Origin of the sequence: Teredinibacter purpureus, from assembly GCF_014217335.1 — a bacterium.
GTDB lineage: Bacteria > Pseudomonadota > Gammaproteobacteria > Pseudomonadales > Cellvibrionaceae > Teredinibacter > Teredinibacter purpureus.
The window spans coordinates 4,420,515-4,478,185 of record NZ_CP060092.1; the positions used below are offsets into that span (position 1 = coordinate 4,420,515).

The 57,671-nt window shown below is 47.2% G+C and carries 51 protein-coding genes and 5 tRNA genes (2 of these 56 cut by a window edge); 13 read left to right on the forward strand and 43 right to left on the reverse strand.

All coding sequences use genetic code 11. The features are described from left to right. The 9 genes from H5647_RS19720 to H5647_RS19760 all read right to left on the reverse strand — a co-directional run. Positions 1–482, reverse strand: partial view of a lysozyme family protein gene (locus tag H5647_RS19720; RefSeq protein ID WP_045860728.1) — the 5' portion only. Its footprint begins 82 nt before the window's first position; the window shows 482 of its 564 coding nt (coding positions 1–482); its start codon is at positions 480–482; its stop codon lies beyond the left edge, outside the window. A 61-nt stretch (positions 483–543) separates the two neighbouring features. After that, complete coding sequence (locus tag H5647_RS19725; RefSeq protein ID WP_045860729.1) at positions 544–1,287, reverse strand: hypothetical protein; 744 nt, start codon at positions 1,285–1,287, stop codon at positions 544–546. Then, on the reverse strand, positions 1,280–1,546 hold the full coding sequence (locus H5647_RS19730) for a hypothetical protein (protein ID WP_045860730.1): 267 nt from the start codon (positions 1,544–1,546) through the stop codon (positions 1,280–1,282). The genes H5647_RS19725 and H5647_RS19730 overlap by 8 nt, the downstream gene beginning before the upstream one ends. 261 nt (positions 1,547–1,807) lie before the next feature. After that, positions 1,808–3,202, reverse strand: a complete 1,395-nt coding sequence (locus H5647_RS19735) for an NAD(P)(+) transhydrogenase (Re/Si-specific) subunit beta (RefSeq protein ID WP_045860731.1) — start codon at positions 3,200–3,202, stop codon at positions 1,808–1,810. 9 nt (positions 3,203–3,211) lie between these two features. Beyond that, positions 3,212–3,493 (reverse strand): NAD(P) transhydrogenase subunit alpha, encoded by a 282-nt coding sequence (locus tag H5647_RS19740; protein ID WP_045860732.1) that lies wholly within the window; start codon positions 3,491–3,493, stop codon positions 3,212–3,214. 2 nt (positions 3,494–3,495) lie between these two features. Beyond that, on the reverse strand, positions 3,496–4,659 hold the full coding sequence (locus H5647_RS19745) for a Re/Si-specific NAD(P)(+) transhydrogenase subunit alpha (protein ID WP_045860733.1): 1,164 nt from the start codon (positions 4,657–4,659) through the stop codon (positions 3,496–3,498). A gap of 409 nt (positions 4,660–5,068) precedes the next feature. Beyond that, positions 5,069–5,491 (reverse strand): GNAT family N-acetyltransferase, encoded by a 423-nt coding sequence (locus tag H5647_RS19750; RefSeq protein ID WP_052692225.1) that lies wholly within the window; start codon positions 5,489–5,491, stop codon positions 5,069–5,071. Positions 5,492–5,546: 55 nt separating this feature from the next. Then, positions 5,547–5,870, reverse strand: coding sequence for a YciI family protein (locus H5647_RS19755; RefSeq protein ID WP_045860735.1), 324 nt, complete (start codon positions 5,868–5,870; stop codon positions 5,547–5,549). Between the two features lie 278 nt (positions 5,871–6,148). Beyond that, the gene (locus H5647_RS19760; RefSeq protein ID WP_045860736.1) at positions 6,149–7,561 is read right to left on the reverse strand and encodes a DEAD/DEAH box helicase; all 1,413 of its coding nucleotides are present in this window, start codon (positions 7,559–7,561) and stop codon (positions 6,149–6,151) included. A 203-nt stretch (positions 7,562–7,764) separates the two neighbouring features. On the opposite strand from H5647_RS19760, the gene H5647_RS19765 reads away from it, so the two are divergent. Both H5647_RS19765 and H5647_RS19770 read left to right on the forward strand, forming a co-directional pair. Then, positions 7,765–8,301: a DinB family protein gene (locus H5647_RS19765; RefSeq protein WP_045860737.1), complete on the forward strand. Its 537-nt coding sequence runs from the start codon at positions 7,765–7,767 to the stop codon at positions 8,299–8,301. A 120-nt stretch (positions 8,302–8,421) separates the two neighbouring features. After that, positions 8,422–8,955 carry a hypothetical protein gene (locus tag H5647_RS19770; RefSeq protein WP_045860738.1) on the forward strand — a complete coding sequence of 178 codons (534 nt, stop codon included), beginning with the start codon at positions 8,422–8,424 and terminating at the stop codon, positions 8,953–8,955. Between the two features lie 205 nt (positions 8,956–9,160). On the opposite strand, the gene H5647_RS19775 is transcribed toward H5647_RS19770, so the two are convergent. Continuing rightward, on the reverse strand, positions 9,161–10,498 hold the full coding sequence (locus H5647_RS19775) for a hypothetical protein (RefSeq protein ID WP_045860739.1): 1,338 nt from the start codon (positions 10,496–10,498) through the stop codon (positions 9,161–9,163). 210 nt (positions 10,499–10,708) lie between these two features. Here H5647_RS19775 and H5647_RS19780 point away from each other — a divergent pair, with 210 nt between their 5' ends. The 3 genes from H5647_RS19780 (at position 10,709) to H5647_RS19790 (ending at position 12,429) form a co-directional block, all read left to right on the forward strand. Next, the gene (locus H5647_RS19780) at positions 10,709–10,909 is read left to right on the forward strand and encodes a hypothetical protein (protein ID WP_045860740.1); all 201 of its coding nucleotides are present in this window, start codon (positions 10,709–10,711) and stop codon (positions 10,907–10,909) included. Between the two features lie 484 nt (positions 10,910–11,393). Then, a complete protein-coding gene (locus H5647_RS19785; RefSeq protein WP_162926443.1) occupies positions 11,394–11,951 on the forward strand; it encodes a chemotaxis protein in 558 nt (185 codons plus the stop codon). Positions 11,952–12,195: 244 nt separating this feature from the next. Continuing rightward, positions 12,196–12,429 (forward strand): hypothetical protein, encoded by a 234-nt coding sequence (locus H5647_RS19790; protein ID WP_045860741.1) that lies wholly within the window; start codon positions 12,196–12,198, stop codon positions 12,427–12,429. An 89-nt stretch (positions 12,430–12,518) separates the two neighbouring features. On the opposite strand, the gene H5647_RS19795 is transcribed toward H5647_RS19790, so the two are convergent. Both H5647_RS19795 and H5647_RS19800 read right to left on the reverse strand, forming a co-directional pair. After that, positions 12,519–14,375 (reverse strand): DUF885 domain-containing protein, encoded by a 1,857-nt coding sequence (locus H5647_RS19795; RefSeq protein WP_045860742.1) that lies wholly within the window; start codon positions 14,373–14,375, stop codon positions 12,519–12,521. Positions 14,376–14,611: 236 nt separating this feature from the next. After that, positions 14,612–16,090 carry a mannitol dehydrogenase family protein gene (locus H5647_RS19800; RefSeq protein ID WP_045860743.1) on the reverse strand — a complete coding sequence of 493 codons (1,479 nt, stop codon included), beginning with the start codon at positions 16,088–16,090 and terminating at the stop codon, positions 14,612–14,614. Between the two features lie 299 nt (positions 16,091–16,389). Here H5647_RS19800 and H5647_RS19805 point away from each other — a divergent pair, with 299 nt between their 5' ends. After that, entirely contained in the window at positions 16,390–17,328 is a 939-nt protein-coding gene (locus tag H5647_RS19805; protein ID WP_052692228.1) for a sugar kinase, read from the forward strand. Between the two features lie 60 nt (positions 17,329–17,388). On the opposite strand, the gene H5647_RS19810 is transcribed toward H5647_RS19805, so the two are convergent. The 27 genes from H5647_RS19810 to H5647_RS19940 form a co-directional block, all read right to left on the reverse strand. Continuing rightward, on the reverse strand, positions 17,389–18,696 hold the full coding sequence (locus tag H5647_RS19810) for a TRAP transporter large permease (protein ID WP_045860744.1): 1,308 nt from the start codon (positions 18,694–18,696) through the stop codon (positions 17,389–17,391). 24 nt (positions 18,697–18,720) lie between these two features. Further along, the gene (locus tag H5647_RS19815) at positions 18,721–19,224 is read right to left on the reverse strand and encodes a TRAP transporter small permease (protein WP_045861575.1); all 504 of its coding nucleotides are present in this window, start codon (positions 19,222–19,224) and stop codon (positions 18,721–18,723) included. Positions 19,225–19,236: 12 nt separating this feature from the next. Next, entirely contained in the window at positions 19,237–20,121 is an 885-nt protein-coding gene (locus tag H5647_RS19820; protein WP_408034009.1) for a TRAP transporter substrate-binding protein, read from the reverse strand. Positions 20,122–20,542: 421 nt separating this feature from the next. Continuing rightward, positions 20,543–21,766: an elongation factor Tu gene (gene tuf, locus H5647_RS19825; RefSeq protein ID WP_045860746.1), complete on the reverse strand. Its 1,224-nt coding sequence runs from the start codon at positions 21,764–21,766 to the stop codon at positions 20,543–20,545. Positions 21,767–21,824: 58 nt separating this feature from the next. Next, positions 21,825–23,924, reverse strand: coding sequence for an elongation factor G (gene fusA / locus H5647_RS19830; RefSeq protein ID WP_045860747.1), 2,100 nt, complete (start codon positions 23,922–23,924; stop codon positions 21,825–21,827). 170 nt (positions 23,925–24,094) lie between these two features. After that, positions 24,095–24,565, reverse strand: a complete 471-nt coding sequence (gene rpsG, locus H5647_RS19835) for a 30S ribosomal protein S7 (RefSeq protein ID WP_045860748.1) — start codon at positions 24,563–24,565, stop codon at positions 24,095–24,097. Positions 24,566–24,686: 121 nt separating this feature from the next. Beyond that, a complete protein-coding gene (gene rpsL / locus H5647_RS19840; RefSeq protein ID WP_045860749.1) occupies positions 24,687–25,058 on the reverse strand; it encodes a 30S ribosomal protein S12 in 372 nt (123 codons plus the stop codon). A gap of 179 nt (positions 25,059–25,237) precedes the next feature. Further along, the gene (rpoC, locus tag H5647_RS19845) at positions 25,238–29,461 is read right to left on the reverse strand and encodes a DNA-directed RNA polymerase subunit beta' (RefSeq protein ID WP_045860750.1); all 4,224 of its coding nucleotides are present in this window, start codon (positions 29,459–29,461) and stop codon (positions 25,238–25,240) included. A gap of 81 nt (positions 29,462–29,542) precedes the next feature. Further along, entirely contained in the window at positions 29,543–33,628 is a 4,086-nt protein-coding gene (gene rpoB, locus H5647_RS19850; protein WP_045860751.1) for a DNA-directed RNA polymerase subunit beta, read from the reverse strand. Between the two features lie 235 nt (positions 33,629–33,863). After that, the gene (rplL, locus tag H5647_RS19855) at positions 33,864–34,235 is read right to left on the reverse strand and encodes a 50S ribosomal protein L7/L12 (protein WP_045860752.1); all 372 of its coding nucleotides are present in this window, start codon (positions 34,233–34,235) and stop codon (positions 33,864–33,866) included. A gap of 66 nt (positions 34,236–34,301) precedes the next feature. Beyond that, on the reverse strand, positions 34,302–34,796 hold the full coding sequence (gene rplJ, locus H5647_RS19860) for a 50S ribosomal protein L10 (protein ID WP_045860753.1): 495 nt from the start codon (positions 34,794–34,796) through the stop codon (positions 34,302–34,304). Between the two features lie 242 nt (positions 34,797–35,038). Then, positions 35,039–35,728: a 50S ribosomal protein L1 gene (rplA, locus tag H5647_RS19865; protein WP_052692229.1), complete on the reverse strand. Its 690-nt coding sequence runs from the start codon at positions 35,726–35,728 to the stop codon at positions 35,039–35,041. Position 35,729: 1 nt separating this feature from the next. Then, on the reverse strand, positions 35,730–36,161 hold the full coding sequence (rplK, locus tag H5647_RS19870; RefSeq protein ID WP_045860755.1) for a 50S ribosomal protein L11: 432 nt from the start codon (positions 36,159–36,161) through the stop codon (positions 35,730–35,732). A gap of 205 nt (positions 36,162–36,366) precedes the next feature. Beyond that, positions 36,367–36,900 (reverse strand): transcription termination/antitermination protein NusG, encoded by a 534-nt coding sequence (gene nusG, locus H5647_RS19875; RefSeq protein ID WP_045860756.1) that lies wholly within the window; start codon positions 36,898–36,900, stop codon positions 36,367–36,369. 12 nt (positions 36,901–36,912) lie between these two features. Further along, positions 36,913–37,287, reverse strand: a complete 375-nt coding sequence (gene secE / locus H5647_RS19880; protein ID WP_045860757.1) for a preprotein translocase subunit SecE — start codon at positions 37,285–37,287, stop codon at positions 36,913–36,915. 88 nt (positions 37,288–37,375) lie between these two features. After that, a tRNA-Trp gene (locus H5647_RS19885) sits at positions 37,376–37,451 on the reverse strand. 84 nt (positions 37,452–37,535) lie between these two features. Then, positions 37,536–37,611, reverse strand: a tRNA-Thr gene (locus H5647_RS19890). Positions 37,612–37,662: 51 nt separating this feature from the next. Further along, positions 37,663–37,736: transfer RNA gene (locus H5647_RS19895), tRNA-Gly, on the reverse strand. 220 nt (positions 37,737–37,956) lie between these two features. Beyond that, a tRNA-Tyr gene (locus H5647_RS19900) sits at positions 37,957–38,040 on the reverse strand. A gap of 12 nt (positions 38,041–38,052) precedes the next feature. Then, positions 38,053–38,128 (reverse strand) — tRNA-Thr (locus H5647_RS19905). A gap of 69 nt (positions 38,129–38,197) precedes the next feature. Then, positions 38,198–38,905: an SPOR domain-containing protein gene (locus H5647_RS19910; RefSeq protein ID WP_045860759.1), complete on the reverse strand. Its 708-nt coding sequence runs from the start codon at positions 38,903–38,905 to the stop codon at positions 38,198–38,200. 34 nt (positions 38,906–38,939) lie between these two features. After that, positions 38,940–39,698, reverse strand: a complete 759-nt coding sequence (locus H5647_RS19915) for a type III pantothenate kinase (RefSeq protein ID WP_052692230.1) — start codon at positions 39,696–39,698, stop codon at positions 38,940–38,942. A 21-nt stretch (positions 39,699–39,719) separates the two neighbouring features. Then, positions 39,720–40,724, reverse strand: a complete 1,005-nt coding sequence (locus H5647_RS19920) for a biotin--[acetyl-CoA-carboxylase] ligase (protein ID WP_236074986.1) — start codon at positions 40,722–40,724, stop codon at positions 39,720–39,722. Next, positions 40,725–41,891, reverse strand: a complete 1,167-nt coding sequence (gene alr / locus H5647_RS19925) for an alanine racemase (protein WP_045860761.1) — start codon at positions 41,889–41,891, stop codon at positions 40,725–40,727. 178 nt (positions 41,892–42,069) lie between these two features. Next, positions 42,070–42,807 carry a YebC/PmpR family DNA-binding transcriptional regulator gene (locus tag H5647_RS19930; RefSeq protein ID WP_045860762.1) on the reverse strand — a complete coding sequence of 246 codons (738 nt, stop codon included), beginning with the start codon at positions 42,805–42,807 and terminating at the stop codon, positions 42,070–42,072. Between the two features lie 17 nt (positions 42,808–42,824). Next, positions 42,825–44,624 (reverse strand): aspartate--tRNA ligase, encoded by a 1,800-nt coding sequence (gene aspS / locus H5647_RS19935; RefSeq protein WP_045860763.1) that lies wholly within the window; start codon positions 44,622–44,624, stop codon positions 42,825–42,827. 82 nt (positions 44,625–44,706) lie between these two features. Next, complete coding sequence (locus tag H5647_RS19940) at positions 44,707–44,976, reverse strand: FmdB family zinc ribbon protein (protein ID WP_045860764.1); 270 nt, start codon at positions 44,974–44,976, stop codon at positions 44,707–44,709. 459 nt (positions 44,977–45,435) lie between these two features. Between H5647_RS19940 and H5647_RS19945 the strand changes: the two genes are divergently transcribed. After that, a complete protein-coding gene (locus H5647_RS19945) occupies positions 45,436–45,846 on the forward strand; it encodes an HU family DNA-binding protein (protein ID WP_045860765.1) in 411 nt (136 codons plus the stop codon). A gap of 76 nt (positions 45,847–45,922) precedes the next feature. Here H5647_RS19945 and H5647_RS19950 read toward each other — a convergent pair whose 3' ends face one another. Beyond that, on the reverse strand, positions 45,923–46,387 hold the full coding sequence (locus H5647_RS19950; RefSeq protein ID WP_045860766.1) for an HIT domain-containing protein: 465 nt from the start codon (positions 46,385–46,387) through the stop codon (positions 45,923–45,925). Between the two features lie 148 nt (positions 46,388–46,535). Between H5647_RS19950 and H5647_RS19955 the strand changes: the two genes are divergently transcribed. Continuing rightward, a complete protein-coding gene (locus H5647_RS19955) occupies positions 46,536–48,266 on the forward strand; it encodes a proline--tRNA ligase (protein WP_045860767.1) in 1,731 nt (576 codons plus the stop codon). A gap of 52 nt (positions 48,267–48,318) precedes the next feature. Beyond that, positions 48,319–48,855, forward strand: coding sequence for a lytic transglycosylase domain-containing protein (locus H5647_RS19960; RefSeq protein WP_236074988.1), 537 nt, complete (start codon positions 48,319–48,321; stop codon positions 48,853–48,855). Between the two features lie 150 nt (positions 48,856–49,005). Here the strand turns inward: H5647_RS19960 and H5647_RS19965 are convergent, their stop codons facing one another. Continuing rightward, complete coding sequence (locus H5647_RS19965) at positions 49,006–49,608, reverse strand: peroxiredoxin (protein ID WP_045860769.1); 603 nt, start codon at positions 49,606–49,608, stop codon at positions 49,006–49,008. Between the two features lie 374 nt (positions 49,609–49,982). Between H5647_RS19965 and H5647_RS19970 the strand changes: the two genes are divergently transcribed. After that, positions 49,983–50,285: a bacterioferritin-associated ferredoxin gene (locus H5647_RS19970; RefSeq protein ID WP_328825627.1), complete on the forward strand. Its 303-nt coding sequence runs from the start codon at positions 49,983–49,985 to the stop codon at positions 50,283–50,285. A 17-nt stretch (positions 50,286–50,302) separates the two neighbouring features. Here the strand turns inward: H5647_RS19970 and H5647_RS19975 are convergent, their stop codons facing one another. Both H5647_RS19975 and H5647_RS19980 read right to left on the reverse strand, forming a co-directional pair. After that, positions 50,303–51,784, reverse strand: coding sequence for a response regulator (locus H5647_RS19975; RefSeq protein WP_045860771.1), 1,482 nt, complete (start codon positions 51,782–51,784; stop codon positions 50,303–50,305). A 243-nt stretch (positions 51,785–52,027) separates the two neighbouring features. Continuing rightward, entirely contained in the window at positions 52,028–54,346 is a 2,319-nt protein-coding gene (locus H5647_RS19980) for a serine/threonine-protein kinase (protein WP_236074990.1), read from the reverse strand. A 92-nt stretch (positions 54,347–54,438) separates the two neighbouring features. Here H5647_RS19980 and H5647_RS19985 point away from each other — a divergent pair, with 92 nt between their 5' ends. The 3 genes in view from H5647_RS19985 to H5647_RS19995 are tightly spaced (at most 7 nt apart) and all read left to right on the forward strand, a layout consistent with a single transcriptional unit that may run on beyond the window. Further along, on the forward strand, positions 54,439–55,458 hold the full coding sequence (locus tag H5647_RS19985) for a Fe(3+) ABC transporter substrate-binding protein (RefSeq protein ID WP_045860772.1): 1,020 nt from the start codon (positions 54,439–54,441) through the stop codon (positions 55,456–55,458). A 7-nt stretch (positions 55,459–55,465) separates the two neighbouring features. Next, positions 55,466–57,130, forward strand: a complete 1,665-nt coding sequence (locus H5647_RS19990) for an ABC transporter permease (protein WP_200911608.1) — start codon at positions 55,466–55,468, stop codon at positions 57,128–57,130. Continuing rightward, on the forward strand, positions 57,117–57,671 hold the 5' portion of the coding sequence (locus H5647_RS19995) for an ABC transporter ATP-binding protein (RefSeq protein ID WP_045860773.1). 474 nt of this gene lie beyond the right edge of the window; the window shows 555 of its 1,029 coding nt (coding positions 1–555); its start codon is at positions 57,117–57,119; its stop codon lies beyond the right edge, outside the window. Before H5647_RS19990 ends, H5647_RS19995 begins: the two co-directional genes overlap by 14 nt.

Sequence of the window (57,671 nt, forward strand, 5' to 3'; positions counted from 1 at the left end):
GCACACTCTGCCCAATCTTGATCCCGCGCCGCACGAGTGAGTGATGGAAATTTCGAAACTAACCCCCTGTTCCCCAAGTTAAATACCATATCCATTAGCGCATACTGAGCATCCTCAGGGTAATCACTATAGCCAGGGAAATCTCGGACAAGCTGAGCCTCAAACCGATCAATACGCTTATCAAGTAATGCGTTTACAGCATCTTCCGGTAGATACAGCTGCGTGTACGACTGGTAACTAGACGCAATTTTTCCTGGGCTTTGACGAGCAACATTTTCAAAATCGGCTGCTATATCGGCAGCGGAGGCAGCGGTATCATCACTTTTTTGCAGGAACGGAAGCTCTTGTGCAGCCGACACGCTAGGAAGCATATTGCCTACACCCACGGTAACTTTTGCCACCGTATCCAAATACATATGCTCTATGCTGCCCTCCCCCTCTTTAATCAAATGAATTAGGGGCTCCTTAGAAGAATTACTCACTTAGCCTTACTCCTTTCAATATTCACGAACGTTACATTAACATACGGCCTCTAGAGCTAGCCTAAAGACCAACACCGATAGCCACGCCTATAGCCGAACACCCGAGCACAACCCATTTATTCGGCGCCTTGAATTCAACAGACGGCGGTTTTTCTAACAAGTCTACGTACTTCTTATTAATGTCTTCATAGCGGGCGTAGGCCGTTTCGTATCCTTCACGATAGGCTGTTGCCTTCTCTTCTTTTAACGATATAACTTCATCCTTCAATTCAATTACACTGCCATAAAGCGCTTCATTTTGCCTGTAAACCGCCACCTCAGCTTTTAATGTCTCGAACGCTTCGTGCTCGATAACAAATGTTTGCGCAAAGCCAAGCGGGAAAGCCAAATAATCAATTCCCAAATTAAGCTCTTCATTCACAATTACTTTTGTAACGCCTACACCTGAAGCTGCAGCCACTTCAGGAAAAGTATTAACAAACTTTTTAAATTGAGCGTCGCTGCCACGCAACATGCGCACACTCACTTGATTGCTTTGACGCTGTTCTTCGAGCTGCGTAATGCGCTGTTTATTTATCGCAATTTCCTGACTCTTTGTATGAAGTAACTGGTTAAGCTCAGCTTCTTTTTCGGTTAGCTGCGACACCTTAATGCCTAACTGATCGCGCTCCTTCTTAAGGGCCTGCATTTCATTTTGCGCCCTAAGAATTTCTTCTTTATCGATAAATCGCGCAGTAACATACGCCAAGGCGACCATTGTACAAACGGCCACTAGCGCCGTAAAAATGGCGAACCGCTTAAGCATGTGGAACCTCAATAGTTGACGCCGTTAGCGTTAACCCCAATGCTTGGGACAAGCTACTGAGAACAACCGAACTCCCCTCAATCAAAGCATAACCAATTTTATGCCCCCCCACTTCAGCATCAGATAAACGAATATAAACAGGGCCATTACCGTCTAGCGCCCCAAGCAGCGTACTAATCATGCTACCGGCAGGAATCGTCATTTTATTCAGCTCCTGAACATTCTGCTGATAAAGCGTTTCACTTTGCTCTTCCGTCATTATTAGTCTCCCTTAGAGTGTCTGGCTAACCTCGTATAAGTCTTCAGCGGCAGCTTAATTCGCAGCCTTCATTGAGCAGCTAACCTAATGAGCGCCAAACTATAACACCTGACGGCGATAAGCTGGAAGCCACCCCACCTAAAACATCGCGTGTTAATTTATAGCGTATGCGCATGGCAATACGGAATAGCCATCGCAAACGAGAAACGGCCGAACAGAGTATACGTTCAGCCGCTTATTGTTTGGCGCTCGGCATTACCGTCAGTCGAAATTGCGGATAATCCCTTCTACCATTTTTTTCGCATCGCCAAACAACATCATGGTGTTATCACGGAAGAATAGCTCATTTTGAACGCCCGCATAACCAGCGGACATTCCCCGCTTAACAAACAAAACCGTTCTTGCCTTTTCAACATCCAATATGGGCATGCCATAAATAGCGCTTTGCGGATCAGTTTTAGCAGCAGGATTAGTGACGTCATTGGCGCCTATAACAAACGCAACATCAGCACCTTGAAATTCACTATTAATATCATCCAGCTCAAATACTTCGTCATAAGACACGTTAGCCTCAGCAAGAAGCACATTCATATGACCAGGCATACGCCCAGCCACAGGATGAATAGCGTACTTAACACTTACGCCTTCCGCTCTTAACGCGTCGCCCATTTCACGTAAGGCGTGCTGAGCTTGCGCCACAGCCATGCCGTAGCCCGGCACTATAATTACCGAGCCCGCATTTTTTAGAATAAAACTCGCGTCCTCCGCGCTACCCTGCTTAACCGGCCGCTCTTCAGCACCTCCAGCACTAACGCTTCCAGCCTCACCGCCAAACCCACCAAGAATCACGCTAATAAAGGATCGATTCATTCCCTTACACATAATGTAGGAAAGAATAGCGCCCGATGACCCAACCAAAGCACCTGTTACGATGAGCGCATTATTATGCAGCGTAAAACCTATACCTGCCGCAGCCCAGCCAGAATATGAATTGAGCATTGATACGACCACAGGCATATCGGCGCCGCCGATAGGAATAATAATAAGCACGCCAACGATGAACGCTAACGCCGTCATTCCCCAAAAAATAGCGGGTGACTGATCAGTATAAAAGGCAACCATCAACCCAATAATGGAAAGGCCAAGCATCGCATTAAGTGGGTGCTGCCATCGAAAAGTAACGGGCGCGCCCGAAACCAATCCCTGCAGTTTAATGAACGCAATAACAGAACCCGAAAAAGTAATAGCACCAATAACCACACCTAACGACATCTCAATGCGACTCGCAGCAAAGATTTGGCCTGACTCCGACACCAACTGAAACGCCGCGGGGTTTGAATAAGCCGCACCCGCGACCAATACAGCAGCCATACCAACAAGACTATGAAAGGCTGCAACTAGCTGAGGCATAGCCGTCATTGCTATACGCGACGCAATGGTTAACCCAATACCACCGCCAATTACGAGCGCTATCACTATCCAAGTGTAGGAGGTGACCTCGGGGCTAAAAATAGTGGTAACAATGGCTAACGCCATTCCTATCATGCCAAATAAATTGCCCTGACGAGACGACTCGGGTGAGGACAAACCACGTAGAGCTAAAATAAACAAAACAGACGAAATCAAATACGCAAAAGCGGTAATATTAACGCTCATTGGAGCCCCCTACTTCTTTTTATACATGGCAAGCATACGGTGAGTCACCGCAAAACCGCCAAAAATATTGATGGCGGCCAGCACCATAGCGACAAAGCCTAAAATCTTGGCTAAATTCATGTCATCTGGGCCTGCAGCCACTATGGCGCCAACAATAATGACGCTTGAAATAGCGTTAGTGACGGCCATCAATGGCGTGTGTAAAGCAGGCGTAACGCTCCACACCACGTAGTAGCCTACAAAGACCGCCATGACAAAAATCGATAATTGCGATATAAATTCACCGTGCATGGCTATGCCTCCCCTTGCGCGTTCGAGAAATTCGGATGCACAACCTTTCCTTCGTGCGCAAGTAACGCTGCCGAAACGATTTCATCTGACCAGTTGAACTGCACTGTTTGGTTCTGTGTATCTACGTGTGGCTGAATAAAATTAAATAAATTGCGAGCGTAAAGCGCAGAGGCATCTGCCGCTATTCGTGCAGGCATATTGACTCGGCCCACAATAGAAACACCGTCAACATCGACCACTTCACCCGCACGTGATAAAACGCAGTTACCGCCTTGCTCTACTGCTAAATCGACAACAACAGAGCCCGGCCGCATAGAGCGCACCATAGTTTCATCAATAAGCATTGGTGCTTGGCGCCCTGGAATTAGCGCCGTACAAATGACAATATCTTGTTTTGCGACAGTCGCCGAGACCAGCTCTGCCTGCTTGCGTTTAAAGTCATCACTCATTTCTTTTGCGTAACCCCCTGACGTCTCAGCATCGGCCATTTCATCCGAATCGACCATCACAAATTTTGCACCCAAACTTTCTACCTGCTCTTTAGAGGCCGGCCGAACATCCGTGGCACAAACAATTGCCCCAAGTCGTTTGGCGGTCGCGATAGCTTGCAAGCCCGCCACCCCAGCGCCCAGCACCATGATACGGGCAGGCGCTACGGTTCCGGCTGCCGTCATCATCATAGGCATAACCCGCCCATACTCAAACGCTGCCTCAAGCACCGCTCTATATCCTGCAAGGTTACTTTGAGAGCTTAAGACATCCATAGTTTGCGCTCGAGTAATACGCGGTATCATCTCCATCGCCACGGCGGACACTCCCGCTTGAGCGTACTGCTGGACAGACTCAGGACTGGAATAGGCCGATAACATAGCAATAACGACGCTACCTTTTTTCATCAAGGATAACTCGTCTAACTCGCCCTCTCCCGCAAGTAGCGGACGCTGAACTTTCAATACAATATCAGCGTCTGCCAATAAATTTTTAGGGTCCGCCACCATCGTTGCACCAGCCGCAACATACTCGGCATCGCTAATACGACTTGCCTCGCCTGCACCCGTTTCTATAGAAACGCTCTGCTCTGCTGCACAATATTTTTTAACTGTTTCTGGCGTAATCGCAACACGCTGCTCGTATTGCCGACGCTCTTTAAGTACTGCAATCTTCATTTTCTCCCCCATTGACAGGAACCGCCCAGAGAATACGATGATTCACTATAAATCGTATTGACCTAGAACAGCCTTGGAATATTTTCTATGAATAGCATGCGGGAAAAGAAATAAAAACGCTCCACCATAAAGGCAGAGCGTAAATAATAAACTAAGAAAGGACCGGCCAGAAAACTCTGTGAACAACTATCAACCAAAGCGCTGGTTTGGAAACCAACCACACTCCATGTGGCCAAACTGTCACATCACTCCCAACCGGTCTACCAACTATAGCGACCTACAAAATTCTGAAAAGTGACAAATTGTCGCACCCGATCCGATCATCCTCCCCGCTGCTTACCTAAGCAACATAATTGAACCCAGCAACTAATAGCAATAAAGCACGAATGCCGTCTCATCCCGCTAATAGTCACTTTACACACATAGAATAATATTTTGCTTCAAATACCATCCCTTTTTTCTGATAGAACGCGTGGGCCCGCTCCCTCGCCACGCCAGAAACCAAGCGCACTTCATTACATTTTTCATCACGAGCATAATTACACAACCAGTCAAACAAAGCGCCACCATACCCCCTTGAACGCTCAGTGGCCTGGGTAACAAGCTCCTCGAGCTCCAAATAGCGCCCCGTATGCAACCATTCCGACACCCTAAAGCCCGCAACAGCCTTAACTGACCCATCAGTCAGTACCGCCAACTGATAACCCGTACTGCGCTGCATTCGCTCTACACTCGCCACAAAACCCTCTAACTGTAAGTGCGGCCTAAGCTCTAACATTAAAGGGAAACAACCTTTAATAGTCGATACTCTCTGAGCTATTTCTATTTCCAATAGCTATGCCTCCTTTCCTCAGCACAATGTAATTAGATCTGTAAACTCGGCAAGGTTACTTTGCACTCGGCATTTGAACGAGTTCAGACACTTCTAGCGAACCCCCAATATCCAAAAAGGGGCATGCCTTTGCCATTTCAAGCGCCGCCTCAATAGATTCAGCCTGCACGATAGAATACCCGGACATCCCCGTAACACCGCCCACACTAACCTCACCGCCTGGAGATACCACAGATGTGCCCTTTAACGGGTTGGCAGGGCTGACTAACGATTCACCTAAAGACGCCAGCCATTCTTGATATTGAGCAAAATGCTTCTGCCCTTCCTTTGGACTGGACGGCTGATTACCGCCGATGTAACTCATAAAATATTGCGCCATGCTGATCTCCCTATTATCCAACACCGTTAAGATCCCCACTTTGAAACACTCACGACAAGCCGTCAACTAGCGTAGCAAGTCATTGCACATCATCTCGCTAAACCCGGCGACCAACAGTAAAATCAACGGCAACCGTAAAAGCATTGCTCTGCAGCCTAAAGCTAAACCACTAATTTTTTATCGTTGGAGCCACTTCTCAACAAAAAAAAGCAGCGCACCGTCTAAGGGTAACGCTGCTTTTTAAATACTAAAAAGACTTACGATTAACGAAGATACCGCTAACGATTGCCAGAAGGGCCATTATTACTCGGCTTGCTAGCGCCAGCACTGCGTCGACCGCCACTAGGTTTTGCGCTCGCGCCAGCCCCACTTGGCTTGCGAGAATCACGGCCTCCACCAGCCGGTTTCCCTGAAGCGCTGCGACCATCGCCACCGCCCGTACGCCGGCCGCGTGCAACATCGCCAGAACGCTGGCCGTCGCGATGCCCGCTCGTAGGCTTCTTAGGCTTTTTAGGCTTAAAAGGCCGTGTATCAAGCCTAGATTCGGGCAGGTCATGGACGGGCTCGAAACCGTCCACCAATTCACGCGGAATTAACTTTTTAATCAAGCGCTCTATGCCCGCCAAACAATCAAACTCGTCCGCACTGACCAAGGATATCGCTTCGCCTGACGCGCCCGCGCGACCAGTGCGACCAATCCGATGCACGTAGTCTTCGGAAACATTGGGCAAATCAACATTCACAACATGAGGAAGATGATCAATATCTAACCCCCTTGCAGCGATATCAGTTGCCACCAACGCGCGAACCTTACCTTGCTTAAATTCCGCTAACGCCTTAGTACGCGCACCCTGACTTTTATTGCCATGAATTGCGGCGGCGTTTATGCCTTGCTCCTCCAAGAATCGCGCTAACTTATTAGCACCATGCTTGGTTCGGCTAAACACCAACACCTGCTTCCAATTATTGTGCCCAATTAAATAAGCCAGCAATGCCGGCTTACGTTTTTTATCTACCGGGTGTATCACCTGCTTTACGGTTGTAGCAGTAGCATTTCGGGGCGTAACCGAGAACTCAACAGGGTTATGAATAATCCCTTTCGCTAAGTTACGAATATCATCGGAAAAGGTTGCCGAGAACAATAAGTTCTGTCGCTTTGCTGGCAATGCTGCAAGAATTTTTTTAATGTCGTGGATAAAGCCCATATCCAACATGCGGTCAGCTTCATCTAACACCAACACTTCCAGTTGCTTAAAATTAATGGCATTTTGATTATATAAATCGAGTAAACGGCCCGGTGTAGCCACGAGCACGTCAGCGCCTCTGCGGAGCTTTTGCATTTGAGGGTTAATCTTAACGCCACCAAATACAACAGTAGAGCGCAACCCAGGAAGATGTTTACTATAAGTTTCAACGCTTTCGGCAACCTGAGCGGCCAACTCGCGCGTGGGCGTTAAAATAAGCGCACGCACTTGATTGCCCCGAGCCGGCGCACCTTTACTTAGAATCTGTAGAATGGGCAGAGTAAAGCCTGCCGTTTTTCCCGTGCCAGTTTGTGCGGCAGCCATGACATCGCGACCTTCCAATACTGCAGGAATGGCTTTCTCTTGCACGGGTGAAGGTGTTTCGTAACCTTGCTCGGCTACGGCTTTAGCGATGGGTTCGGATAACCCGAGGGACGTAAAACTCATAAATTACTCTTGGAAAGTGCTAATACAACGCTGCAGGCCTTTGCTGAGCCTACGAAATGGGGGCGCAGTGTACAGGATTTGTACAGTGAATGCTTGGCTATTTTGTCGTTAAAATTCTTTTTTTTACCTCTATAGACACCAAATTATTCGCTCAACATTCAACCATTTAGCACACCTTATACTTTCGTAATGGAATGGACACTATGAATACTCTCTTACATTTTCAACTATTTGCGCAGTACAACAAACGGATGAATGCACAAATAATTGACGCAACCTCATCCCTTACTCATGTGCAGTTAAGGCAATCCGCAGGCGCTTTTTTTGACTCCATTTTAGGAACGCTCAATCACGTGATAGTGGGTGATTTGTTGTGGCTAAATCGCTTTTCAGCTCACCGTGATTACTATCACGTGTTATTCGAACTGTCCTCGCTCCCCATGCCCACACACCTAAATCAACTTCTATTAACGGATAGACATGAGCTAGTCGTCTTACGAAAAAAATTAGACGGCATGATAGTCGCTTGGGCGGAACACAACATTACTATAGATGACCTTTCAGCCAACTTTTCCTATCAAAGCATGACAGGAATAAACGTAAGCAAAAATTTCGGCGAGGTATTAAGTCATTTTTTTAACCACCAAACCCACCACAGAGGGCAGATTTCGACGCTACTGTTCCAACAGGGTATCGATTTAGGCATAACCGATTTTATAATTGATATACCCGACATGTAATGTGAGAGCGAGGCCCCACATTTAAAATCCGTGCCAAACACGCTATTATTTCTTACCCTAAAAATTCTAACCGAGAATGCAATCTACCCCTAACGTCAAAACATAACAAGGAAGTCGTCTATGCACATTTTAATTGCCGCCATTACAGCGCTCGCAGGATTTGCGTGGGCGCTCCACAGCTTACAAAATTCAGGCCTTGACCTTAATGCTTTCAATCCTTTTTATTGGGTTCGCAGGCGTCAGTGGCAAAAACAACTCGGCACAAAAGCTATTCATAGGCTTGAAAACCCCATGGAGGCCGCTACCCTACTTATTGTCGCTACCGCGCGGCTAGACGGCGACATTACACGAGAGCACAAACAAGAAATTATTCAACTTTTTATAACCGAATTTTCGGTCACTAGCCACACTGCAACAGAATTTCTTGCCGTCGCCTCACATATGCTGGCTAATGTTTTCAATATTACAGAGGAAGTGCGGTTAATACTCGCACCTAGCATAAGTGAGTACTTACCTCGACACAAAGTCTCATTACTTGAGATGATGAACAAAACTGCACAAAGGGAAGGTGCTGCAAGCAAAGACCAGCAAGCATTAATCGATGCTGTAAAACGAGAACTCGACAGCGCTGAAGAGCTGGCTAAGCCGTGGTAAACAAACCAAACAAGACGCTCTCAAACGCCTACGTTATTACCCTAAAAGCATGCAAACTAAGGTGCCCATCCAGCAAGCGATCCGGATGGTAATCCACCTTTATTGCGCTAACGTCAACGTACGTCCTCATAAAAAACCATTTGTGACTGTCGACAACAATATTTCTATAGCTGTCTGGGCAAACACCCAGACAGCTAATGTAACCCTAGCTCGCTACAACACTTCGATCAGCAACCATTCGATCGGAAAAGGTAGCTTTCACCAACCGAGCAATTTCACTGGCCTCACTTACGCCTTCTAGCCCACGGATTTTTTCCACGAATTCGTCTTCCTCTGCCCGCTTAACAAATTCGCTAGCCGTTAAGCAAACACCTTTTAAATTCTGGTATCCGTCGTGCCCAACAATAGTGTAAAGCTGAGCAATATCAACCCAAAACAATGTTAACCGCTCTATTATCTGAAGGTTCTGCGAGACTGTCACCGGCGAAATATTAGCGAGTGCTGCCATACTCTCAACACCCTCCTCTTCGAGACGAAGAATTTGCCAGCGGGAAATGCCCGGCAGCGCGGAAAGACTCCCTGAGCTACCCTGTGCACCCGAACCAATTTTTGAAACCGATTCGATTAGCATACTCATCGCCGTAAGTGGAAACATTCCAATTAAAAACATAAAGAATGCAACACCCTGTTCAGCATCAACCAGACCTGTTTCGGGTAACACCAACGCAATGCCGTACGTAATTAAGAATTTTTTGAATAACAAACTATAGACGCGCGTACTGATAACATCATGATGAATAAGTTTCGTAAAAAAGTAACCAATAAGGTGTAGGTACCAACCAAAGAAACCCGCAATTACGGGTGTCATAGTGTACGATTTTATATAGATGGGTAGCGTGTTATCTTTTTGGATATCCGCGACTATAAAAAACTGGCGGAGCGTACTAGCGCCGCGACCATCGGGATTAGCAATATAAATCCAACCCAAAGCCAAAATAAGAGCGACTAAAAACTTTAAAAACCAGTTTGACCATGTGCACTGCATGCGCAAAGAGGAGCTAAGATTAATGCGTTCAGAAGTGCCAAGACCGTACCCCATAAGCATATAAGGCAACAATACCATCACCGCCACTACGCCTGCATTCGAAAGAAATATGCTATCAATTTTACTATCTACATCCCGCACAAGTGATTCAAAATCTATTGCCCGCTCGACATTAACATTCGCTATTGTCTCGGGCGCTTCTAGCGAATCAGCGGCGCTTACCTGCAGTTGATAGGTTTCATGATAATGACAAATGTCCACGGCCCACGAACAGCTGGCGGCATCGACAGTTCCATCTTGACTAAAACAACCTGCACCAGACAATCCATTAGCGGCCGCCAACTCTTCCGATTGAAGTGATTCATGTATTTCTTCACACTGAAACCCTTTTATTTCGACTCCAACCTGCTGAGCTCGATCGTGGTACCCGTAAATAATCAGGGCACAAGCCAGCAAGGCTGGCAGCGTATAAAAAAATGTTATTTTAAACCGATCCATTATTCCCACCACCTACTATTCTTATACGGTTGTTTTAATACAGCCCTAAAAAGTTGATTTTGACGAAACCTTAACACAGAACTCTTTTTACTTGTTAGCATGTGCGGCCTTGTTGGTATTACTTGTGCGCACAGGTTTAGTTTTGCTAACAGAAAATTAGAGTAACGTCCTATGGGCCGAAGTTAATGCCAAGCAAAAGAGAGTCGACCCATGTGTTTATTTAGGTATACCTTTTTTATCTTACTCGCTAGTTCAACATGCTTCCCTGCTGAAAACCCTGCCCCCGAAGAATATACACTCCCGCTGCCACGTATTGTTAAGGTGTCTTTTGCTATCACCGATATCCGAGATATTAACTCAGAAGAAGGCACCTTTTACACCGACCTCCACCTAAGGCAAACATGGCAATAGACTAACGGCGAACACATTCGTTGGGTAGAAAAAAAGAGGCCTGTAATGATGTACCCCTCTGCCACTCCGGGAGGCCAAAAACAGAGTTTATAAGCCCTGTTAGCATTACAGATAAAACGCCTCAATATACCCCAGAACTCACTTTCCTAAACTCAGGTATGGATAACAATGTATTTTCCGCTTGGGACAACTGTTTGCAGGTACTTATTCATCTAGCATGGATTTGTCCAAATTTCCCCGTTACACGCAGAGCCTCTATATAAAAATAGAGAATTACGATAAAAACACAAAAAAACTTTGTTGTGTGTGTGTAGTGGTCAACGTTTTCTGGCCAGCCAATTAGAGGTTTCCCAATAAAATTTCCCACACAATACGTTTACAATCCAGCGAGCTAATACCCAGCGTGTTTCGTGCTCCGGATAATCCATTCTACCCTTTTGCCGAAGCTTTGCTTATCGGTTTGGGAATGTTTGCCGTCATATCTATGACAACTTATTTCATTTACCAACACTCGATGAAAGCCCTAAAGGATGAAATACAAAACAGTATTCGCCGAACGGCCTCAGCCATTAGCCAATTTATTGATACTGAGTTCCATCAAACCCTTACTCATCGTGCGAAAGAGCCTAGCGCAGCATACCGCGAGGCACTTATTCCGCAGGAAAAAGCGCAAGCCGCAGATCCCGCGATTGCATTTGTTTATACCGTTATTATGCGCAGCGAAAAAGTATTCTTTATTATCGACCCAACCCCAGAAGGCGAACGTGATGACCGCGGTACTCTAAAGAAATCGCATATCGGCGATGAATACACTGGTGCGATATCAAAGATGCTCTACGCGCTAACTCACGGTGAACAAATAGTAGAATCCAAACTCACTGAGAATAACTGGGGCTGGTTTTTAAGTGGCGATATACCGGTGAAAAATTTGAACGGAAAGTTATTCGTCGGCCTTAGCGCCTCGGACTACATGGGCCGCCTTGAGCCCTTTAAGCGTGCAACGGGGCGCACTATCATGACAGGTTTTTTATCTCGTTTTTAGTCGGCGCCTTAGTTTGGTTTATGCGCAATTTTTCAATGATAATAAGCCGAAAACGCTTGGCAATTTTGGGGGCTATTGACAAAAATATTTTACCCACGCAATAGCACTCGTTATTACTATCGGAATAAAAAGCACCTAAAGGAATCATCGTGCATAGCGCAACCTTACGTCGCACCTCAATTTTCATTGGAATTGGCCCATTTCTATTAAGCCGTATTCATGAGCATTCGTTTGGGGCGGGGTTGTGGGGGCTATTTACGCTATTTCTCTCGCGCTTATTAGTGAGCGGCTTGAGGGCGAAGAACTTATCACGGCCAATGCGGGTTATTCGGTGAAGGAAGGCGTGGGAGGAACCTTGGGGGTTCTATTTGTTGGGATTGCAATGGACTTATTTACTGCCGATGGAACGCCCTACGTGATTTTGCTTGCCTGTATTCTTTATTTCTCGTTTGTCCTCACCCGCCTTGAAATTGAATAGCGCTTAGGAACCTTTCATATTCTATAGCTGTTGTTGACTCATCGCCCCTACCTGTACTTCGAAGGAGCGATGAACTCTAAAACAGGCCGTTAGTGGGTTGAAAGGCCAGCCTCCAACCACTGATCCACTCGACGCTGCAATAGCGGTAGTGGTAATGCACCACCACCGAGAATCGTATCGTGGAAACCACGGATGTCGAACCCCTCACCCAATTGCTGCTCGCTTAGCGTCCGAAGCCGAATAATATCGAGCATACCAATCTTATAAGAGGTCGCTTGACCTGGCATCACCAAGTAACGGCGAACCTCCGAACGAACACCTTCTACTGGCGCGGGTGTATTTTCTAGAAAATAGTCGATAGCTTGCTGCTCACTCCAGCCTTTAGCGTGCAGGCCTGTATCAACAACCAAACGAATTGCTCTCCATATTTCACTGTTCAGACGGCCAAATTCCGCATACACGTCAGCATAGGTTCCAGGGATTTCTTTTGCCATATATTCAGAATACAACGCCCAGCCTTCCACATAAGCAGTGAAGTGTTCCTGGCGCCTAAAGGTGGGAATGGAGTCAAGCTCTTGTGCGATGGAAATTTGCATGTGGTGGCCAGGTAATCCTTCATGATAGGCCACTACTTCCAACTTGTTTTTGGGCATTGCCGTCATATCGGATAAATGAGCGTAGTAAATACCTGGGCGTGAACCATCGGGCGTACCAGGAAAATAATGTTGTGCTGCGCCGTCTTGCTCACGAAAGGCTTCCACACGCCGAACGTCTAGATCCGCCTCGGGCAACATGCCGAAATATTGAGGCAACGAGACCTTAATATTGTCGATCGCTTGCGTAGCGTCATCTAGGTAGCCCTGTCGCCCCTCATCGGTATCGGGGTAGTAAAAACGTTCGTCGCCCTTACTATCACGAATCATCGCAAAAAATTCTGACAAATCGCCATCAAAACCAGACTGCTCTTTTACTGCAAGAATGTCGGCGCGCAATCGCTCAACTTCCTTTAGGCCCAACGCATGAATTTCTTCGGCTGTAAGTGCAGTGGTAGTCATAAGCTGAAGGCAGTAATTATAGTACGCAAGGCCGTTCGGCAAAGCGTGAACACCTGAAGAGCGCTCACTAGTATTCTGTAAATCAGCCACAAGAAAAGCAATAATATCTCTGTTAACCGGCTCAAATTTTTCCAGCAAGGCCTCTCGGGCGTGCTCCAATAGTATGTCGGCGACAGACTGCTCTACGGCCTGCTTTTCGACAAGCTCCGCCACCTTCTTTTTAGCATCGGCCCAAAGAGGAGAGTCACTTTCAGAGTTATCAAAGGGCCGCCCTGAGATGAGTTTTTCTATTTCTGTAATGACTATTTCGTACGAAAATCGTGGGGGGCGAACCTGCTTTTTCGTCGCAGCAATAGCCCGATCCAGCAATTGTCCAAGCCCTCTTGCTACGCCCTCAATTCTTGCGTTATAGGCGATCATATCCTCTTCAGATTCAACTTTATGAAAACTAATAAGGAAGGTTGGAAGAAACGAATGAAGACCGTTCATTTGATTGAAGATGTAACCATGCTCAGCATAGGGTTCACCGGCTTTCGCCATTTCATAGCTGTAGATCCACAAATCGTAAGAAGTCTTAGCTTCACTGGTAAGCTGTGCATAATCAAACTTGTTCTTCATTTCGCTCACGGAGGCCAACATCCAAGCGATCTTTTCTCTTTCCGCGCTGAGACTAAAATCATCTATTTTGTCGTACAGCTCTTTTCGGCCCTGAAACGTTAGTTCGATCGGGCTAAATTCCAACTTTTCCGAATATTGACCTTCGAACCAATTATTTAGCTTTTCACTTTCACTTAAATCAGTACCCATACTGACAGGCGGATTTTCGCTTGCCTGCTTACTACAACCCAAGGCCATCACAAAAAGTGCCGCCACCAAGAGTAATCTGATCATAACGCCTCTCCATCGAACAATCGTATTGTTAATCTACGGAAGAGGAGCATAGCATCTCGTCACACCTGCGTGCCTCACTCTTTTACAGACAACCAGAGCCAATTAGCAAAAAAATAGCGGCAACAATGGCTATGAACATGTATAGCAAAAACAGCGCATATAAGTGCTATTTAGAGCTGGAGAATTAGCCGCCATCAATGGCCTTGTGGCGGCTTTAAACGGAGCGTAGGACGATACTAAGCAGGAAAAGCGTCTCGAACGCTCTGCAAAACACCTTTTTTGTCAAACAATTCTAACCAACGAATAACGCCATCGCTAAAGCACGTCTCATGACGGAGATCTCGACCAAACACTTCGTTAACCGTTAAAACATCCTTCACCATAGCAACCCGATCATTCGGATTTTTATCACACAAGGCCTTAAGTCGCTCTGCTAGCGGGTCGCGAACATCTATTGCGTTGCCATCCTCATCCACACCGCTCACATAACGTACCCACGCCGCTACAGCCAAGCAAATAATGTCAATATTTCCACTTGCCTGCAGCTGGTCTCGTAAAGTGTCAAGTAATCGCTGGGGAAGCTTTTGCGAACCATCCATGGCGATTTGCCATGTACGGTGCTGTAGGCCCCAATTAGAAAATCGAGCACGCAGCTGTTTTTTATACTCACTAATATTAAAGCCCTCGGGTTCAATGACCGTCTGCCCGGCTTCTCTGTCCATAAAAACTTCGCACATCTTTACAAACGAAGGCTCGGCCATTACATCGCTAATCGTTTCAAAACCCGCTAGGTACCCACAATACGCAAGTGCGGAATGGCTGCCATTTAAAAGGCGTAACTTCATATGCTCGAAAATTTCGACATCCTTGACTATTAGCGCACCAACTTTTTCCCACGCGGGCCGCTCACTGCAAAAATTATCTTCGATGACCCATTGCATAAAAGGTTCACAACTAACCATCCCTTCATCACGCAAACCCAGTATTCCCTCTAATGCCGTTTTGTCTTCAGGGGTGGTAGCAGGAACGATTCGATCAACCATAGTGCAAGGAAACGCTGTATTATCTTTTATCCACGCAGCTAGCTCTTTATCAAGCAATGTTGCAAATTGTACAATCACTTTTTGTAACACTTTACCGTTATTCGGCAAATTATCGCAGCTCATTAATGTAGGGCTTGGGCTACCGCTTTCCCACCGTTTTTTAAGTGATGCCACAATATAGCCAGGCGCGGATTTAGGCGTGTCAATATTTTTTAGATCGTGTTGTATTTCTGGGTGCCGTACATTTAAATTTCCGGTTGCAGGATCATGACAATAACCCTTTTCCGTAATCGTCAACGAAACAATTTTTATGCTAGGGCTAGCCAGCATATCAACGGCATGGAAAGGGCATTCCGGCCCGACGCACTCCGCGCGAAGAGAACCAATAATCGCCAACTTTTTTTCATCATTATTCCGAATAGCGACAGTATAAAGGCCATCCTGAGGGTCTAACTGATCTCGCACCCGACCGGAACGTAAATCCGCGCCGATGATCCCCCAGTCACCTCCATACTCGGATAACAACTTATCCGTATAGACCGCCTGATGAGCCCTATGGAAGGCGCCCACACCTAAATGAATAATACCGGGCTTTACATTTTGGTAATCATAATTTGGGCGTTTCACCTCAATGGGTACGCTACTTAAAGTAAATTGGTTAAGTCGACTCATCACTACACCTTTATAAAATATTTTTTCAATTCAGTTTCTTAAAAACAAATAATTTTATCGCGTGTACATCCACTAAAAAACTCTGGGAAACAATTAAATTATTCTAGCAAAAAAAACACGCCCTTATAATCTAGCCCCACACAATTAGACGAGGGCCAAACCCAGAACACTCTCTATCAACACTATTACAACTAGGCCTTACGAACGCATTGCAGTAACGTAGCCACCTATTTACAATACCTCTACCCATTTATTGTTGGCCTTTTTCTTTAAGGTACGACCGAAGAAAGGTATAAACCATGCTAAAAATTGTAGCTATTGGCGAAGTAATGATAGAACTTTCGCCCTCGTCGCCGGACAGCACTCTCGAACGCAAAGCGTTATCTTACGCCGGCGACACCTACAACACCGCAATAACATTGGCTCGACTAGGCGTAAGTACAAGTTATTGCACTCGGCTAGGCGACGACACTCACAGCCGCAATATACTCACGAAACTAGGTAACGAAGGTATCGAAACCGACTGCATCACCCAGGTAGAAAACGAAGTTCCAGGACTGTACATGATTCAAAACACTCCCGATGGAGAACGTGAATTTTTCTATTGGCGCAGCGCCTCTCCCGCGAGACAACTGTTTTCAATGTATGGCGAGCGCGAACACATCGCCAACACATTAATGAAGCACGACTGGCTTTACCTTAGCGGGATTACACTCGCTATTATGGCGGCTCCCGCTCGAGATTATTTATTTAAATTTCTATCCACATTTCGGAATAAAGGTGGGAAAGTTGCTTTCGACAGCAACTATCGTCCGCGCCTATGGGACAATACCGAAGCCGCGCAAAACGCAATGTTAGGCGCTATGACCCATACCGATTTAGCGTTACTCACCCTCGATGACGAAGAGATGCTGTGGGGGGATCACGATATTCAGTCAACCCGTCAACGTTACGCCCCTCTAAACATAAGTGAGCTTGTATTCAAGTGCGGCGCCAATGACGTAATAATTTTTCAAGGTGACATCGAAACACGGGTACCCGTCGCACCCATTAATAATGTAGTGGACACCACCGCAGCAGGTGATACATTTAACGCAGGCTACTTATCCGCACGAATAAATAGTCACTCTCCATTGCAGGCTGCGGCCCTTGCAAGCCGCTGTGCAGGAGTAGTCATTCAGCATCGTGGCGGTGTTATCGATAAAGATATTTTTCTTAACGAGATTGCTCAGCAATAGAAAACATAACGTTGCAATACAACCTCGCAAAAACCCAAAGAAAATACTTCAAGCGTCTACTTATTTTGGCTCGTACAGACCAAAATAAGTAGGCAAGAATTCACTAACCGCAGGAACATACGTTACCACTAGTAGCGCTAGAAACATTGCGGCATACAGCGGCATTAACGGTCTAATGAGTTGAGCAATCGACGTTTTGGCGATGCTACAACCTACAAACAAAACTGCGCCAACAGGAGGCGTACACAATCCGATACACAGATTTAAGACCATCATGATGCCGAAGTGTAAAGGCGACATACCTAAACTTACTGCCACCGGTAAAAATATCGGCGTAAAGATAAGAACCGCTGGTGTCATATCCATAAAGATACCCACGGCCAATAAGATCAGGTTAATCGTTAACAGTATAAGAAAAGGATTGTCGCTCAGATGCATAAGCCCATCACTTATCGCCTGAGGAATATTTTCGTAACTGAGCATCCATGACATTGCCGTAGACGTGCCAATGAGCAACATTACAATAGCCGTTGTTTCCACGGACTTTGTTAATATTTCAGGAAGATCACTAACTTTCACCTCTCGGTACACTGCCACCGATAACAACAAAGCGTACAACACTGCTATTACACTCGCTTCAGTCGCCGTGAAATAACCGCCGATGATTCCACCGATAACCAATACGATTAAAAAGAGGCTCGGTATGGCATCCAGAGTTTTAACCGCCGCCTCTTTTAGTGTTGGCACCCGACCAACAGGATAGCCCTTAACTTTCGCATAGACCGCACACACTCCCATCAAGCCAAGCGCGACCAATAAGCCTGGCAGATAGCCCGCCACAAAAAGTGCCGCAATTGAAACACCACCACTTGCCAACGAATAAATAATCAGAATATTGCTAGGCGGGATCAACAAACCCGTTGTAGAGGAGGTAACCGTTATCGCGGCCGTAAAATTACGGTCGTAACCTTCTTTCTCCATCGTTGGTATCATAAACCCACCGATAGCGGAGGTTGCCGCAACCGCCGAGCCCGATATTGCCCCAAACAACGTACACGAAATAATATTAACGAAGGCGAGCCCACCGGGCAGCATGCCAATCAATACTTTTGCAAATTCAATTAAACGATGAGCAATACCGCCTCGTCCCATCAATAATCCAGATAAAACAAAAAACGGGATTGCGAGAAGGGCGAAGCTATCAATGCCGCCCCCCATACGCTGTGCTACCGTTGTTGCCGCTGGAATAAAATCAATGGTAACCAACATCGCAAAGAAAGTTGCTATACCGATACTAAACGAAACCGGTACGTTTATGAACAACAGCACCACAAACGTAACCAATAAAACTATGACTGAAACATCCACGCCAATTACTCCACTGTATTCTTATTATTTGATGTCGGTAACGAGATCGTGCTCGGCTACGGCCGAATATGGCGACAGGAGCCGCTCAAGTGCAAACAACGAAATCAATACTCCACTAATTGGAATAACACTGTAAATATACCCTACGCGCACCTGCAGAGCGGCCGAGAGCTGATTCAATTCTAGTGTTAAGCTCACCAAGTTAAAGCCGCCAATCACCATGACGGACAATGCGAAAACCAAACACATGAAATCCGCTGCTTTTTGCGCGATCATGGCTTTTCGCCCTTTTAGCGACCGCGTCACAATATCGAGCCCAAGGTGCGCATGCCGACGAAAAGCATAGGCTGCACCTAAAATGCCTATCCACACCAATAAATAGCGCGCAATCTCTTCGGTATACGAGCTGGGCTGGCTTACGATAAAACGGGTGATCACTTGCCAACTGACGTCGACCACCATCGCAAACATTAGACACCCTAGAAAATAACCCAGTAGAGTTTCTATTTTAACTAAAAGAGATTTCAACATAGTCCCGCCCTAGAGCTCACGAATTCGTTTTAATATTTCGTAAGCTGGCGTCCCAGAATACGATTCCTGCATATCAATAACAGCATCCATAAAAGGTGTTTTGTTAGGACGAACAACCGTTACGCCCGCCGCCTCAACGGCGACTAACGCCTCATCGCTCGCTTTAAGCCACAGGGCTCGCTGATATTCAACGGCCTCATCCATTACAGACTGCAACCATATTTGCTCTTGTTCCGATAACGAATTCCATACATAGCTACTGATTAGCACAATGTCGGGTACTGAGGTATGTTCATTTAACGTGTAAAACTTTGATACTTCGTAATGCTTTGAAGAATAGAAACTGGGAGGATTATTTTCAGCACCATCTACCACCCCTTGCTGTAAAGCGGTATAAAGCTCACCCCATGAAATCGGTGTTCCCGAGCCGCCCATCGCGCGAACCATGCGCACAGATGTTTGACTGTTTTGTACACGGACCTTCATACCTTGCAGGTCCTCTGGTGAGAGCACCTGTTTATCAACGGTATAATAACTTCTGCTACCCGCATCAAAGTAGCCTAACCCTCTCAAGCGAACCTTTTCTCCGGATAACAGCAATTCTTTACCGATGTCGCTATTGAGTACATCCCAATAGTGCTCATGGTCTCGGAAAACATAAGGCATGCTGAATACCTTCATTTCTGGAACAAACCCTTCTAGCGGGCTGGACGAAACCTTAGTCATCGCTAGACTACCAATTTGAAGCAGCTCAATGGATTCCCGCTCCGAACCTAGCTGCCCTCCAGGGTAGATATCAAGCCGCATTGCATCATCAGAGACCTCACCCAGCCTATTCGCCATAAACACCATTGCCTGATGAACCGGATGATTAATATCTAAAGAGTGCGCCATTTTTATCACTCGGGTACTGGACTCCCCAGAACAACCGACAATTAAGCATGAAAACACTGCGGCGAAAACAACCTTAAATCTATATCGAGGACAATTCATTTTTATTGTGTATTTTTTATTTAATGAAGGCTTAGCATTCTAGCAGATAAAAAACTGTGGGCCGCTAGGCTCGCAGAAAGAGTTGGGCAAACCCAATACGAAAGGCTAAACCAGAAACCAGAAACCAGAAACCAGAAACCAGAAACCAGAAACCAGAAACCAGAAACCAGAAACCAGAAACCAGAAACCGATAGATTCGGAATAAACCCTTGCACCAAAACAAGAGCGTATGACCGCATACTCATTGTATACATGTATTTTACATTTCGTAGAGTACAAAAAAAGGCCGCACAATGCAGCCTTTTTTTCAAACTATTGTTAATTACTCAATAATTTTTGCAACAACGCCAGCGCCAACGGTACGACCGCCTTCGCGAATAGCGAAACGTAAACCGTCTTCCATCGCGATAGGAGCGATTAAAGTCACTACCATCTGAATGTTATCACCAGGCATTACCATCTCAACGCCTTCAGGCAATTCGCAAGCACCTGTTACGTCTGTTGTACGGAAGTAAAACTGAGGACGGTATCCTTTAAAGAAAGGAGTATGACGACCACCTTCGTCTTTAGACAGAACATAAACTTCCGCTTCGAACTTAGTGTGTGGGTTAATGGTGCCAGGCTTAGCCAAAACTTGACCACGCTCAACATCATCACGCTTAGTACCACGAAGAAGAACACCAACGTTCTCACCAGCACGACCTTCGTCGAGCAACTTGCGGAACATTTCAACACCAGTACAGGTTGTTTTAGTGGTTTCTCTAATACCGATAATATCGATCTCTTCACCAACATTCACGATACCACGCTCAACACGACCCGTTACAACAGTACCACGACCGGAAATTGAGAATACATCTTCGATAGGCATCAAGAAAGGCTGATCGATAGCACGCTCTGGCTGAGGGATGTATGAATCCAAGTACTCAACCAAAGTTCTAACGGCGGTTGTACCCAGCTCATTGTCATCTTCGCCATTCAACGCCATCAACGCAGAACCAGCTACAATTGGCGTATCATCACCAGGGAATTCGTAGGCGTCTAACAACTCACGCAATTCCATTTCGACCAATTCCAACATTTCGTTGTATTCGTCTGAACCCACGCCACCACAATCTTCTGCAAGAAGGTCAGCTTTGTTCAAGAATACTACGATGTAAGGTACACCAACCTGACGCGACAACAAGATGTGCTCACGAGTCTGAGGCATAGGACCATCGGTCGCGCCACATACCAATATAGCGCCATCCATCTGAGCAGCACCGGTAATCATGTTTTTCACATAATCGGCGTGACCTGGACAGTCTACGTGTGCGTAGTGACGATCTGGAGAATCGTACTCTACGTGTGAAGTAGCGATCGTAATACCACGTTCGCGTTCTTCTGGTGCGTTATCGATACCGTCGAACGCAACAGCTTCACCGCCCCATACTTCTGCGCATACGCGAGTTAGAGCTGCAGTTAATGTTGTTTTACCATGATCGACGTGACCAATAGTGCCAACGTTTACATGGGGTTTGTTACGTTCAAATTTTTCTTTAGCCACTGTTCTATTCCTCTAAATTTTTGAACTTTGAAAACAGAAAAAGGAAATTGCTCATCGTTTAATTTCTAGCGATGATCTCTTCCGCAATATTTTTTGGTGCTTCAGCGTAACGCTCAAACTCCATGGTGAAGGTCGCACGACCTTGGGTTGCAGAACGCAGATCAGTGGCATAGCCGAACATTTCAGCCAGAGGCACCTCTGCATTAACAACCTTACCTGAAGGGTTTTCATCCATTCCCTGAATCATACCACGACGACGATTGAGGTCTCCCACAACGTCACCCATGTTTTCTTCAGGTGTCACGACTTCTACCTTCATCATTGGCTCAAGCAGTACTGCACCGCCTTCCTGTGCCAATTTTTTTGTCGCCATTGAGGCTGCAATTTTAAACGCCATTTCGCTAGAGTCAACATCATGATATGACCCGTCGTATAACGTTACTTTTAGCCCTAATAATGGGTACCCTGCCACTACGCCATTGCGCATTTGCTCAGAAATACCCTTTTCAATCGCCGGAATGTATTCTCTTGGAACAGCACCACCAACGATCTCGTTGACGAATTCAAGACCTTCTGCGTTTGCATCTTCAGCTGGCTCAAACTTAAGCCAAACATGGCCAAATTGACCTCGCCCACCAGACTGGCGTACAAACTTACCTTCTATTTCACTCGAGCGAGTAATACGCTCTCGGTAGGCCACCTGTGGCTTACCTATATTTGCCTCTACACTAAATTCTCGTCGCATACGCTCAACAAGAATATCTAAATGAAGCTCGCCCATTCCCGAAATAATGGTTTGCCCCGTCTCCTCGTCTGTCTTGACACGAAAAGACGGATCTTCCTGGGCTAATTTCCCAAGCGCTACGCCCATTTTTTCTTGGTCGGCTTGAGAGCGCGGCTCAACTGCAACCGATATAACCGGTTCAGGAAACTCCATACGCTCCAATACAATTTTATTCTTTTCCGAGCAAAGCGTATCACCCGTGGTGACATCTTTGAGCCCAATTGCCGCGGCGATATCGCCTGCCAGCACCTCCTTAATCTCTTCTCGACTATTCGCGTGCATTTGCACCATACGCCCTACACGCTCACGCTTGTGCTTAACCGAGTTATAAACGCCTGTACCACTTTCAAGCCGCCCCGAATAAACGCGAAAAAACGTCAAGGTACCCACAAAAGGGTCGGTTGCTATTTTAAACGCTAGCGCTGCAAAAGGCTCTTTATCGTCAGCCTCTCGATGCTCAACGGTTTCTCCATCCTCAAGAGTACCGTCGATCGGTTTCACTTCTGTCGGTGCGGGCAAATATTCAATAACGGCATCAAGCATTGCTTGTACACCTTTGTTCTTAAACGCCGAACCGCCAAGCACAGGCACAATATCGTTCGCCAGTGTTCTAGAGCGAATACCCGCCTTAATTTCTTCGTCAGTGAGCTCCCCACCTTCGAGGTACTTATCCATTAGCTCATCATTAGCTTCAGCCGCAGCCTCTACTACCGTCTCGCGCATTTCTTCACACTGCGTGAGCATATCTTCTGGTATATCGCCGTATTCGAAGGTCATTCCCATGTCACTTTCGTTCCACAAAATGGCCTTCATCTTTATTAAATCGACAACACCCTTAAATTCATCTTCTGCCCCAATTGTCATCTGCAGAGGAACAGGGTTGGCTCCGAGCCGCTCTTTCAATTGGTCTACAACCATCTCGAAACTAGCGCCAGCGCGATCCATTTTGTTCACGAAGACCATACGGGGAACTTCGTATTTGTTAGCTTGCCGCCAAACGGTCTCCGTTTGAGGCTGGACACCGGAAGAACCACACAAAACAACAACCGCCGCATCAAGCACCCGCAATGAGCGCTCCACTTCAATCGTGAAATCAACGTGCCCGGGCGTATCAATTATATTGATGCGATGCTGATCGAATTGCTGCTGCATTCCAGACCAAAAACAAGTTGTTGCTGCAGAGGTAATGGTTATACCCCGCTCTTGCTCTTGCTCCATCCAGTCCATCGTGGCGGCGCCATCATGGACTTCACCAATTTTGTGAGACAAACCAGTATAAAAAAGAACACGTTCTGTAGTGGTCGTTTTACCCGCATCAACATGCGCACAGATACCGATATTTCGATAACGTACGATGGGTGTCTTACGTGCCACTATGCTCTATCTCCAACCACTACCGGTATTTAGTCTCACAACAAATTATAAAAAACTGTAATTTGAAGGTCGAATTTTAACGTTATGAAAACGCTAAAAGGCAGCTATGGGCTGCCTTCTGCTGCAAATCTAAAACTATCGTCACGCAGCCTTTAACAGCTGTGTAGATTTTAGAAGCGGAAGTGCGAGAACGCCTTGTTCGCTTCAGCCATACGGTGAACGTCTTCACGTTTTTTAACCGCACCACCTTTACTCGCAGCAGCATCTATCAATTCACCAGCCAAACGCTGAGGCATAGATTTCTCACCGCGATTACGGGAGTACTCTACCAACCAACGCATTGCCAATGCTTCACGTCGCGAAGGACGCACTTCAACTGGCACCTGATAAGTTGCACCACCCACACGGCGAGATTTAACTTCCACCAAAGGGGCAATATTTTCTAATGCTTCACCAAAAATTTCCAAAGGATCTTTACTGGCTTTTTCTCGAACCAGCTCCAATGCACCATAGACAATGCGTTCAGCAACTGATTTCTTACCACTAACCATTACATGGTTCATAAACTTGGCCAAAGTCACGTTACCAAATTTAGGATCTGGTAATATTTCGCGCTTGGCGACAACTCTTCTTCTAGGCATGTTATTAACTCACCGTTTACTCAATATTCAGGTTAATCCGAGACGCTTTGAGTAATTCTTTAAAAGAAACGCTCGGCCTTACTGGTTCTTCCGTAAAACGCTTACGGATATCAAACAACCCTTACTTAGGACGTTTGGTACCGTACTTAGATCGTGCTTGTTTACGATCTGCTACGCCAGACGTATCTAAAGAACCACGAACAGTGTGATATCGAACACCAGGCAAATCTTTTACTCGACCGCCTCGAATCAATACAACGCTGTGCTCTTGTAGATTGTGACCTTCACCACCGATGTAGGAAGACACCTCAAAACCGTTAGTCAAACGCACACGACATACTTTACGCAGTGCTGAGTTTGGCTTTTTAGGTGTTGTTGTGTAAACACGAGTACAAACACCTCGGCGCTGAGGACATGCTTCTAAAGCACGAACGTCACTAGCCTGAACTTTGCGTTTTCTCGGCTTACGAACCAACTGGTTGATCGTTGCCATGAAACTTAACTCCAAAAATAAATTAGGTTCCTGCCGCTTTAATCGCGGAAACAGAAACTATTCCACTTAAAAAGGACAATACTTGTCCTCCGCCAATAACAGCGGGTGGCGCATTGTAATGACACCACCCGCTATCGTCAACATCTTAGACCCTCTATATAGAGGGTTTATGCCTCTTCTTACGAGGCACTCGACTTCAACGCTTCCGTTAAGGCCGCTTCTACTTCAGCTGCACTCACGCTATCTGATGGAGAAGCCTTTTCTTCACGACGACGCTTTCGCTCTGAATGGTAAGTCAAGCCCGTACCAGCCGGTATCAAACGACCAACTACGACGTTCTCTTTCAAACCTCGCAAGTGATCGATTTTGCCGGTAACCGCAGCTTCCGTTAGCACTCGAGTAGTCTCTTGGAACGATGCAGCAGAGATAAAGGACTCAGTAGCCAAAGACGCTTTGGTGATACCTAACAGCTGCCGCTCGTACTGCGCGGGCTGGCGAGACTCAGCACGAAGCTTTTCATTGGCTTCAAGCGCATTATTGTACTCAACCTGCTCACCTTTCACGAAGGCTGAATCACCCATAGACGTAATTTCGGCCTTACGAAGCATTTGACGAACAATTGTCTCAATGTGTTTATCGTTAATTTTCACACCCTGCAATCGGTAAACATCCTGAATCTCGTTAATGATGTATCGAGCAAGAGACTCAACACCTTTAAGGCGCAAAATGTCATGGGGATTGCTTGGCCCGTCGGAAACGACTTCGCCCTTCGCAACTGTTTCACCCTCAAACACTGTCAATTGACGATGTTTAGGAATCAACACTTCGTAATGTGTAGAACCATCCGCTAGTAGCTCACCATTTGCTGGCGTGATAACTAATCGTCGCTTACCTTTAGTTTCCTTACCAAACGATACGGTACCGGAAATCTCAGCAAGAATTGAAGGCTCTTTTGGTTTACGCGCTTCGAACAAGTCGGCAACACGCGGTAGACCACCCGTAATATCTCGAGTTTTTGACCCTTCCTGCGGAATACGCGCAATAACGGTACCCACACCGATTTGATCGCCGTCAGCAAGATTAAGTATCGCCTTACCCGGCAACATATAATGAGCCGGCTGATTTGAGTTCGCCAGCGTGAGCTCGTTACCTTTAGCATCGAGCAAGGTAACGCCCGGCTTCAAGTCCTTTCCTGCCGCAGGACGCTCACTAGGGTCAAGAATTTCGATACTTGAAAGCCCTGTTAACTCATCCGTTTGCTTACGGATAGAAAGCCCTTCCTCCATACCGACCATTCTAACGATACCGGCAACTTCAGTAATAATGGGGTGTGTATGCGGATCCCATTTAGCAACGATTGCACCGCCTTCAACAGACTCAGAATCTTTAACGGTTATCACTGCACCATAAGGAACTTTATAACGTTCACGCTCACGACCAGCTGGGTCAGCAACCGCTAGCTCGCCAGACCGACTCACAGCAACTAGGTTGCCCGATTCATGCATCACAACTTTAATGTTGTTCAAGCGAACCGTACCTTCTTGCTTGATCTGAATGCTATCGGCAGCAGATGCTCGGCTCGCAGCACCACCAATGTGGAACGTACGCATGGTTAACTGTGTACCCGGCTCACCAATAGACTGAGCGGCGATAACACCAACAGCTTCACCAATATTCGCTCGATGACCACGCGCAAGATCGCGCCCGTAGCACTGAGCACAGATACCATAACGAGAAACACAGGCGATAGGAGATCGTGCAACAACCTCATCAATACCCATACCCTCTACTCGCTCAACCCACTTTTCATCCATTATAGTGCCAGCGGGAATAAGTATTTCGTCGCTACCGGAACGAATCACATCGCGTGCGATAACCCGACCAAGCAAACGGTCACCCAAAGATTCGATAATGTCACCACCCTCAATAACGGGGGTCATAATCAAACCTTCATCGGTACCACAGTCTACCGAAGTGATCACAACATCTTGAGCAACATCGACTAAACGACGAGTCAAATAACCGGAGTTAGCCGTTTTGAGTGCCGTATCCGCTAGACCTTTACGAGCACCGTGTGTCGAGATGAAGTACTGAAGTACATTCAAGCCTTCACGGAAGTTAGCAACAATAGGCGTTTCGATGATTGAACCATCTGGACGCGCCATCAAACCTCGCATACCGGCCAACTGTCGAATCTGAGCGGGCGAACCACGCGCGCCAGAATCTGCATACATAAACACAGAGTTATAAGACGGTTGCCTTTCTTCTACTCCATCACGGTTAATAACTGCCTCGGTAGAAATACCCTCCATCATAGACTTGGCAACCAAGTCATTGGCACGGGACCAGATATCGATCACCTTGTTGTATTTCTCGCCTTGCGTTACTAAGCCCGATGCAAACTGGGTTTCAATTTCCTTAACTTCAGCTTCCGCTGCATCCACGATGCCAGCTTTCGCGGCTGGGATCTCGAAATCGTTTACGCCAATAGATGACCCTGATTTCGTACTGAACTCGTAGCCCATATACATAAGCTGATCAGCAAAAATCACTGTCGATTTAAGGCCTACAATGCGGTAACAAAAGTTGATGACGGCCGAAATGGCCTTTTTCACCATTGGCTTGCTAACCATATCAAACGGAATGCCGTCGGGAACAATTTCCCACAGCAAAACACGACCTGTTGTGGTCTCCAGCAGATCAATACGCTCTACCTTTTCACCATCTTCACGAATATGAACCTGACGAATACGAACTTTTATGCGCGCCTGCAGCCCGAGTTTCTTAGCGTGGAAAGCACGAGACACTTCCTTCGTATCGGAAAAGATCATGCCTTCGCCGGTGTCATTCACTCGCTCTCGAGTCATCCAATACAAACCCAATACAACATCCTGCGAAGGAACGATAATAGGTTCGCCCGATGCCGGCGAAAGGATATTGTTCGTCGACATCATCAACGCACGCGCTTCTAACTGAGCCTCAATGGTTAGAGGAACGTGAACAGCCATCTGATCGCCATCGAAGTCGGCGTTATACGCTGCACAGACTAACGGGTGCAACTGAATAGCTTTACCTTCAATAAGTACGGGCTCGAATGCCTGAATACCCAAACGGTGAAGAGTCGGCGCTCGGTTGAGCAGCACAGGATGCTCACGAATAACGTCGTCGAGAATATCCCAAACCACTGGTTCTTCTCGCTCAACCATTTTCTTTGCGGCTTTAATCGTCGTGGCGAGACCACGCAATTCTAGCTTACTGAAAATAAACGGTTTAAAGAGTTCCAGTGCCATTTTCTTTGGTAGACCGCACTGGTGCAGCCGTAGCGTAGGACCTGTCACGATCACAGAACGACCGGAGTAATCGACACGTTTACCGAGTAAGTTTTGGCGGAAGCGACCTTGCTTACCCTTGATCATATCGGCCAAAGATTTCAACGGACGCTTATTCGAACCTGTAATGGCGCGACCTCGACGACCGTTATCTAGCAAAGCATCAACCGCTTCTTGTAGCATACGCTTTTCGTTACGCACGATAATGTCCGGCGCGTTCAAATCCAACAAACGCTTCAAACGATTGTTGCGGTTGATCACTCGACGATACAAATCATTTAGATCGGACGTTGCAAAACGACCGCCATCCAACGGCACTAAAGGTCGCAAATCGGGCGGCAGAACCGGTAATGCTTCGAGAATCATCCACTCTGGCTTGTTGCCTGAATGAAGGAATGCCTCAAGTAACTTTAATCGCTTAGAAAGTTTTTTGATTTTAGTTTCAGAATTGGTGTTCGGAATTTCTTCTCGAATATCCTGTGCGTCACGCTCAAGATCAATATCCTTAACCAACTGCTGGATAGCTTCTGCGCCCATCTTGGCATCGAATTCATCACCAAATTCTTCCATCGCTTCAAAATACTGCTCATCGGTAAGCAATTGGCCACGCTCAAGCGTGGTCATACCGGCGTCAGTTACGACGAAAGATTCAAAATAAAGCACTCGCTCAATACTGCGCAAGGTCATATCCAGCAACAAACCAATTCGGCTTGGCAAGGATTTCAAAAACCAAATATGTGCGGTTGGGCAAGCCAGCTCGATGTGAGCCATGCGCTCACGACGAACCTTCGCCAATGTCACTTCAACGCCACATTTCTCACAGATAATGCCACGGTGCTTCATGCGCTTGTATTTACCACACAAGCATTCGTAATCTTTTACGGGGCCAAAAACTTTGGCACAAAATAAACCTTCGCGCTCAGGCTTAAAGGTTCGATAGTTAATGGTCTCAGGCTTTTTCACTTCACCAAACGACCAAGAACGTATCATTTCAGGAGATGCAAGACCGATGCGAATACCATCGAACTCGTCATTTTGCCCCTGATTTTTCAACAAATTTAATAAGTCTTTCAAAGCTGCTCCTCCAGTGGGTGCTATGCACAGTGGGTGGATCTAGTTACAGACCAACACCCACCACCGTTTGATTTGTGAAATTTACGAATCTTGCTCAAGCTCGATATTAATACCCAAAGAGCGAATTTCTTTAACCAACACGTTAAAGGATTCTGGCATTCCGGGTTCCATTCGATGATCACCGTCAACGATGTTTTTATACATCTTCGTACGACCGTTTACATCATCTGATTTAACCGTAAGCATCTCTTGCAGGGTATAGGCGGCACCATAGGCTTCTAACGCCCAGACCTCCATCTCACCAAATCTCTGACCACCGAATTGAGCTTTACCACCCAGCGGCTGCTGAGTAACCAAGCTATAAGACCCGGTTGAACGTGCATGCATCTTGTCATCAACCAAGTGATTCAGTTTCAACATATACATATAGCCGACAGTAACCGGGCGCATAAAGGCATCACCAGATCGACCGTCAAACAATGTCATTTGCCCAGATTCAGGAAGATCAGCAAGCTTCAACAGCTCTTTGATTTCGGATTCAGCAGCACCATCAAATGCACGCGTTGCCATAGGCACGCCACCACGCAGATTATCCGCTAACTCAAGAATCTCTTTATCACTAAATTCATCTAAGGTTTCGTGCCTGTATGACTGACCAATATCATTGTAGATACGACCCAGGAGCTCACGAAGATCAGCTATCGCACGCTGCTCTTGCAACATAACATCAATCTTGCGACCCAAACCTTTAGACGCGAGACCAAGGTGAGTCTCTAGAATCTGACCAACGTTCATTCGAGACGGAACACCAAGAGGATTAAGAACAACATCTATTGGCTCGCCGTTTTCGTCATAAGGCATGTCTTCGACCGGCATGATGACCGAGATAACACCCTTGTTACCGTGACGTCCTGCCATTTTATCGCCCGGCTGAATACGTCGCTTAATCGCCAAGTAAACTTTAACGATTTTCAAAACACCCGGTGCAAGGTCATCGCCAGTTTCTAGCTTGCCTTTTTTGTCTTCGAAGCGCTCGTCAAGCTCTTTACGACGCTCTATCAATTGCTGTTCGGCAGCATCGATCTGATCGCTCAGCGCATCGTCGTCCATGCGAATCTTAAACCACTCTTCGCGAGCCAAACCATCAAGCACTTCGTCGGTTACAGGCTCGCCTCTTTTAACGACCTGACCGCCTGACGCTACCTGACCAACTAACGCAGAACGCAAGCGAGCGAAAGTAGCGCCTTCAACAATGCGGTACTCTTCATTCAAGTCTTTGCGAACCTGATCAAGCTGAGATTTTTCGATTTCACGTGAGCGCTGATCTTTCTCAAGACCGTCACGCGTAAATACCTGCACATCAATAACGGTACCCTTGACGCTTGACGGCACACGTAATGATGTATCTTTAACGTCAGAGGCTTTTTCACCAAAGATGGCACGCAGCAGCTTTTCTTCTGGCGTTAATTGCGTTTCACCTTTAGGCGTAACCTTACCAACAAGAATGTCGCCAGCACCAACTTCAGCACCAACATACACAATGCCAGACTCATCCAGCTTCGAAAGAGCGCCTTCGCCTACGTTAGGAATATCCGCTGTAATCTCTTCACTGCCTAACTTTGTGTCACGGGCAATACAAGTGAGTTCCTGGATATGAATTGTCGTAAAACGATCTTCTTGTACAACTCGCTCAGAAACCAAGATGGAATCCTCAAAGTTGTAACCGTTCCACGCCATAAACGCGATACGCATATTCTGACCCAAGGCCAACTCACCCAAGTCTACGGAAGGTCCGTCGGCTAGAATATCCCCTCGCGCTATGGCATCACCAGGCCGTACGATAGGGCGCTGATTGATACACGTATTTTGGTTGGAGCGCGTATATTTGGTGAGGTTATAAATATCAACACCTGCGTCACCCGCCTCAGTCTCTTCGTCTGAAGCTCGCACTACGATACGTGCAGCATCAACACTTTCGATACTACCACCACGCCGCGCCACAACACAGACTCCGGAATCTCGCGCAACATTCAATTCCATACCAGTACCAACAACAGGCTTATCTGCCTTCAATGTCGGAACGGCCTGACGCTGCATGTTCGATCCCATCAACGCTCGGTTAGCATCATCGTGCTCGAGGAATGGAATAAGCGATGCTGCCACAGAGACTACCTGACGCGGTGATACATCCATATACTGAACGTCAGAAGCGGCCTTTAAGGTAAATTCATTTTGATATCGAACGGACACCAGATCTTCAGTTAACTCGCCTTTATCGTTTCTTGCAGCAGATGCCTGCGCAATAATGTACTGGGCTTCATTAATAGCAGACAGGTACTCAATTTCATCTGTCAGCTTTCCATCAATTACTTTGCGGTGTGGACTTTCCAAAAAGCCATAACTGTTCGTTCGCGCATAGGTAGCCAACGAATTGATTAAGCCAATATTTGGCCCTTCTGGCGTTTCAATAGGACAAACACGACCGTAGTGAGTAGGGTGAACATCTCGAACCTCAAACCCCGCACGCTCACGCGTAAGACCACCGGGGCCCAGCGCAGAAACACGGCGTTTGTGGGTCACTTCAGAAAGAGGGTTATTCTGATCCATAAACTGAGAAAGCTGACTCGAACCAAAAAACTCTTTTACAGCTGCAGCAACAGGTTTCGCGTTGATCAAATCTTGCGGCATTAAACCTTCGCTTTCTGCCATCGATAAGCGCTCTTTAACTGCACGCTCAACTCGCACCAAACCGACTCGGAATTGGTTTTCTGCCATCTCACCAACAGACCGTACTCGACGATTACCTAAGTGGTCGATATCATCGACTACGCCTTGACCGTTGCGAATATTGATCAATGTTTTTAGCACATCGACGATATCTTCGCGTGACAAGGTGCCTTCACCTGTTTCAGAATCATGACCAAGGCGTCGATTAAACTTCATCCGGCCAACGGCCGACAAATCGTAACGCTCCGAACTAAAGAATAAGTTTTGGAACAAAGCCTCAGCAGACTCTTTGGTTGGTGGTTCTCCTGGACGCATCATACGATAGATTTCGACCAGAGCTTCAAGCTCGGTACGCGTTGGATCTGCGCGCAACGTATCAGAAACAAACGGCCCACAATCCAATTCATTCGTGTAGAGGGTTTCAATATCAGCAACACCGGCCTTAACCAAGCCTTCCAATACTTCTTCGGTAATCTCAGTGTTACATTCGAGTAACACTTCACCGGTGCCGGTATCAATAATATTTTTAGCTAATGAACGACCTAATAGGTATTCGGTGGGAAGATCAAGCTCAGTAACACCGGCTTTCTCCAGCACACGAATATGTCGGGCGGTGATACGACGACCTTCCTCAACAATAATGTTCCCACTCGAATCCTTTATCTCGTATGTAGTGACGTCACCACGAAGACGAGCAGGAACCAGCTCGAGCTTAACCCTGCCTTCATCAGCAAGCTTAAATTTGGAGGTTTCAAAAAACATGCCCAACATTTCTTCAGCGCTGTAACCAAGCGCGCGAAGTAATATAGTCGCAGGCAATTTACGGCGGCGATCGATTCGAACGTAAACCAAATCTTTCGGGTCAAACTCGAAATCGAGCCAAGAACCACGATAAGGAATAATACGCGCGGAATACAACAGCTTACCGGATGAGTGAGTCTTACCTTTGTCGTGCTCAAAGAAGACACCCGGTGAACGGTGCAACTGAGATACAATAACCCGCTCGGTACCATTAATTACGAAGGTACCATTGTCGGTCATTAATGGGATTTCACCCATATACACTTCTTGCTCTTTGATATCTTTAATCGCTTTACTAGAGGACTCACGATCATAAATAATCAAGCGTACCTTTACGCGTAAAGGTACTGCGTATGTAGCGCCTCGAAGCACACATTCGCTAACGTCAAATACTGGTTTACCCAGCACATAACTCACATATTCCAATGCGGCATTGCCAGAATAACTTGCAATGGGGAACACCGACTTAAAAGCGGCTTGCAGGCCGATATCAAGCTTGGCGTCATCAAGCTTGTCAGCTTGAGTAAATTTTCGATAGGAATCTAACTGGATTGCCAGGAGATAGGGTACATCCATGACGTCTGGCAGCTTGCCAAAATCCTTGCGGATACGTTTTTTCTCAGTATACGAGTAAGCCATTAGTGTTCCTCAGCTTTAGCACGGAGCTCATTTCAAAAGACTTTAAGGTCGGGTGAACCTTTTATTAACCGTGTTTTACAGAATGCGCGTGTGCGGGCAAATTAAGACCAACACCCCAGACAACACACTTCGATCTTACGTAGATCGCAAACGGGAAAAGGCCAGAGGGCAATTCGCCCACTGACCTTGTTTTCGCAGACCCTCCTCAACTAAGAGAGAGTCTTTAAGCACTTGCTTACTTAAGCTCAACAGAAGCGCCAGCTTCTTCGAGATCCTTCTTAGCTGCTTCAGCGTCTTCTTTAGAAGCGCCTTCTTTAACTGTACTAGGTGCACCGTCAACCATACCTTTAGCTTCTTTCAAGCCTAAGCCGGTGAGGGCACGTACAGCTTTAATAACGTTTACTTTCTTGTCACCAACAGCTGTTAACACTACGTCGAACTCGGTCTGCTCTTCAACAGCGCCGCCAGCATCGCCGCCGCCAGCAACAGCAACAGCCGCTGCAGCAGATACGCCGAACTTTTCTTCCATTGCTGTAATCAGTTCGACAACGTCGGTTACTGACATGTCAGCGATTGCATTGATGATATCTTCTTTAGTCAGAGACATGACTCAATTCCTAAATTAATTGTATGAGCTTTCGCCCTTAATTGGTTAAGCAAACAACCTAAAAGGTTATGCTGCTTCCTGTTCTTTTTGGTCGCGAACGGCCGCAATAGTGCGAACCAACTTGCCCGCTGCTGCTTCTTTCATAACACTCATCAGTTTGGCGATACCTTCGTCGAATGTAGGCAAGCTTGCCAACAAACTGATATCTACCAAATCGCCTTCAAAAGCGGCTGACTTCAGCTCCATTTTGTCGTTTGTCTTAGCGAAATCACGCAAGATGCGCGCACCGGCACCTGGATGTTCGTTAGAGAAAGCGATCAAAGTAGGGCCTACAAACACATCATTCAAACATGTGAAGTCAGTACCTTCTACTGCACGGCGAGCCAGTGTGTTACGCACAACACGTATCCACACACCGTTTTCACGGGCTTCTTTGCGCAGCGCTGTCATACCACCTACGGTCACACCGCGAGAGTCGGCAACAACAGCTGACAGAGCGTTTTTAGCAGCTTCATGGACCTCAGCGACTATCGCCTTTTTACCTTCAAGTCCTAATGCCACGATTTTACTCCTGGATTAGATTAGCAATGCTAATCGTTAAAAAAGCGACTCTAGAAAAACACTAGAGACGCGCCTTTCGGTGTATCAAATCCAGCAAATACTGAATTGGGCCACCATCTGCGTAGGCTTAATCTTTCGATGCAATTAAAAGTGTTGCCACTTGCCTACGGTCTTTGACGGACTGAGCCCCCAACAAAAATGAGAAGCTCAGACCCCAAAGTTCGGGTTATCAATCTGTGGAGCTATATTTCCAAACTAGACTGATCAATAGTAAAGCTAGGTCCCATCGTAGTGCTCAAGGATATCTTCTTCAGATATACACCTTTAGCCGCTGCTGGCTTAGCTTTTTTCAAATCTGCGATAAGGGTTTCAAGGTTTTCTTTAACTGCGCTAAGCTCGAAAGAAATCTTACCGATACCACCGTGGATGATTCCGCCTTTATCTGCACGATAACGAACCTGACCAGCCTTGGCCTTTTTAACAGCGCCAGCAACGTCTGGGGTTACAGTACCGGTTTTAGGGTTAGGCATAAGACCACGAGGGCCCAACACCTGACCCAGCATGCCTACAACGCGCATAGCCGCGGGGTCAGCAACAACCACATCAAAATCCATCATGCCGCCTTTAATCTGCTCGGCAAGGTCTTCCATACCCACAAACTCTGCACCAGCCTCTTTAGCCGCCTCTGCAGAAGCGCCCTGCGTAAATACCGCAACACGCACATCTTTACCGGTACCATGAGGCAAGCTAGTTGCGCCACGAACAGACTGGTCCGATTTACGAGGATCGATACCAAGATTAATGGCAACATCAACTGTTTCGGAAAACTTTGCTGTACCGAACTCTTTCATCAAGGCAACAGCTTCGTCAAAACCGTAAATTTTGGTCGTATCAACTTTTTCACTAATTAACTTTTGTTTTTTAGTAGGCATATTACACTCCCTCCACATCTAGACCCATTGCACGAGCAGAGCCGGCAATAGTACGCACTGCTGCATCCATATCGGCAGCGGTTAAATCCGGCGCCTTAGCTGTAGCAATTTCTTCAAGCTGTGCACGTGTAACCTTGCCAACTTTTTCAGTATTAGGGCGACCACTACCACTCTTAATACCCGCAGCCTTCTTCAGCATGTAGGATGCTGGAGGAGTCTTCATGGTAAAAGTAAAGCTGCGATCACTATAAACAGAAATAACAACAGGCACTGGCGCGCCAGGTTCAGAACCCTGGGTCTGAGCGTTAAACGCCTTACAGAACTCCATGATATTTACACCGTGCTGACCCAACGCAGGACCAACAGGGGGACTCGGGTTCGCCTGACCAGCTTTTACCTGTAGCTTAATATAAGCTTCAATTTTCTTTGCCATGATTAGTTCTCCTAATATTGGGTGTTAACGCCTCAAAACAGTGGCAACTGCTTTTCATAGGCTCCCCTGCCTTGCCTCAACCCAAAAAGCAGTTTAGCAAGACGCGAAAAGCCCTCCCCCGCCAATACGGGAGAGAGCACTAAAATATTTTATTCGCAGCTCAACGCTACAATACCCAACCTTAGCTTAGACGCTAATGCGTAGACTAGGCTTTTTCTACCTGACCAAATTCCAGCTCTACCGGCGTGGAACGACCAAAAATCAACACAGCCACCTGCAAACGACTCTTTTCGTAATTCACCTCTTCCACAACCCCATTGAAATCGTTGAAAGGACCATCGATTACACGAACCATCTCACCGGGCTCGAACAGAGTCTTGGGTTTAGGCTTATCAGCAGAGTCATCCATTCGCTGAAGTATTAAATCAGCTTCTTTATCGGTAATTGGCGCCGGCTGATCAGCCGTCCCACCAATAAAACCCATAACGCGTGGTGTTTCTTTAACAAGGTGCCACGCTTCATCATTCAAGTCCATCTGGACAAGGACGTACCCAGGAAAAAACTTTCGCTCGGACCGACGTTTCTGCCCGCCGCGCATTTCAACGACTTCTTCGGTTGGAACCAATACATCACCAAAGCTTTCTTGCATGCCATTTAGCTCGATACGCTCTTTTAACGTAGCGGCAACTTTTTTCTCATACCCTGAGTAAGCGTGAACGACATACCATCGTTTAGCCATAGTGAACGACCTCTATACTATAATCTTTGACGCTAAGAACCCTAAGCCAGCATCTAAGGCCCAAAGAATAATAGCCGCTACCACCACAACACCTGAAACTATTAGGGTTGTCTGAGTCGTTTCTTGACGAGAAGGCCATACAACCTTCCGAACTTCTACCTGAGCTGCTTTTAGCAAATCCCAGAAAGCGTTACCCTTCGCCGTATTGACTGCAACATAAGCCGCAGCAAACCCAACAACAAGCAACACCAATACGCGATAAAGCAAAACAAAATCACTTGCGTAGTAAGAGTTAGCAACAGCCCCACCCAAAACAAGGGCAGCCACCACCAACCACTTAAGACCATCCAAACGAAATTCTGTTTCTTCGACTTTAGTAGCGCTCATAAATTTCTCGATTTACCAGTTGAAGTACCTGCATCCAGCGGTACGCGCAAAAACCCAATCCTTGGTCGCTTTTCTGATTTTTATAAAATGGCAGGCCAGGAGGGACTCGAACCCCCAACTTTCGGTTTTGGAGACCGACGCTCTACCAATTGAACTACTGGCCTGTGTAACATCGCGCGATACAAAAAGCTGGCAGCGCACCAACCTTACTAAACCAACACAATAATTGGCTCATGCATACCGAAATGTGGAGCTCATAACCGGAATTGAACCGGTGACCTCACCCTTACCAAGGGTGTGCTCTACCATCTGAGCTATATGAGCTTTAACTCGTCTTACCACCCTCAGAGGGCACTTTAACGCTTACGCTTTTTTTGGAGCGGGCGGCGGGAATCGAACCCGCATCATCAGCTTGGAAGGCTGAGGTTCTACCACTAAACTACGCCCGCGTATTGCTTTGCAAACCACCTACATCGCTGGAGAGAGCAACACCAAAATACTTAGCTCGTTTAGCTGAAACACTGCCAAACACACTTTTCGCACCTCTCTGCCGACAAGCGACTGCTTTTCGGGCTGTCGACACAGCGCCGACAACTGCCTCGCTATGCGAGGCGCCAAACTCACAAAACATCCAGTGATACGTTCGGCTACCTTTCGGATTTTAATAAATGGTGCAGGGGGGTGGATTCGAACCACCGAAGCTTGCGCGTCAGATTTACAGTCTGATCCCTTTGGCCACTCGGGAACCCCTGCCAAAAATAAAAATGGAGCTGGTGAGAGGAGTTGAACCCCCGACCGGCTGATTACAAGTCAGCTGCTCTACCAACTGAGCTACACCAGCTCTCTAACCACACTAAGAAGCTTTTGGCTGCTGCCTTAATGTGGAGGCGGGATTCTAGTGAATGTTGTCCTACGAAGCAACATCTAAACAGAAATTTTGTCGTTTCTGAAGGTGATTTATTCCATCCATGACCCTAGACCATGCAATTTCGCTCATTTTTCCACCATCTCCGGGTGCTAGCATCACCCAGATCTCCCAATAGGTGCGTTCGATAACATTCATCTCAGGAGACAAACCAATGGCTCGCATCTCTACCAATTGCTTGTTTGCGAGCGCCTCACGGCTAAACATTCCGAGGGAAATACCATTTTCAAACTCTCCTTTGGGGATAACATAGCTATCAACCCTCTTAGCCTGAAGCTCGCCAAGTTTGCGCAACGCATCCCTCAAAGAAGGTTCCGGCGGCAAAAATACTTGGTATCGCGATCCCGCGGGGAGCTCAAGCTCCTTAATCGAACCCCTAATATCTATAGCCAGCAGCCGCTCCACAAAACTCTCTGCAAGTGCCCTCCCCTCAAACGGCCCCACTATTTCACACAGCGGCCGACCATCTTTATTGGAAGTGTCCTCCGCTCCAACGATCGGCATGGGCACCTCGCCATCAGCTCTCACAACGGCTGAACGGTCGTCGAGCAGCAGCACCAAATCGTCAGCAGCACCATATTGAAACGGTCGCGGCGCAAAACTCTCCACAGCGGGACTGAAAGGTTTAAACACTAACCCCCAGAGCGCAGCCAAGATATTGCAAAAAAGAAGCGTTAAAAAAATCCATCGCATCGAACTAGTTAATACCCTATAAAATAAAGCTGGCCTAACCCAACTTTTGGCTCAACAGCAACCCATGAAAAACCAGTAGCGGCTCAACCACCACCCCACTCGGCAACCAAGACTTTAAAATACTAGCGTCACCTCCGGTCAAATAAATTGTAGCAGTCGAACCTGGAGGCGAAATACGGTGCGCACAAGCTACAACCTCAGCCATCAAACCCTTTAGGCTCGCAGCAACACCCTGCTCAACGCATGACAAAGTATCGCAACCCGGCCCCCAAATCTGCGGCAGAGTTAACGACTCAATAGAAATTTCACGGGTATTGATAAGTAACGACGACGCCATGGCTTGCACCCCCGGCACAATCAAACCACCTAGATGGTCACCGCACGAATCAACATAATCAACCGTTATTGCCGTGCCCGCATCAATAACAACAACCCCCTCAGCCGAACCCCGATAGGCTGCCAGCATCGCCAACCAACGGTCTACCCCCAACAAGGATGGATCACTATACCCTACGCGCACACCATAATTATCGCTGTCTACTGAAGCGTAAATAGGCAAGACGTTAAACAAATCCAGACAAAACGCATCAAAGCTAAGCCGAAACGCATCCCCCCGAACAGAAGAAACATAGATAGCGCCAACCGACGAGACAAGCTCTTCGCCTAACTGCAAGGCCCAAGCGCCAGCAGTAAAAACATCCTCAGAAATCTGAACGACGCCACTACGCTGAGCCCCCTCATGCCAAACACACCACTTAATACGACTATTTCCGGCATCAACAAGCAAAAACACAGGTACCTCTATCTTTTACCATCAAGAGCCAGCTTTTAGACTAATCTCTCCACCCAAAAACACGCGCTCACCCACCGCCAACTGCAAACGCACCCCCCCCGCATCAGTCACCCCCAGCTGCACACCTTTTATCTGCTCTGACGGCGTCACCAGTACAACCTCCTGCCCTTGGTGAGCGCTCAGCTGCTCCCACTGATACCTATAAGGCGAAAACCCCATCCGCTCATATCCTGCCAAAAGTGGCAACAGTTGATTCAAAATTTCTGCAGCGATGAGACTTCTATCTCGCCCGCCCTCAGAGCAGGACAAAGAAGCCAGATCAACCCAAGGCTGACCAATATCTTCTCCGGCCAGCACCGGCATACGGACATTCAACCCAATACCAACAACAACATAGCACTCTCCGCTCGCATCGCCGGTCATTTCTAACAAGATTCCGCCCAGTTTTTTACCGTCGACCAACACATCATTGGGCCACTTAAGCTGTGACTGAGGATAACCCAACACCTTTAATGCATGCGCAACTGCAACGCCCACCGCGAGACTCAACCCCTCAAGAGCTGCAGCACCCAAACTGAAGCGCCACCCCACCGACAGGTAGATATTCGCCCCATAAGGGCTGGCCCAGACACGACCCCGGCGACCCCGGCCCGCCGTTTGCTGCTCGGCCAACACAACAAGACCATGACCTGCACCTTGCGGCACCGCGTTAAGCACTGCCTGATTGGTTGAATCGGTCTGTTGTAATATCGTCAATTTCGACACCATCTGCTGTGCAGATTCATCCAGAGCCGACTGGAGCGCCGCCGAACTTAAAAGGGCAAGCCCTCCCTTTATCACATAGCCTCGCCCTTTTTGGCTAACCACCTCAATACCGAGCAACTGTAACGACTGCAACTGTTTCCAAACCGCCGCACGACTCACTCCAGCGATTTGACCAAGCAGCTCTCCCGAATGATATTCTCCATCGGCCAGACACCGCACCAAAAGCAGTTGTTTTTCATTCATGCGTACACACCCAATCAATCACCCGGTATACCCTCTTTGGTAACGCGAACCGAGCGACGTTAAAACCTCATAACTAATCGTGCCCGCCTTGATAGCGATTTCATCCAACGTAATATGCTCACCGATAAACTCCAGCCTATCACCAACACACACCGCACCCTCAGGCACAGAAGAGATATCGACAATCGTTGTATCCATCGACACCCTCCCCACAATAGGCACACGCCACCCTTCTCCAGCACTTCGCCCCCCCGAAGGAACCCAGCACTCACCACGATTCGACAAAGACCGAAATAAACCATCGGCATAACCGCCAGCAACAATCGCCAAGCGCGCTGCCCGATCAAACCTAGCCGTCGCACCGTAACCCACGCAACCGCCTTCCGGCAAAGATCTTAGCTGTATAACCGGTAACGCCAAACTGACCGACGGCTTTAGCATATTGTCTTTGATCGGCTGCGGGTTGCCGCCATACAACGCCACGCCAGGGCGAACGCCATCAAAGTGATAACGGCGGCCCAACAACACTCCAGCAGAATTCGCAAGGCTTGCACCGCACGCAGGCAGCACATACTTTAACTGCTCATAGCACTCCCGAAAGGCGCCCAACTGCAACTCATTATGCTCACTACGCTCATCATCGGCACATGCCAAGTGGCTCATCAGCATAGACACCCCAGAATCCAGCAAGGCTCCCTTATCGGCCAACAAACGCTTAAACTCTTCAGGCTCTAGGCCTAACCGCCCCATACCCGTATCGACCTTCAACACGGAGCCTGCAGAGCCAGCCCTTACGCCGGCTCGGCGAAGAACCCCCAACCAGCGACCCAACATCTCTTCACTAATAAGAACAGGCACCAACCGATGCTCTATAAAAGCTAACTCTTCACCGCGCGCGCAACCTGATAACACGACTATTTCACACGCCCCAGGCAACAAACTAAACTCCTGCACCAAAATATTTAGGTGCTCTCGCAACACTAGCGCCTCCTGCAAGTTTGCCACATAGAAGCGACGGCACCCCACCTTAGCCAACGCCCTCACAACAGACGTCATTCCAAGGCCATAAGCATTAGCTTTTACCACCGCCCCGCAATCCACGTTACGGTCGAGCTTTGCCTGCATTAACAACCAGTTGTGGGCAATAGCATTTAGATTAACGACAAGGTCAGCAGAAAAAGGCATGGGCGTAGTTTGAGTTCAATTCCAAGGAAAAAGTAAAAGAGTTTTAACGGATCATACCGCATGGGAACACGCAAAGAGAGTGATTGAGGGGCAAACAAGACAAGGAAATTAAAAAAGAAACGCTCGACTCAGAAAAAGCCGAGCTTAAACAACTTAACAACACACGACCATCTAACCTTTAACCAAAAAATTGCTCGGGAATATCGGCATTGGTAAATACAGCCTGAACATCATCCAAATCTTCCAGCATATCGATTAACGCCAATGTCTTATCAGCATCATCCTGCGTATCAAGGGGAACCTGAGTCGCGGCAATCATTGCAACCTCAGCATTCGCGGGTTCCAAACCCGCAATAACCATTGCCTCTTTTACGCTCAAGTAATCTTCGAACGCCGTTGTTACATCTACCGAACCATCATCGTTTGACTCAACATCTTCGGCACCCGCCTCCAACGCAACAGCCATAATTGCGTCTTCGTCCGCTCCTGGAGCAAAGCTTATCTGCCCTTTACGTACAAACAAATAAGCCACGGAACCGTCTGTACCGAGATTACCGCCACGCTTACTAAACGCGTGGCGCACCTCCGAAACAGTACGATTTCGATTATCAGTCAAACATTCAACTAAGACCGCAACGCCACCAACACCATAACCTTCATAAGTGATTTCGTCGTAGTTTTCACCGTCCGCTCCCCCCGCTCCACGAGCTACCGCTTTCTCAATGGTATCCCGCTTCATGTTCGCGCCCAGCGCTTTATCGATAGTAGCGCGAAGCTTAGGGTTGTCGTCTGGGTTTCCACCGGCTTTTGCCGCAACCGTTAACTCGCGAATAATTTTTGTAAAAACCTTCGCTCGCTTCGAGTCTTGCGCCGCTTTCCGATGCTTAGTGTTTGCCCACTTGCTGTGGCCTGCCATAATCTAACGCCTTTTGCTTACTCTTCCGAGCCTGCACTATCAACTTTTTCCGACTGAGGCTTCGCCCGCAACCGAATATGAAGATCTTTTAACTGGGTATTATCTACGGCACCAGGAGCATCAGTCATGACACAGGCGGCTGATTGCGTTTTAGGGAATGCGATTACGTCACGAATAGATTCCGAACCCGTCATAAGCATAATCAAACGATCAAGTCCAAACGCTAGCCCACCATGGGGCGGCGCACCATATTTTAGTGCATCTAACAAGAAGCCAAATTTTTCACGCTGCTCCTCTTCACCAATACCCAGAATTTCAAATACCGTTTGCTGCATAGATTGATCATGAATACGAACGGAGCCACCACCCAGCTCGCAACCATTCAACACCATATCGTAGGCGCACGACAACGCAACGGCAGGATTAGCGGCCAACTCTTCAGGCGAACAAGATGGAGCAGTAAAAGGATGGTGGAGAGCAGTCAAACCACCATTGTCGATTTCTTCAAACATCGGAAAATCAACAACCCACAATGGTGCCCACTCGCAGGTATAAAGATCAAGGTCTTCACCCAACTTACAGCGCAGTGCGCCTAACGCCTCAGTAACAACTTTACAATTGTCTGCGCCAAAGAAAATAAGGTCGCCGTTTTCAGCGCCTACACGCTCAATAATCGCTTTACAGACCTCTGAGGGTAAGAACTTAACAATGGGCGACTGCAAACCATTCTCTAAATCACCCTTATCGTTGACTTTAATATAAGCCAAACCTTTCGCACCGTAGATAGATACAAACTTGGTATAGGCATCAATTCGCTTACGAGGAATTTCACCGCCTTTAGGCACTCGCATAGCCGTTACACGGCCTTTAGGGTCATTCGCCGGTGCAGAGAACACTTTAAACTCTACATCCTTCATCAGATCCTTAATTTCGATCAACTCCAAAGGAATACGCATGTCGGGCTTATCCGAACCAAAACGCTCCATCGCTTCAGCATAAGGCATCCGAGGAAAATCCCCCAAATCGACGCCCTGCAGCTCGTTAAAGAGCTTACGAATCATCCCCTCTGTCACGGACATAATATCTTCTTCGCTCATAAACGACGTTTCGATATCTATCTGAGTAAATTCAGGCTGCCGATCGGCCCGCAAATCTTCATCACGAAAACATTTAGCGATTTGATAGTAACGGTCAAAACCCGACACCATGAGCAGCTGTTTAAAAAGCTGTGGGGACTGTGGCAAAGCAAAAAACTTTCCATCGTGCGTTCGAGATGGCACTAAATAGTCACGCGCCCCTTCGGGGGTTGCCCGAGTGAGAATAGGCGTCTCAATATCAAGAAACCCGTTATCATCCAAATAATTACGGATAGCATTGGTAACTTTCGAACGAAAATACAGGTTTTTCTGCATCTCTTTACGACGCAAATCCAAATACCGATACTTCAAACGTACGTCTTCGCCAACGGTGATATGGGAGTCTAGTTGAAAGGGCGGCGTCTCAGAGCTATTTAAAATCTCTAACGCCGTGCCATACACCTCGACCTCACCTGTGGCCATATTACTATTAACGGTAGTGCCGGAACGCGCACGAACCTTTCCCGTTACCCGTAACACAAACTCCGGCCGTACCTTGTCGGCTAGCGCGAAATTATCTTCCGCGTCTGGATCAAACACCACCTGCACAATGCCTTCTCGATCTCGAAGGTCGACAAAAATAACCCCACCGTGATCACGACGACGATCTACCCAGCCACACAACGTGACCTCTTCATCAATATTTGAAGCGTTTAGTACGCCACAATATACACTGCGCATGATTCTGTATTCCCGTATATTTTAATTTGTATAGGTAACCGCGCTAAGCGCCGCTGACCTGAAAGTACCTACAATGCGACTATCAAGCGCTCTTTGATGAGGGCTTATCTGCTTTTTTAGCCGCTGTCTTTGACGGCTCTTTATCGCTACCCGCAAGATTTTTCTTTTTCCCCGACTTAAAGTCAGTCTCATACCAACCGCTGCCCTTCAACCGAAAAGCCGCAGCAGAAACCTTTTTAATCAACTGCTGAGCACTACACTCAGGGCAACCCACCAAAGGTGAATCGCTCATTTTCTGCAAAGCTTCCAGCTCATGGCCACAGCTTTCACAACGATATTCGTATATAGGCATCAATATTCACTCCGCACTCTACCCCATACCCAAGAACTAACCAGGCCATAACAAAACCCCCAATCCTCGCAAAAAAGCGGGCTATTATACCCTAGCACCGCACTTTGATGAAGACACGACCAGCGCAAGAAGCCGCTTACGCCTCTTAATTTCGGCCTTTAAAACCCTACAACACCACCAAGTTCGCCTCACCGCTTTTCAAAAGCGCCTAAAAACCCCTCATGAGTTTTAGTGTGCCATCATTGTTCAGTCTGATTCAAAAACAGCCAAAACAGTAAAAAAGTACTTATATATAGTAGTTTTTTGTTGCCGCAGTGGGTCGAATAAACTATATATACCTCAAGCGCGGCGCCATACACGCAACCGACTAAGCAACTCTGAGCCTTTTCGGCACTTACCCTTGTTGCAAGGACCGCAAATACTTTTTCACTAAAACACAATAAAACATGAGGTTTACCTATGGCAGCACGTAAAGCAGCAGCAAAGAAACCCGCAGCCAAAAAAGCTCCCGCTAAAAAAGCACCAGCCAAGGCCGCAGCCCCCGCTAAAAAAATCACAGCCGTGAAAGAGCGTTACTCTAAAACACAGATCCTCAACCAAATTTCCGAAAACACCGAACTCCCCAAAAAGGATGTTGCCGCTGTTTTGGAGCAATTGACCGACATTATTGAAGGCCATGTTAAAAAACGCGCTTGCGGCGAATTTGTTATGCCAGGCCTGTTTAAGATCGTGACCGTGAAAAAGCCTGCCCGCAAAGCGCGCAAAGGTATTAACCCCTTCACCGGCGAAGAAACAACCTTTGCAGCCAAGCCTGCAAGCATCCAAGTTAAATTGCGCCCCCTGAAGAAGTTAAAAGAAATGGCCGAATAAGCGATTTCTGTAAGTAGCAACATCAAAAAAGCCCGCTAACGCGGGCTTTTTTGATGTTATAGCCATCGTTTAACGGTTAAGGCGTATAACCTTGGCCACTCAAGCCATCATCTTGGTTCGCGTCGGACTCAAAGCCCTCTCCAACAAGAGACGCCTGTAGCCTAGCAACTCTCTTTTCGAGCGCGTCAGATTCATACGCCGCGGGCGGTTTTGCCCCCCAAATAGACGCCGGCCATGCAGCATCGCCTTCAAACCTAGCAACATGATGAACATGTAACTGCGGCACAATATTACCCAGCGCCGCAATATTCATTGTAAAAGGAGCAAAAAGTGAGGTCATCACCTCCGACAAATGACTCGATTCCCGAATAAGCTGCTGCTGATCATCCTCACTCAAATGATGTATCTCTCGAATACCCGCGCGCCTAGGCACAAGCACACACCACGGGTAGTTTGCATCTTTATGCAATAACACCAGAGACAATTTAAACTGTCCCAACGGCACGGTATCCTGTAAAAGTTGCGAATGAAGCTCAAACATAATGATTCCTTGTTAATGACAGGGCTTACGAGGCTTGTTGCAGCCTCCTCCGCACCTTAAAATACTCTATATCTGTTAGGCTCCGGCATTGAGCCCCAAAACCCTTACAATTATAACGCTTTCCCAACATTACCGTTTAAGGATTCACATGCGCGCCAGTCAGTACCTTATTGCTACAAAAAAAGAAACACCTGCCGATGCAGAGGTTATCAGCCATCAATTAATGCTGCGCGCGGGCATGATTCGCAAAATGGCATCTGGGCTCTACAACTGGCTGCCCGTAGGGCTGCGTGTACTGCGCAAAGTAGAAGCCATTGTTCGTAACGAAATGGATAACGCGGGCGCGCAAGAAGTGCTAATGCCGGTTGTTCAACCGGCAGAACTTTGGGAAGAATCTGGCCGATGGCAGCAATATGGACCCGAATTACTGCGTATTAACGACCGCCATAAACGTGCATTCTGCCTTGGCCCTACACACGAAGAAGTCATTACATCGCTTATCCGTGATGAATTAAAAAGTTACAAACAATTACCCGCGAACTTCTATCAAATTCAAACCAAATTTCGCGATGAAGTTCGCCCTCGCTTTGGCGTAATGCGTTCCCGTGAATTCATAATGAAAGACGCCTATTCTTTCCACGCCTCGCAAGACTCTCTGCAAAGCACCTACGATATTATGCATCAAACCTACTGCAATATTTTTGATCGTATTGGGCTGGAATACCGCCCCGTACTTGCCGACACTGGCTCTATCGGCGGTTCAGGCTCTCATGAATTTCACGTGCTCGCCGACAGTGGTGAAGATGATATTGCCTTTAGCTCTGACAGTGATTACGCGGCCAATGTTGAGCTCGCAGAAGCCGTAGCGCCAAGCCCCAGTAACACCGTTCTTGCCACGGAAATGAAAGAGATTGCTACCCCTGATCAAAAATCGATTGAAGATGTCGCACACTTTTTGAAAACTGAACCCCGCCAGACGCTCAAAACACTCATAGTATTAGGCGCTGAGAAAGACGACGGCACCCAACCTTTGGTGGCACTTGTTCTTAGGGGTGATCATGCCCTGAATGACATTAAGGCCTGCAAGCTTCCTGAAGTAGCCGAACCCTTAACCTTCGCGCCTGAAGAGCGAATCAAGAGCGAACTCGGCGCAGAAGTCGGATCGCTTGGCCCAATAGGATTAGACATCACCGTTATTGCTGATCGCTCCGCAGCGACTGCCGTTAATTTTGTATGCGGTGCAAACAAAACAGGTTTCCACCTGCTCGATGCAAACTGGCAAAGCGAACAAGCCACATACTCCCGCACTGAAGACATTCGCAATGTCGTCGTCGGCGACCCTAGCCCATGTGGGAAAGGCACTTTAGATATCAAGCGCGGCATAGAGGTCGGGCACATATTCCAGCTCGGCACCAAATACTCGAAAGCGATGAAAGCCACCGTTCTAGATGAAAACGGCAAAGACACCACAATGATTATGGGCTGCTATGGGATTGGCGTTTCGCGTATTGTAGCCTCGGCAATAGAACAAAATTACGACGAAAACGGTATTATTTGGCCAGACAGTATCGCGCCGTTTCACTTAGCAATTGTGCCGATCAATATTCATAAATCCGAACAGGTTGCTGAAAAATGTGAACAACTTTACGGCGAACTAAAAGCACTTGGCTACGACGTATTACTCATGGACGAAAACAAAGCTAGACTAGGCGGAATGCTTGCCGACGTGGAACTTATCGGTATTCCGCACCGTATCGTTATTGGTGATCGCGGGCTCAAAGAAGGCAACATAGAATATAAAGGCCGACGTGACACAGACAACCAACAAATACCCTGTGACGGTATTGTCGACTTTTTACACAGCACAATTACACAATAACGGCATGCTCACCCTTCGTAGAAGGTGTTATGTTTTGTTAGCGTCTCTGTGGATGAGTTTACTTATACATTCACCACAGAGTGCAGCCAAAAGTGACAGTGTCGATACTGAACTACGAAAAAAACTGCTACAAACAATTGCTGAAGCAGACAGTTTTGACGATAGATTCGACGCTGAAGTTTGGTTGGTGCAAAAATCTGCGGTACTGGCAAAGTATATTAAAGAACCCGATTACCGCTTAATGGTATTAAAAGAGGTTCATCGTGCTGCCAAACGCGCAATGCTCCCACCTGAATTTGTTTTAGCTGTCATTCAAATAGAGAGTCATTTTGACCGCTACGCTGTCTCACGAGTAGGAGCGCAGGGCATGATGCAAATTATGCCTTTTTGGAAGAATGAAATCGGGCGGGACTCTGACAACCTGATAGACCTAACAACAAACCTGCAATATGGCTGCACTATCCTCAAGCACTATCTTGACAAAGAGGACGGTAACTGGGCAAATGCACTAGCACGTTATAACGGCAGCTATGGCCGACATACCTATTCACACAAGGTCATCAATGCGTGGTCTAAAAACTGGCGTTAATACGGCTTAAATTATCACGAAACAAGCCGGCCTATCCGATAGGCCTAATGTCAAAAATACGCTAACGCAATAAACAATATTTCGGTAAAAAATACCGTTAAAAAAAGGCCAGCATTTAGCTGGCCTTTTTCATTGTGCAGAAAAGCAGAATTACAAACCTTCGGCGTTTTCACTCAAGTATTTAGCGACACCCTCTGGTGATGCATCCATACCTTTGTCGCCGTCTTGCCAGCCCGCAGGGCAAACTTCACCGTGCTCTTGATGGAAAGCAAGAGCATCAACCATGCGCAACATTTCATCAACGTTACGGCCCAAAGGTAAGTCATTCACCACTTGGTGACGAACCAAACCGTCTTCATCAATTAAAAACGAACCACGGAAAGCAACACCGCCTTCAGACTCAACATCGTAAGCCTGACAAATAGCGTGCGTCATATCTGCAACCAAAGTGTATTTAACGGGGCCAATACCGCCGTCATTGATTGCAGTGTTACGCCAAGCGTTGTGGGAAAAGTGTGAATCGATAGAAACACCGATAACAACAACACCACGCTTTTCGAATTCAGCAATACGATGATCAAATGCTAATAATTCAGAAGGGCATACAAAAGTAAAATCCAAAGGGTAAAAGAAAACAACTGCTTTTTTGCCCTTAGTAACGTCTGCGAAGTTGAATGAATCAACAATTTCGCCACTGCCCAAAACGGCCGGTGCTGTGAAATCTGGAGCTGGTTTACCAACTAATACGCCCATGTTTATCTCCCTGGAAGATGTTTTTAAATATGAATAACACAATGTGTTTAAAAAAGTGTAACGAGAAATTGTCGATAGAGCTGACTTTAACTAGCATTATCGCTAGAGCCTACATTTAAGCCAATTCAGCAAAAACAAAGACCCTCTGACCAAAAATCGGCCAATCAACAAGCTCATATTAATAGCGAGCGGTAATAATACACACCCTGAGGCACATTATTCATAGATTTTATATATCACCTAGGGCTAAAAAACCTAATGTCTCTCCTCCTTGGCCATAAAACCACCATAATGCTGATATCACCGCCAGATAGACGCCCAACACACACCTTAGACCGTCATTGACACAAGACAAGTAATGACGACGAAACTAATTGACAATCATTCTTATTCCCACTAACCTTAAGCCTGTTCAATTAGTGCTCATTATGAGACACAGAGAAAAAAGAGGCTTCGTCAGTTTTATGTACGTTTGTTTATGTAAAGGCATTAAAGATTCGGAGATTCGAGATGCCGTCGATAATGGGGCCAACAGCTTCCAAGACGTGCAGAAACAACTTGGTGTCGCTACGCAGTGCGGGAAATGCGCCTGTTTGGCCAGCGAGATTATTGCTCAAACACTGTCCAGTAACGAACCCAGCAGCAACTTCGACGCTTTATTTTATAGCGTTGCCTAGGCGTAAAAAATTCTACCTCACACCGGCAGCTTAAGAATGAATTCGCTGCCTACTCCAGGCTTCGATACAACGTCCATACTCCCTCCCATGACCGTCGCAAACCCCACGCACAACGATAAACCCAAGCCTGTTCCTGAATCGGAATCTCGCCCTGATTGAGTTTGTTTAAACTCCTGAAAAAGCAGGTCCAATTCATCGCTTTCAATACCCGGCCCAGTATCCCTTACTGAAATAACCAGCGCCTTGCCACTATCCCCTTCTTGGGTTTCGACGGCAACCGTAATGCCGCCCCTTACCGTGAATTTAACCGCATTTGCAAGTAAGTTAATCAACACTTGTTTAACTAGCCTTGCGTCTAAAAAGCACTGTTCGGGCAGGTTATCGGCAATCGACGAACGAAGCGTTAGCCCTTGCTCCTCGCACGTATATTCAAATAGGTTCATCGATTCGGCAACCAAGCTAGGTACGTCCGTGTCATTGGGGTTGAACGCTATGTTGCCAGAATTCAATTTGGTAAAATCTAAAATGTCATTGAGCAATGACAATTGGTGCTTGCTCGCATTCATAATCGTATCGATTTTATGCGTTTGATCAGCGGTAAATTCGCTTTTACGAAGCAATATTTTTGATACGCCCAGAACGATATTAATCGAATTACGACATTCGTGGCTGACGCGGCTGAGCATTTGCGTCATAAAACGATTGGTCTTTTCCAAGCTTCTCTGCTGCTCACGCACTTGTAAAAATAGCTGATGAGATTCAATTAAACGACGGGCACGTACAAGCAGTTCATCTCCCTCCAAGGGCTTAGACACATAGTCATCGGCACCTATCCTAAAAGGCTCCAGCCGCTGTGCCGACGAACGATAACTCGACATAACAATAATGGGAACGTCGCCTCGGGCATCTTCCATTCTACGAATACGAGCGATCAGGTCCAGCCCGGTTAAGTCCCCCTCCAGCACAACATCCGTAATAATGAGATCAAAGTAAGCGTCGTTGTACGCCGCCAGAGCACTGTTCACATCATCACAGCAATGAACCGTTAAACCCACCTGCTCCAACATGGCCGTTACAATTTTTTGTTGCGATAAAGAATCTTCAACCAACAAAACCTTGCCCGAAATAGCGCTATGGTAGGCGCCGTAACGAGCAACAAACGTACGAAGTGCCTCTTTTTGCTTAAGATGAAACGCTTCATTAAAGCCTGCGGCAAACGCTTTTTCGATAAGTGCTGGGTTAGCCCTTTCTGTCACCAGCAAAATGGGGCAATCACGCCAAAGAGGCTGTTTACGCATCTCTCGACAGAGCTCAAACGCCGTTCCATCTTGTAAATAATGCGCTAAGCAGACAAGATCAACCGTTTCTTCTGCGATAATTTTACGCGCACATATAAGCTCTTCACACGCAAGAACCTCGTAACCGAGTTCCTCGCATACGTCGGTCAAAACCGTAATAACATCGCCCGGCGCACCGCCTAAAAATACTCTAACCCTCAACGTAGACTCTCCAGTTCCTAACGGCTGTGCACCCGAAAACCATCGCGTTATACGCTAGCAATACCTGCGGACGACCACCGCCCAACAAGATGCCAACCCAATACTCGAAATCAATACACCGCATTTTTGAAGAATAGCAAAAGAATCGGCTTCCACCGCTGTGAAGGCACGCTTAATCGTGGATTAGTACGCTTAAAATCTATAGTGAAAAGAATAATGGCGAGTGGCTCTACACAACGAGCACTAAGGCGCCTTATCGGCGAGCACTTCTTCGACCGCGTCTGACAGGGAGAGCAACCGCTTATTGGAAGGCTCTGCTTGAAGGGCTTGCGCAAGCTGTCTCCTTGCAAGCGTAAACTGTTCATTTCCTACCAACCCCCATATATTGCGCGCAAAGCGATCGAGCATTTGCTTCTGCCCTGTAATAGCCTGCGTATTGGCCGCCTCAAGCGCCAGCACCATTTGATAATAATGGTATGCACTATCGTTTTGTGGAGAATAGTAATCTTGAGTGTCCATACGTGAACGAGCGCGCGCAAGCCAATTACGAACATCTCGCTGGTGCTGCAGCGCAGCCTCAATTTTATCGCGAAGCTTCTGCGCCTCTATGCTACTAGGGTTTGCCTCTAACGCACGCTCTATATCAGATTTCGCCATAGCAAGGCGCTCCTGATCGTAAGCCTTTTGAGCGAGATGCACGAGTTTGCCAGCAATAAGCGCCACACCTTTTATCGCTTGAGCATTCTTGGGCGAAAGCGCTAAAACCTCGCGATAACTCGTTAATGCATTATGCCCTTTGGGATGGGTAAGCTGATTATGTTCGTGATACTGATCAGCTTTGCTCAACAACTGGGTTACCGTTTGCTGATGGGTAATCTCCGTGTCGAACACGCGTATTTGTTCAATGGGTAAATTAACAAAGAGAGCCTTTACTTGCTGAAGCTTCCTAACCGCAGCCTCAACTCTAGCGGTGGCCAAGAGATCGGATATGGCTTCGAGTTCCTGATGCTGTAACGCCGCCAACGAACGCTCTACCTCAGTTTTAGCGGGATAGTCATTCAGCACTACTTGATGCAAGCTCACCAATTCGGCCAAATAAGTCGCATCACTCTCGTACTGTAACCTTAAGGTTTCTAACTGAAGCTCATACGATTCGTACGATGTGATATCAACCACAGGCGCAATATCAGCAATAACATCCGCCACTGGCACGGTTGTCGCGATAGCCGGTTGCTCGTATGGCTCCTGCTCGTCCGATGTTGTAGCGATATCGCCAACCATCGGTCTAGGCTTCACGAACACGCTCTTTGTTTGCAACGTTTGGTTTACATCACTTGGCGCAGGCGTGTCGTGGTGAATAGCAGACGGCCCAGACGTTACGGGATCCGATGTGGCCGATTCATACCACATAAGCGCTTTATCATAATAGCGCTCTACTGTCGCTTTTCCTTGCTCCAACCAAGGCCCCGCAATATCGGGGCGCTGATAATAGAACACCCATGCAACGAGGCTGGCCATAATTAATAGGCCCACCAACCACGGCGTGCAACCGCCACGCTCATGAAGCCTTTCGTCAGAATCGCTATACATCAAAGCCAGGTCAGCATCGGTTACCGGCGGCCCTTCTTCCGTTGGGCTCTCACAATCTACCTCTGGAACGGAGGATACCTCGTAAGCAATGGATTGCTCTAAAAGCGCGATATCTATGCGTTCCAAGTCATCAATAAGCTCATCCCCGTCTTGATAACGAAAACCCGCCTTTTTAGCCAATAATGTATCAATAATGGGCTGTAATGCCGCCATGCCCTCCGGCAGCAACGGTACAGTTTCAGTAATATGTTTTATCCCTATCGCAACCGCTGACTCTGCATCAAAAGGTACCCGCCCTGTAAGCAGCAAAAAAAAGACGACGCCTAAACTGTAGATATCCGACCGAGAATCAACCGGCTTACCCTTGGCTTGCTCTGGGCTCATATAGTGCGGTGTGCCAATAGCTAAGCCTGTTTGCGTCATGCTGACATCGGTTTCTGCCGCACGCGCAATGCCAAAATCGGTTAATACAGCCCTCCCATCACTACTGTGAAAAAGAATGTTTTCTGGCTTAATATCACGATGTACATACCCCTTATCACCTGCATATTTAAGTGCACGCGCAATATCGATAACCGCATTAATTTTTTCTTGAAGCGACAGCGTTTTGCGCATTTGCTTCAAATCACGCCCATCAATGTACTCCATCGATAAAAAGTAGTTACCGCCTTCTAGCCCTACGTCATATACTGTAACAATGTTAGGGTGAACCAACTGGCTTACGATCTTGGCCTCGCGAAAAAAACGTTTTCCAAATGCTTCGTCATCTGCGAGCGCCTTGGACATAACTTTTAACGCGACTTTGCGCTCAAAAATATCCTGTTGCGCAAGATAAACAGTAGCCATTCCACCACGCCCTAAGGTACGAAGTATTTGGTAGCCAGGAATCGCTAAAGCCATTGAGTTAAATCCGTAATCATTATTATGATGCAATACCCTATTATGCCCGCAAAGATTAATCTTAGCTGACATCAAATAATAGCGCCTAAGCCACAAAACCCAATTGAGAAAGATTCTCGTTTAATGTAGCATCCGCGCAATACATTTACTGGTGAGAAAGACGTATGTACAAACAAATTATTGGTTTTTTAACACTGTTAAGCCTTGCTGCCTTGCCTCAGTGGTCAATAGCTAAAGAAGTTAACGTGTACTCGGCAAGAAAAGAAGCGCTAATTTTACCTTTGCTGGACCAATTCTCGGAAAAAACCGGCATTAAAGTCAACCTAATTACCGGCAAAGCTGACGCTCTCATCGTACGTATGGCCAATGAAGGTAAGTTCAGCCCCGCCGATATATTGCTTACAACAGATGTTGGCCGCCTAGTTCGTGCTAAATCACAAGGCTTAACACAGGCCTATGCATCCCCCTCCGCCGCCAAGAATATCCCCCTTCACTTACAAGATTCTGAAGGGCACTGGGTTGGTCTTACACTACGAGCGCGGCCCTTTATGGTTGCGCCCGACCGAGTCAACGCTACAAAACTGACCAGCCTCGAAGATCTCGCCAGCCCGCAATGGAAAGGCAAGCTCTGCGTTCGCTCATCAGGCAACATTTATAACCAATCCATGGTCGCCGCCTTAATCCAACAACTGGGTGAAGAAAAGACCATGTCAATAATACAAGGATTGGTCGCAAATTTCGCTCGCCCTCCCATGGGTGGAGACCGAGACCAAATCAAAGCTGTCGCCGCAGGCCAATGTGATGTGGCCATCGCCAACACCTATTATCTAGCCGGCATGTTATCCGGTAGCGACCCAAGCGAAACCGCCGCCGCCAGCAAGGTAGCGGTAGTGTGGCCCAACCAGCAAGATCGTGGTGCGCACGTGAACATTTCCGGTGCAGCCATTGCTCGATACGCTAAAAATACAGTGGAAGCGCAAACACTCATTGATTTTATGATGAGCAAAGAAGCGCAGGCTTGGTATGCCGAAACAAATTTCGAATACCCCGTGCGCAAAGACGTCCATAAAAGCGGCGTACTAACATCATTCGGCGATTTTAAGTCGGAGAAAATCCCGCTCGAAAAAGTAGGGGAGCTAAACGCTACTGCGCTAAAACTGATGGACAAAGCTGGCTGGAAGTAATCCACCTTTGAAACTCTTCCATATATTCGTTACGAAAATCCAATCCTTCGGCTGGCAGTGGTTAACGTTACTGCTGGCCGTATTGCTGTTACTGCCATTACTGGTCATTGGCTTCAGTTTTCTTGAGCCTCAGCCAGATGTATGGCGCCATCTTGCCGACACCGTTTTAGGCAGCTATATCAGTAATTCGCTTATTCTCGCCATTAGCGTCGGCACTGGTACATTTATCATTGGCACCACGCTCGCCTGGATTTGTAGTCGGTATGAGTTTCCACTGCGGCATTCTCTAAGCTGGTTAGTGCTGCTCCCCATGGCAATGCCAGCGTATATCATTGCGTATTGTTACACCGGCTTTTTAGACTTTGCAGGGCCCATTCAAACCGCGTTGCGCGACGCCTTCGGCTGGCACTACGGTGACTATTGGTTCCCCCAAATTCGCTCCCTTCCCGGCGCCATCTGCATGATGTCACTGGTGCTATACCCTTATGTGTATTTGCTCGCCCGCAACGCCTTTGCAGAGCAATCAATCTCTCTGTATGAAGCTTCTCGATCGCTAGGCTACAGCCACCGGTACTTCATCTTTCGCGTTGCTATTCCCCTTGCCCGCCCCGCTATTCTCGCAGGCGTTGCACTGGCAATGATGGAAGCATTCGCGGATTTTGGAACCGTTCAATACTTTGGCGTAAATACCTTCACCACCGGTATTTTTCGTATTTGGTTTGGTATGGGCAATAGCGCCGCCGCCGCACAACTATCGGCACTACTGGTTTTATTTGTGCTCACCGTACTTATTCTCGAAAAATATTCTCGACGCAAAATCCAGTATTACTATCTCGGTGTAAAAACACAAAAACCCGCACGCATTCCATTAAGAGGGTTTACCGCAATAGGTGCTGCGGCTATCTGTTTACTGCCCTTTGCACTAGGGTTTGTCGTACCACTTTGGCTGCTACTTAGCTGGGCGATACAAACCGGCCCTCAGCAACTAAACCCTCGTTTTTTCGAAGCACTAGGCAACAGTTTCTATCTCGCCGCTACCGCCAGCATCGCAATTGTAATTCTCGCAATTATTTTCGGCTACGCACGCCGCTTACGACACACGCTCACTGTGCCAACCATTAGTCTCGCCAGTATGGGATATGCCGTACCGGGAACTGTCATCGCCGTTGGTATTATTGTCCCACTTACCGCTCTCGATAAAATAATCGACTCAATAATGGGCAGCACCTTCGGTATAAGCACAGGCTTGTTACTCTCTGGCTCCCTGTTCGCGTTAATCTTTGCTTACGCGGTTCGCTTTTTGGCCGTTGCACTTCAACAAATAGATGTAGGCCTCGACAGAATAAAGCCCAGTATGGACCAAGCCGCGCGCTCCACCGGTTTGGGCCAGCCCGCCGTACTCACTAACGTTCACATTCCTATTTTACGCACCAGTATTCTCAGTGCTTTATTGCTAGTCTTTGTTGATGTACTGAAAGAACTGCCTGCCACACTGATACTGCGCCCCTTCAACTTCAATACTTTATCCGTAAAAGCGTATGAGCTGGCTTCCGATGAACGCTTACAAGAAGCCGCACTGCCAGCACTCACTATTGTACTTATTAGCCTAATTCCGGTTATCTTGTTAACCCGAGCCATTCAACAGCACGAAACACGTCATGCTCAAACTTGATCATATTACACTGGCCTACGACAAAGCAGCCGTCGTAAAAAAAATAAGCTTGCACATTAACAAGGGTGAAACCGCTTGTTTAATCGGCCCTTCGGGCAGCGGCAAAAGCACTATTTTGCGCGCGATTGCAGGTTTTCAACAGCTCGACTCAGGCTCCATACAGCTACGCGGCAAAACGGTAAGTGACAAACACACTTTAGTAGAACCTGAACACCGTAAATTTAGTATGGTGTTTCAAGATTACGCACTGTTCCCGCACCTCAACGTTGAAGAGAACGTCCGGTTTGGTTTACGAAAACTAAGCGCAGCCGACGCAAAAAAGAAAGCCATAGAAATGCTAGAGCTCGTTGGGTTACGGCAAAACGCAAACCGTTATTGTCATCAATTGTCTGGCGGTCAACAACAACGTGTTGCGATTGCACGCGCACTGGCGCCAGATCCCGATCTATTGTTACTCGACGAACCATTCAGCAATCTCGACGCAGACCTACGCAGCCAGCTTTCGTCTGAATTACGCACCATTTTGCGTGACCGCAATATT

Excerpts from the sequence above, each read along its gene's own strand:
- H5647_RS19800 (WP_045860743.1), bottom strand. The coding sequence starts at position 16,090 with ATGAGTCGACTTAACCAATTTACTTTAAGTAGCGTACCCATTGAGGTG.
- H5647_RS19755 (WP_045860735.1), bottom strand. The coding sequence starts at position 5,870 with ATGGCGCAATATTTTATGAGTTACATCGGCGGTAATCAGCCGTCCAGT.
- H5647_RS19910 (WP_045860759.1), bottom strand. The coding sequence starts at position 38,905 with ATGCGATGGATTTTTTTAACGCTTCTTTTTTGCAATATCTTGGCTGCG.
- H5647_RS19785 (WP_162926443.1), top strand. The coding sequence starts at position 11,394 with ATGACAACTTATTTCATTTACCAACACTCGATGAAAGCCCTAAAGGAT.
- rpsG (WP_045860748.1), bottom strand. The coding sequence starts at position 24,565 with ATGCCTAGAAGAAGAGTTGTCGCCAAGCGCGAAATATTACCAGATCCT.
- aspS (WP_045860763.1), bottom strand. The coding sequence starts at position 44,624 with ATGCGCAGTGTATATTGTGGCGTACTAAACGCTTCAAATATTGATGAA.
- H5647_RS19775 (WP_045860739.1), bottom strand. The coding sequence starts at position 10,498 with ATGGATCGGTTTAAAATAACATTTTTTTATACGCTGCCAGCCTTGCTG.
- secE (WP_045860757.1), bottom strand. The coding sequence starts at position 37,287 with ATGAGCGCTACTAAAGTCGAAGAAACAGAATTTCGTTTGGATGGTCTT.
- H5647_RS19980 (WP_236074990.1), bottom strand. The coding sequence starts at position 54,346 with ATGTCAGCTAAGATTAATCTTTGCGGGCATAATAGGGTATTGCATCAT.
- H5647_RS19745 (WP_045860733.1), bottom strand. The coding sequence starts at position 4,659 with ATGAAGATTGCAGTACTTAAAGAGCGTCGGCAATACGAGCAGCGTGTT.
- H5647_RS19945 (WP_045860765.1), top strand. The coding sequence starts at position 45,436 with ATGGCAGCACGTAAAGCAGCAGCAAAGAAACCCGCAGCCAAAAAAGCT.
- rplA (WP_052692229.1), bottom strand. The coding sequence starts at position 35,728 with ATGCCTACTAAAAAACAAAAGTTAATTAGTGAAAAAGTTGATACGACC.
- H5647_RS19760 (WP_045860736.1), bottom strand. The coding sequence starts at position 7,561 with ATGAGTTTTACGTCCCTCGGGTTATCCGAACCCATCGCTAAAGCCGTA.
- alr (WP_045860761.1), bottom strand. The coding sequence starts at position 41,891 with ATGCCTTTTTCTGCTGACCTTGTCGTTAATCTAAATGCTATTGCCCAC.
- H5647_RS19955 (WP_045860767.1), top strand. The coding sequence starts at position 46,536 with ATGCGCGCCAGTCAGTACCTTATTGCTACAAAAAAAGAAACACCTGCC.
- H5647_RS19950 (WP_045860766.1), bottom strand. The coding sequence starts at position 46,387 with ATGTTTGAGCTTCATTCGCAACTTTTACAGGATACCGTGCCGTTGGGA.
- H5647_RS19820 (WP_408034009.1), bottom strand. The coding sequence starts at position 20,121 with ATGGCGCACTCTTTAGATATTAATCATCCGGTTCATCAGGCAATGGTG.
- H5647_RS19940 (WP_045860764.1), bottom strand. The coding sequence starts at position 44,976 with ATGCCTATATACGAATATCGTTGTGAAAGCTGTGGCCATGAGCTGGAA.
- nusG (WP_045860756.1), bottom strand. The coding sequence starts at position 36,900 with ATGGCTAAACGATGGTATGTCGTTCACGCTTACTCAGGGTATGAGAAA.
- H5647_RS19735 (WP_045860731.1), bottom strand. The coding sequence starts at position 3,202 with ATGAGCGTTAATATTACCGCTTTTGCGTATTTGATTTCGTCTGTTTTG.
- rpsL (WP_045860749.1), bottom strand. The coding sequence starts at position 25,058 with ATGGCAACGATCAACCAGTTGGTTCGTAAGCCGAGAAAACGCAAAGTT.
- rplK (WP_045860755.1), bottom strand. The coding sequence starts at position 36,161 with ATGGCAAAGAAAATTGAAGCTTATATTAAGCTACAGGTAAAAGCTGGT.
- rpoB (WP_045860751.1), bottom strand. The coding sequence starts at position 33,628 with ATGGCTTACTCGTATACTGAGAAAAAACGTATCCGCAAGGATTTTGGC.
- H5647_RS19765 (WP_045860737.1), top strand. The coding sequence starts at position 7,765 with ATGAATACTCTCTTACATTTTCAACTATTTGCGCAGTACAACAAACGG.
- H5647_RS19770 (WP_045860738.1), top strand. The coding sequence starts at position 8,422 with ATGCACATTTTAATTGCCGCCATTACAGCGCTCGCAGGATTTGCGTGG.
- H5647_RS19985 (WP_045860772.1), top strand. The coding sequence starts at position 54,439 with ATGTACAAACAAATTATTGGTTTTTTAACACTGTTAAGCCTTGCTGCC.
- H5647_RS19930 (WP_045860762.1), bottom strand. The coding sequence starts at position 42,807 with ATGGCAGGCCACAGCAAGTGGGCAAACACTAAGCATCGGAAAGCGGCG.
- H5647_RS19960 (WP_236074988.1), top strand. The coding sequence starts at position 48,319 with ATGAGTTTACTTATACATTCACCACAGAGTGCAGCCAAAAGTGACAGT.
- H5647_RS19740 (WP_045860732.1), bottom strand. The coding sequence starts at position 3,493 with ATGCACGGTGAATTTATATCGCAATTATCGATTTTTGTCATGGCGGTC.
- H5647_RS19965 (WP_045860769.1), bottom strand. The coding sequence starts at position 49,608 with ATGGGCGTATTAGTTGGTAAACCAGCTCCAGATTTCACAGCACCGGCC.
- H5647_RS19725 (WP_045860729.1), bottom strand. The coding sequence starts at position 1,287 with ATGCTTAAGCGGTTCGCCATTTTTACGGCGCTAGTGGCCGTTTGTACA.
- H5647_RS19795 (WP_045860742.1), bottom strand. The coding sequence starts at position 14,375 with ATGATCAGATTACTCTTGGTGGCGGCACTTTTTGTGATGGCCTTGGGT.
- H5647_RS19805 (WP_052692228.1), top strand. The coding sequence starts at position 16,390 with ATGCTAAAAATTGTAGCTATTGGCGAAGTAATGATAGAACTTTCGCCC.
- rplL (WP_045860752.1), bottom strand. The coding sequence starts at position 34,235 with ATGTCTCTGACTAAAGAAGATATCATCAATGCAATCGCTGACATGTCA.
- H5647_RS19780 (WP_045860740.1), top strand. The coding sequence starts at position 10,709 with ATGTGTTTATTTAGGTATACCTTTTTTATCTTACTCGCTAGTTCAACA.
- H5647_RS19730 (WP_045860730.1), bottom strand. The coding sequence starts at position 1,546 with ATGACGGAAGAGCAAAGTGAAACGCTTTATCAGCAGAATGTTCAGGAG.